Origin of the sequence: Spirosoma arboris (assembly GCF_009754945.1) — a bacterium.
GTDB classification, from domain to species: domain Bacteria; phylum Bacteroidota; class Bacteroidia; order Cytophagales; family Spirosomataceae; genus Spirosoma; species Spirosoma arboris.
The window spans coordinates 1-57671 of the sequence record NZ_WPIN01000011.1; the positions used below are offsets into that span (position 1 = coordinate 1).

General features: G+C 43.5%; 47 protein-coding genes and 4 pseudogenes. 19 read left to right on the top strand and 32 right to left on the bottom strand.

What is annotated here, in order from left to right; all coding sequences use genetic code 11:
- From GO755_RS25320 to GO755_RS25335, 6 genes and pseudogenes are all read right to left on the bottom strand, one after another.
- On the bottom strand, positions 1 to 1438 hold a 1438-nt coding region (locus GO755_RS25320; protein ID WP_198174923.1), incomplete at its 3' end, for a serine hydrolase domain-containing protein.
- Positions 1439 to 1689: 251 nt separating this feature from the next.
- Complete coding sequence (locus tag GO755_RS25325) at positions 1690 to 3201, bottom strand: serine hydrolase (RefSeq protein ID WP_157588106.1); 1512 nt, start codon at positions 3199 to 3201, stop codon at positions 1690 to 1692.
- A gap of 291 nt (positions 3202 to 3492) precedes the next feature.
- Positions 3493 to 4284: a helix-turn-helix domain-containing protein gene (locus GO755_RS25330; RefSeq protein WP_157588107.1), complete on the bottom strand. Its 792-nt coding sequence runs from the start codon at positions 4282 to 4284 to the stop codon at positions 3493 to 3495.
- Positions 4285 to 4609: 325 nt separating this feature from the next.
- Positions 4610 to 4786 carry a hypothetical protein gene (locus GO755_RS41880; protein WP_262887028.1) on the bottom strand — a complete coding sequence of 59 codons (177 nt, stop codon included), beginning with the start codon at positions 4784 to 4786 and terminating at the stop codon, positions 4610 to 4612.
- A 9-nt stretch (positions 4787 to 4795) separates the two neighbouring features.
- Positions 4796 to 4990: pseudogene (locus GO755_RS42050) on the bottom strand (transposase); the annotation flags it as partial.
- Positions 4902 to 5609, bottom strand: a complete 708-nt coding sequence (locus tag GO755_RS25335; RefSeq protein WP_317165964.1) for an IS110 family transposase — start codon at positions 5607 to 5609, stop codon at positions 4902 to 4904. The gene GO755_RS25335 and the pseudogene GO755_RS42050, both read right to left, overlap by 89 nt.
- A 556-nt stretch (positions 5610 to 6165) precedes the next feature.
- Here GO755_RS25335 and GO755_RS25340 point away from each other — a divergent pair.
- From GO755_RS25340 to GO755_RS25355, 4 genes are all read left to right on the top strand, one after another.
- Positions 6166 to 6951, top strand: a complete 786-nt coding sequence (locus tag GO755_RS25340) for a hypothetical protein (RefSeq protein ID WP_157588108.1) — start codon at positions 6166 to 6168, stop codon at positions 6949 to 6951.
- A gap of 405 nt (positions 6952 to 7356) precedes the next feature.
- Positions 7357 to 8151: a helix-turn-helix transcriptional regulator gene (locus GO755_RS25345; protein WP_157588109.1), complete on the top strand. Its 795-nt coding sequence runs from the start codon at positions 7357 to 7359 to the stop codon at positions 8149 to 8151.
- A 158-nt stretch (positions 8152 to 8309) separates the two neighbouring features.
- The gene (locus GO755_RS25350) at positions 8310 to 9809 is read left to right on the top strand and encodes a serine hydrolase (RefSeq protein ID WP_198174924.1); all 1500 of its coding nucleotides are present in this window, start codon (positions 8310 to 8312) and stop codon (positions 9807 to 9809) included.
- Positions 9810 to 10291: 482 nt separating this feature from the next.
- Positions 10292 to 10591, top strand: a complete 300-nt coding sequence (locus GO755_RS25355; RefSeq protein WP_157588111.1) for a transposase — start codon at positions 10292 to 10294, stop codon at positions 10589 to 10591.
- Here the strand turns inward: GO755_RS25355 and GO755_RS25360 are convergent.
- Positions 10527 to 11947: pseudogene (locus GO755_RS25360) on the bottom strand (IS3 family transposase). The gene GO755_RS25355 and the pseudogene GO755_RS25360 overlap by 65 nt on opposite strands.
- The gene (locus GO755_RS25365; RefSeq protein WP_157588112.1) at positions 11916 to 12251 is read right to left on the bottom strand and encodes an SDR family NAD(P)-dependent oxidoreductase; all 336 of its coding nucleotides are present in this window, start codon (positions 12249 to 12251) and stop codon (positions 11916 to 11918) included. Before GO755_RS25365 ends, GO755_RS25360 begins: the two are co-directional and overlap by 32 nt.
- Before the next feature lie 181 nt (positions 12252 to 12432).
- Here GO755_RS25365 and GO755_RS25370 point away from each other — a divergent pair, with 181 nt between their 5' ends.
- The 4 genes from GO755_RS25370 to GO755_RS25385 all read left to right on the top strand — a co-directional run bounded on the left by GO755_RS25370 (position 12433) and on the right by GO755_RS25385 (position 17348).
- Positions 12433 to 12996, top strand: a complete 564-nt coding sequence (locus GO755_RS25370; protein ID WP_157588113.1) for a (2Fe-2S)-binding protein — start codon at positions 12433 to 12435, stop codon at positions 12994 to 12996.
- Positions 12993 to 14003 (top strand): FAD binding domain-containing protein, encoded by a 1011-nt coding sequence (locus GO755_RS25375; protein WP_157588114.1) that lies wholly within the window; start codon positions 12993 to 12995, stop codon positions 14001 to 14003. The genes GO755_RS25370 and GO755_RS25375 overlap by 4 nt, the downstream gene beginning before the upstream one ends.
- Positions 14000 to 16276 carry a xanthine dehydrogenase family protein molybdopterin-binding subunit gene (locus tag GO755_RS25380; protein WP_157588115.1) on the top strand — a complete coding sequence of 759 codons (2277 nt, stop codon included), beginning with the start codon at positions 14000 to 14002 and terminating at the stop codon, positions 16274 to 16276. The genes GO755_RS25375 and GO755_RS25380 overlap by 4 nt, the downstream gene beginning before the upstream one ends.
- Before the next feature lie 175 nt (positions 16277 to 16451).
- Positions 16452 to 17348 carry an SDR family oxidoreductase gene (locus GO755_RS25385; protein WP_157588116.1) on the top strand — a complete coding sequence of 299 codons (897 nt, stop codon included), beginning with the start codon at positions 16452 to 16454 and terminating at the stop codon, positions 17346 to 17348.
- A 379-nt stretch (positions 17349 to 17727) separates the two neighbouring features.
- On the opposite strand, the gene GO755_RS25390 is transcribed toward GO755_RS25385, so the two are convergent.
- The gene (locus GO755_RS25390; protein WP_157588117.1) at positions 17728 to 18144 is read right to left on the bottom strand and encodes a hypothetical protein; all 417 of its coding nucleotides are present in this window, start codon (positions 18142 to 18144) and stop codon (positions 17728 to 17730) included.
- 339 nt (positions 18145 to 18483) lie between these two features.
- On the opposite strand from GO755_RS25390, the gene GO755_RS25395 reads away from it, so the two are divergent.
- Positions 18484 to 19377 carry a YihY/virulence factor BrkB family protein gene (locus GO755_RS25395; protein WP_157588118.1) on the top strand — a complete coding sequence of 298 codons (894 nt, stop codon included), beginning with the start codon at positions 18484 to 18486 and terminating at the stop codon, positions 19375 to 19377.
- Positions 19378 to 19512: 135 nt separating this feature from the next.
- The gene (locus GO755_RS25400; RefSeq protein WP_157588119.1) at positions 19513 to 20127 is read left to right on the top strand and encodes a hypothetical protein; all 615 of its coding nucleotides are present in this window, start codon (positions 19513 to 19515) and stop codon (positions 20125 to 20127) included.
- Here the strand turns inward: GO755_RS25400 and GO755_RS25405 are convergent.
- Together GO755_RS25405 and GO755_RS25410 are read right to left on the bottom strand one after the other, a co-directional pair.
- Complete coding sequence (locus GO755_RS25405) at positions 20124 to 20348, bottom strand: hypothetical protein (RefSeq protein ID WP_157588120.1); 225 nt, start codon at positions 20346 to 20348, stop codon at positions 20124 to 20126. The two genes, GO755_RS25400 and GO755_RS25405, sit on opposite strands and share 4 nt — an antisense overlap.
- Before the next feature lie 52 nt (positions 20349 to 20400).
- Entirely contained in the window at positions 20401 to 21126 is a 726-nt protein-coding gene (locus GO755_RS25410) for a DUF72 domain-containing protein (RefSeq protein ID WP_157588121.1), read from the bottom strand.
- Between the two features lie 534 nt (positions 21127 to 21660).
- Between GO755_RS25410 and GO755_RS25415 the strand changes: the two genes are divergently transcribed.
- Both GO755_RS25415 and GO755_RS25420 read left to right on the top strand, forming a co-directional pair.
- A complete protein-coding gene (locus GO755_RS25415; RefSeq protein ID WP_157588122.1) occupies positions 21661 to 22539 on the top strand; it encodes an SMODS domain-containing nucleotidyltransferase in 879 nt (292 codons plus the stop codon).
- Complete coding sequence (locus tag GO755_RS25420) at positions 22517 to 23101, top strand: SLATT domain-containing protein (RefSeq protein ID WP_157588123.1); 585 nt, start codon at positions 22517 to 22519, stop codon at positions 23099 to 23101. The genes GO755_RS25415 and GO755_RS25420 overlap by 23 nt, the downstream gene beginning before the upstream one ends.
- 373 nt (positions 23102 to 23474) lie before the next feature.
- On the opposite strand, the gene GO755_RS25425 is transcribed toward GO755_RS25420, so the two are convergent.
- Positions 23475 to 24695 (bottom strand): IS256 family transposase, encoded by a 1221-nt coding sequence (locus tag GO755_RS25425; protein ID WP_157588124.1) that lies wholly within the window; start codon positions 24693 to 24695, stop codon positions 23475 to 23477.
- 64 nt (positions 24696 to 24759) lie between these two features.
- Here GO755_RS25425 and GO755_RS25430 point away from each other — a divergent pair, with 64 nt between their 5' ends.
- Both GO755_RS25430 and GO755_RS25435 read left to right on the top strand, forming a co-directional pair.
- Complete coding sequence (locus GO755_RS25430) at positions 24760 to 25128, top strand: response regulator (protein WP_198174925.1); 369 nt, start codon at positions 24760 to 24762, stop codon at positions 25126 to 25128.
- Between the two features lie 54 nt (positions 25129 to 25182).
- Positions 25183 to 25623, top strand: coding sequence for a response regulator (locus GO755_RS25435; protein ID WP_157588126.1), 441 nt, complete (start codon positions 25183 to 25185; stop codon positions 25621 to 25623).
- 39 nt (positions 25624 to 25662) lie between these two features.
- Here GO755_RS25435 and GO755_RS25440 read toward each other — a convergent pair whose 3' ends face one another.
- Both GO755_RS25440 and GO755_RS25445 read right to left on the bottom strand, forming a co-directional pair.
- The gene (locus tag GO755_RS25440) at positions 25663 to 26136 is read right to left on the bottom strand and encodes a response regulator (RefSeq protein ID WP_157588127.1); all 474 of its coding nucleotides are present in this window, start codon (positions 26134 to 26136) and stop codon (positions 25663 to 25665) included.
- A gap of 291 nt (positions 26137 to 26427) precedes the next feature.
- Positions 26428 to 27609 (bottom strand): ATP-binding protein, encoded by a 1182-nt coding sequence (locus tag GO755_RS25445; protein WP_157588128.1) that lies wholly within the window; start codon positions 27607 to 27609, stop codon positions 26428 to 26430.
- A 492-nt stretch (positions 27610 to 28101) separates the two neighbouring features.
- Between GO755_RS25445 and GO755_RS25450 the strand changes: the two genes are divergently transcribed.
- Complete coding sequence (locus tag GO755_RS25450) at positions 28102 to 29163, top strand: hypothetical protein (protein WP_157588129.1); 1062 nt, start codon at positions 28102 to 28104, stop codon at positions 29161 to 29163.
- A gap of 71 nt (positions 29164 to 29234) precedes the next feature.
- Here GO755_RS25450 and GO755_RS25455 read toward each other — a convergent pair whose 3' ends face one another.
- The 11 genes and pseudogenes from GO755_RS25455 to GO755_RS25510 form a co-directional block, all read right to left on the bottom strand.
- A complete protein-coding gene (locus GO755_RS25455) occupies positions 29235 to 32354 on the bottom strand; it encodes an efflux RND transporter permease subunit (protein WP_157588130.1) in 3120 nt (1039 codons plus the stop codon).
- Positions 32351 to 33298, bottom strand: coding sequence for an efflux RND transporter periplasmic adaptor subunit (locus GO755_RS25460; protein WP_198174926.1), 948 nt, complete (start codon positions 33296 to 33298; stop codon positions 32351 to 32353). The genes GO755_RS25455 and GO755_RS25460 overlap by 4 nt, the downstream gene beginning before the upstream one ends.
- A 967-nt stretch (positions 33299 to 34265) precedes the next feature.
- Positions 34266 to 35582 carry a TlpA family protein disulfide reductase gene (locus tag GO755_RS25465; protein WP_198174927.1) on the bottom strand — a complete coding sequence of 439 codons (1317 nt, stop codon included), beginning with the start codon at positions 35580 to 35582 and terminating at the stop codon, positions 34266 to 34268.
- Positions 35583 to 35622: 40 nt separating this feature from the next.
- Complete coding sequence (locus GO755_RS25470; protein ID WP_157588133.1) at positions 35623 to 37002, bottom strand: 6-bladed beta-propeller; 1380 nt, start codon at positions 37000 to 37002, stop codon at positions 35623 to 35625.
- Positions 37003 to 37213: 211 nt separating this feature from the next.
- The gene (locus GO755_RS25475; RefSeq protein WP_157588134.1) at positions 37214 to 37465 is read right to left on the bottom strand and encodes a hypothetical protein; all 252 of its coding nucleotides are present in this window, start codon (positions 37463 to 37465) and stop codon (positions 37214 to 37216) included.
- 717 nt (positions 37466 to 38182) lie between these two features.
- Positions 38183 to 38692: pseudogene (locus tag GO755_RS41545) on the bottom strand (IS630 family transposase).
- 115 nt (positions 38693 to 38807) lie between these two features.
- Positions 38808 to 38879, bottom strand: coding sequence for a helix-turn-helix domain-containing protein (locus GO755_RS42195; RefSeq protein WP_394351045.1), 72 nt, complete (start codon positions 38877 to 38879; stop codon positions 38808 to 38810).
- A 249-nt stretch (positions 38880 to 39128) separates the two neighbouring features.
- Entirely contained in the window at positions 39129 to 39380 is a 252-nt protein-coding gene (locus GO755_RS41550) for a transposase (RefSeq protein WP_227687081.1), read from the bottom strand.
- Positions 39381 to 39387: 7 nt separating this feature from the next.
- Positions 39388 to 39543, bottom strand: coding sequence for a hypothetical protein (locus tag GO755_RS25500; RefSeq protein ID WP_157588137.1), 156 nt, complete (start codon positions 39541 to 39543; stop codon positions 39388 to 39390).
- Positions 39544 to 39581: 38 nt separating this feature from the next.
- On the bottom strand, positions 39582 to 39968 hold the full coding sequence (locus tag GO755_RS25505; protein ID WP_157588138.1) for a hypothetical protein: 387 nt from the start codon (positions 39966 to 39968) through the stop codon (positions 39582 to 39584).
- Positions 39969 to 40098: 130 nt separating this feature from the next.
- Positions 40099 to 40320, bottom strand: a complete 222-nt coding sequence (locus GO755_RS25510) for a transposase (RefSeq protein ID WP_157588139.1) — start codon at positions 40318 to 40320, stop codon at positions 40099 to 40101.
- Positions 40321 to 40559: 239 nt separating this feature from the next.
- On the opposite strand from GO755_RS25510, the gene GO755_RS25515 reads away from it, so the two are divergent.
- Positions 40560 to 40886 (top strand): integrase core domain-containing protein, encoded by a 327-nt coding sequence (locus GO755_RS25515; RefSeq protein WP_157588140.1) that lies wholly within the window; start codon positions 40560 to 40562, stop codon positions 40884 to 40886.
- 183 nt (positions 40887 to 41069) lie between these two features.
- Here GO755_RS25515 and GO755_RS25520 read toward each other — a convergent pair whose 3' ends face one another.
- Complete coding sequence (locus GO755_RS25520) at positions 41070 to 44198, bottom strand: efflux RND transporter permease subunit (RefSeq protein ID WP_157588141.1); 3129 nt, start codon at positions 44196 to 44198, stop codon at positions 41070 to 41072.
- Between the two features lie 851 nt (positions 44199 to 45049).
- A pseudogene (locus tag GO755_RS25525) lies at positions 45050 to 46169 on the bottom strand (IS3 family transposase).
- Between the two features lie 671 nt (positions 46170 to 46840).
- On the opposite strand from GO755_RS25525, the gene GO755_RS25530 reads away from it, so the two are divergent.
- Together GO755_RS25530 and GO755_RS25535 are read left to right on the top strand one after the other, a co-directional pair.
- Entirely contained in the window at positions 46841 to 49615 is a 2775-nt protein-coding gene (locus GO755_RS25530) for an ATP-binding protein (RefSeq protein ID WP_157588142.1), read from the top strand.
- Positions 49616 to 49625: 10 nt separating this feature from the next.
- Positions 49626 to 51119, top strand: a complete 1494-nt coding sequence (locus tag GO755_RS25535; RefSeq protein WP_157588143.1) for an argonaute/piwi family protein — start codon at positions 49626 to 49628, stop codon at positions 51117 to 51119.
- Positions 51120 to 51718: 599 nt separating this feature from the next.
- On the opposite strand, the gene GO755_RS25540 is transcribed toward GO755_RS25535, so the two are convergent.
- Positions 51719 to 52900, bottom strand: a complete 1182-nt coding sequence (locus GO755_RS25540) for an ATP-binding protein (RefSeq protein ID WP_157588144.1) — start codon at positions 52898 to 52900, stop codon at positions 51719 to 51721.
- 808 nt (positions 52901 to 53708) lie between these two features.
- On the bottom strand, positions 53709 to 54269 hold the full coding sequence (locus GO755_RS25545) for a hypothetical protein (protein WP_198174930.1): 561 nt from the start codon (positions 54267 to 54269) through the stop codon (positions 53709 to 53711).
- Between the two features lie 553 nt (positions 54270 to 54822).
- Here GO755_RS25545 and GO755_RS25550 point away from each other — a divergent pair.
- On the top strand, positions 54823 to 55494 hold the full coding sequence (locus tag GO755_RS25550) for a hypothetical protein (protein ID WP_157588146.1): 672 nt from the start codon (positions 54823 to 54825) through the stop codon (positions 55492 to 55494).
- Positions 55495 to 55616: 122 nt separating this feature from the next.
- On the opposite strand, the gene GO755_RS25555 is transcribed toward GO755_RS25550, so the two are convergent.
- Genes GO755_RS25555 through GO755_RS25565 form a run of 3 tightly spaced genes read right to left on the bottom strand, consistent with a single transcriptional unit; the run spans position 55617 to position 57636 of the window.
- Positions 55617 to 56111 carry a hypothetical protein gene (locus tag GO755_RS25555; RefSeq protein ID WP_227687082.1) on the bottom strand — a complete coding sequence of 165 codons (495 nt, stop codon included), beginning with the start codon at positions 56109 to 56111 and terminating at the stop codon, positions 55617 to 55619.
- Between the two features lie 54 nt (positions 56112 to 56165).
- Positions 56166 to 57500, bottom strand: a complete 1335-nt coding sequence (locus GO755_RS25560; protein WP_157588147.1) for a radical SAM/SPASM domain-containing protein — start codon at positions 57498 to 57500, stop codon at positions 56166 to 56168.
- Complete coding sequence (locus tag GO755_RS25565; protein WP_157588148.1) at positions 57448 to 57636, bottom strand: hypothetical protein; 189 nt, start codon at positions 57634 to 57636, stop codon at positions 57448 to 57450. Before GO755_RS25565 ends, GO755_RS25560 begins: the two co-directional genes overlap by 53 nt.
- Positions 57637 to 57671: the final 35 nt, after the last annotated feature.

Genomic DNA, 57671 nt, shown 5'->3' on the forward strand with positions numbered 1-57671 from the left:
ATCTCTTTTCAAGATTTTGAAATATATTCCTTTCCAGCGTATAAAGAGTGCCCTGCCTTCCACTTTCATTTTGCAGAAATATAAAGCCAAGACCGAGCTGAGGATAAAAAGAGCAAAGAGAATTATACCCTGCATCATGACCACTATGATAAATCCATAACCCTTTTTCCCACGAATCAATTACCTGCCAGCCAAGACCTATTGAAAAATTCCTCACATCGCCCCAGCTTGGTTTATGGGACAGAAGAACGGCCAGGTCATTTTCTTTTACATTCAACTCGATATAGGTCAGCATGTCATTCACTGTAGATTTTACCGTAAAGAGCCCAGGAGTTGATTTTTGCATGGGTAGTATAGGCTCGCCTTTCTCATTATAAGGTGTTGCGAAACGGCTGCTGTCCTTGAGAGCTGTATTCAGTTTTGTATCGTTCATACGGAGCGAGCTTCCATAATAGTCATTAAAGATAGTATTTAACGATTTGCCATAAACTCTCTCCAAAGCCATTCCCAGAATTATAAAACTGCCTACCGAATAGTTACGTTCCACTCCTGGTAGTGTATCTATTTTTAACCGATGAAGATCATCTATAACCTTTTCTCTTGGGTAGGCATATAAGTAGTTCATAAAATCATTCCATGGCATGTGGTCAACATCCTTTGGGTAAGTTATAAAATTGAACTGGCGAAAACCGCCGGTATGGTTTGCCAAGTCAATCAACGTAACTGGATGTCCATGATAAGACAGGTTGGAGAAGTTGCCTTTTAAATAATTACGCACATCATCAGTTAACCGCATTTTTTTATCAACTACTGCCTTTGCCAATAACTGGGAAATAAACGTCTTTGCAATCGACCCCACCTGATAGATGGTATTGCCTGTAGGCAGAATTCCTGAGTTTTTTTTCACCTCTCCATAAGTATATACGTATTTGTTACCATCCTTGTAAACGCCGATAGAAAGCGAAACGGCTTCAGGATTGCACATATAAACAAGTGCATATTTGTGCACCACGGAATCGAGATTTGTTTTGAGTGGGTTGTTAGTTGGTATAGCTTGTCCAGTCATTCCGGGTTGCAAGATAAATTCGCCTATCCGATATTGCTTTATCATTCCATCTTCTGACCTGAGTTCTAATTTTGCCGTTTTATTTTTCCCTACCCAAGTAAAATATTTTACACTGCCAAGATCGTCTGTTAGTACAGTAGAAATAATATCACCGGTATTCCTTTTTTCTAATGAAAAATCATTTATACAATTCTCCTCCGACTGATGTGCAATAAAAAAATCATTTCCTAATTTATAAATCCCGTTGAAATCGTCCTTGTTGTAACAGGCAATCATTGAATCATTTAACTGTTTATATCTTAACAATGTGCTTATTTGTGCATAGGTGGTAGAGAATTGCAACAGACCGGCAAGGCATATAATAAATTTCATGTCGTGTAATGGCTGGGTATCTTTCTTTGATCGATCCGTGAATAAGTCCATAAAGTTTTGACATTACTTACTGCTTATGAATGTCTGAAAGGGCTTGCGAACTATAGACTCTTTACGGACTAACTCACGAATCAACAACACTAGTGTAAATGGAATAGTAATGTCTCTATTTAATAGAGACGTTGTCTAAAGCTTGCCTTACAAGCGATTTTAGGGGACTATCCAACATGCGTACGAAGTTGGACAGCCCTCTATTTAGTTCGCTCGAAAACGATATCACTTACCATTTCCTCAAGGGGCATAGTGATCGTTACGATCTTACCCTCGTTATCCGTAGTAAACCGGAGTCTTCCACCCGGCGAAGCTTCGAAGATATCATACGTAAAATGCTTTAGCACCAGATCGACCTTATTAAAGCGGGCTACCAGCTCGCTACCTTTTAAATGCACGTCAATCGTGCCATATCCTGGATTAAAATAGTTGCCCGTGTAGTCTTTCAACGGATGTGATAAAGGCGCGGGCTTCATTGGATTGGCGGATTGATCGGCATTGGGTTTATGGTTACTAGCATAATAGGTCTTATACCCCGGAAACCAGCTTGCCCAGTCGCCATTCGTACCAGGAAGATCAGTGCGCCCTTCGTTCAATAATCGATCCGAAAGATAGTCCCGGATCAAACTGGTGGCGTAGTCGCCAAATTCGTTGGACAACACCACGATGCCGACCCGGTGCGGGCTGCTGTACCCATTAGCATCTGGGTAAAAACACGCCGTCGAGTTAGAAAGCCGCCCGGTACCACTGTGTTCAACCCTGAAATGCCCCCCCCTAAAAGCGGACAAATACCAACCCAAACCATAACTGTAGTTATCGATCGGCATCTGCGGGTGGATGGCTTCTTTTACATACCAATCGGGGATAACCTGTTTATCCTTATACTTACCACCATTGAGCCAGGCGGTTAGCCATTTGCTCATATCCATAACGGATGAGACTATCCCACCCGCAGGGCAATTCGGATTCGGTTCATTGCCATAATCGCCTGCCATAATCTTTCCTGTTTGCTCGTCATAATAATAGCCTAGCGAATGATCGGGGCTGGCCATCAGGCCAGCGGCCGACAGATAAGTATTGGACATGTCCAGCGGCATCAGCAAACGCTCAGTCAGCGTTTGCTCATAGCTTTGCCCGGTTATTTTTTCAGACACCACACCCAGTACGGTATACATCAGGTTGTTGTAATGATATTTACCGCGCAGTTCCGTAAATGGCTGTAAATACCTGATCCGATTAATGAGACTGTCTCTGGGCTGTGCGTTGTCAAAGAAATCGGACACCTGGTCATGCCTCGGTAAGCCAGTACGATGGGCCATCAGGTCCCTTATGGTTGCATGTTCCGTCGTGTAATCGTTATAGAACCTAAACCAGGGGATGTATTGATGTACTGGTTGGTCCAGCCCCAGCTTGCCCGCTTCGGCTAGTATGCCGCAAAGGGCACCCGTAAAAGCTTTCGTGCAGGAGTTTATGGGGAACACGGTGTTGGGCGTCACCGGAAGCTTTTTCTCGTAATCACGGTAACCAAAGCCTTTGGCGTAAATAACCTTATCGTTCTCGACGACCGCTACGGCGAAGCCGGCAATATGGAATTGTTTTAATACACTATCGGCATAGGTATCCATATTCTTAAATCTAGGATCGTTGTTTGGGGTTTGCGCAACGAGTGTTCCTACCCAGAGCGATAAGCAAGCTAACAGATTGTGTTTCATGTCAATGTAGTTTGGAGCCAGCAAACATAGGCCAGTCCTTTCAATACCGATAGAATGAATTTAACCTACTCCAGAAATGAGTGTCAGCTAACAAACTGGGTTACGTTGGCTCGGTTTATTTTCGACTAGCCACAACTGATTGGCTCGACTTTTCCCCTAGACGTGAAAATAGTGCCCCGTAAGTAAATGATTAATAAAATACCCCATTGGTCTGCCCTCCAAAAGGAACTCATCCAAGTCGGATCAAACCGAAAACAGAGGTACTCCCTAAAACAGGATCATGTTAATTGATTATAGCTTTTGCCAAGCAGTGGGAAGCATGCCCGTAAACGATTTAAAATTGCGGATAAAATGGCTTTGGTCAGAAAAGCCACAGGCATAGGCTACAGACACGAGATCAGTTGGGGAAGATCGGATCATGCTAATCGCATGGCGAATCTTCAACATACGGCAATATTCGCCTAACGTATACGAAAAATAGATCGGGAAATACCTTGAGATAGTAACGGGATGGATACCGCAGGTGAGGGATAATTCTGCTAAAGTTATTTTTTCAGTCCATCGATCATTTAATATCTCTTGGACGATTTTTACCCATAATGGGATCCCCGGATAAACCAATTTGGCTTGTCCTAAGATCAAGTTTAATAGTAACATACGTAGTGAATCGGCAGAATGGGTATCCGGATTAGCTAATTCATCGTACGTTTTTAGCATTAGTATGCCCGTGAGTGGATGCTTTTTCAGGGCTTCGGAAACAGTACTTTCGTTAATACTATATAATGAAAAGAAGCTTTCGGATAGTTCAAAATTAATATGGTAAGAGGGGGTTATGACTTTTGTTATTTGATGGGGCTCACCAGCTTGATACCAGGTTATACTGCCTGGTGGACGCTCATAATGATCACGCTTAGCTTCGGCACACCCCCCCTTGAGCACAAAACTAAAATGGGCATTTTGGTGGTAATGTTTTACGCCATAAAAATCGTCGGGAGACATCAAGGTCTGGCTGACAATAAAATCGCCGGGTCGTATGCTATTAATCTCCCGGCTTATATGATCCCCTTCTTTCAAGATCTTCATAAGTTGGTAGGCTCAATTATCATACCAAATGCACAAGTGTTTATAAGTCACAAAATTAACTAATATAAACTTACCTGTTTTGTATCGTAAGCGGACAGTAACTGTCCATTTTCAATGATCCTGTATTAACACTATAGGTGCGTTTAAAAAAAGGTATGGCACGGGCCGCCCCGATAAACCACGGTCCGTCTCGGAGTCGCGCTCGACTTGCGGTCACAACGCGAAAATTCGAGTCTCAAATAAACGCCCGAATTATAGATACTCCCTTGTCTTAGTTGGGAGCGATTCCTATGAACAAAACAAGCCCCGCCAACTAAAAATTATTCTATTTCTCATGCACCGCCATATAAACCGTTCTGCGCTCCATGACAGCGACCATCCGATGCACTAATTTGTTCCGAATGGCATTGTAAACACTCATCTTGCGCTTCCCAGCCTCTACTTTCCGCTCAAAATAATCCCTCAATTCTCCTTTTGTTTTAACAGCGGCTAAGGCGGCCATGTGTAGGAGGTGTTTCAATTTGGTATTCGCCATCCGACTGACCTTTGTTCGGCCCCTCACCGAAGTGCCGGATTCATAAGCAAAAGGAGCAACCCCAGCATAGCTGGCCAGCTTTTTAGCGTCCGAAAAGCGGCCGGGCCGCCGGTGCGGTAAAATTGCTGGTGAAGATGAGCATAAACAAAGCCGTTTGTCGACCCACTCCAGGTATGCTCAGGAGTAAATCCATGTTCGATTTTAACTCTGGGGAGGCCTTGATGTGGCGCTCAATCTGAGCCTCAACTAGTTTGAGCTGCTTCTGTAAGCCAACTAATGCTACCTCACTGGTCTGTTGATGTAGTTTAAATTCTGCTAACAGCCCCATCGCCTGATAGTCCTGACTTAAATCTGTGAAGGCCTTGGCCATTTCCATTAAGCGTTCCCGTTGCTGGGCAAGCTGACGAACAGTAGCTAACACACTGTCCGCCAATTTGAATAGCCTCTGATCACGCTGATGGCGTATACAGTATTTGGCAATCAGTCGGGCATCAGCTTTGTCGGTTTTTCCACGCGTCAAGCCCAATGAACGTTTAATATGGACCGCCGATTGCAGCCATAAATTAGCGCCGATAGGATAAAAGAAGTTGATTATAGGCTGGCAATAGATGCCCGTATATTCCATACAGAACAACGTTGTTTCCAGCCCGAAGTCGGGCAATTTTTCCAGTTGTTTGAGCAAAGTTTCCATTCCAGCTTTGGAGTTGGGAATGGTGAGTTCAAGTTTCCGGTTTTCTAGTGCATCAATGACACAAACTGCATTGGTTTTCTTGCCAATATCAGTACCGATGAAGTACCGGGCCGCCGGTGCGGTTGTAAGTGATCATAGTTTAGCCTGTTAATGATACATATTATAAGTGCGCAGACAGATGAACGAAACCGCTCCGGCGGCCCGGTGTGATAGTAGGCCTTATGCCTCAATTCCTATAGGTTCCTTTTCTGCTTTCAAAGAGTGAGCGGAGACTGTATCGCATCGATAGGTCTACCACCTGGTTATGTGATTAGCTCGCCCCACTACTCCTTGAAATATCTCGTTTTTTAGTAACAAAGGCTATCAGTAAATCTTGGTTTTGTCTCAGAATCAAACCTAACAGTTTATATGAGATAAATAATTCGTTTCCATAAATCAGGAAAACCATCACCAGTTAGGTGACTTCGTGATTTTCATACGTCAAGTATCGATACCTGAATGCTAGGATACGATTAAATTCAAACGATACTCACCTTTTACAGTCAATGCCGATATACAACCAGAACCGGTTAACTCAACGACCTGACCTGCCTAAGGTTACGTTATGGGTTGCCTTACACCTTGATCGCTTACCCTGGTCTAAATCGATAAAAGCTTGAAAGTACTACTTACCTATGCGCTGGTCGCTCTTCTCTTCCTAGGCACACTCGCATCGTGTCAAGAGCCCAACGTCCAAGCCCCTCGGTATCGACTCAAAAAGTCGACCACTAGTACGACCAGTCGTTCGTCTCCACTTAGTTATACCACTATTACCAACTACAACTATAACCAAGCCAATCAACTGGTGTCTACCCGGACCTTTACGGGCTCGACGTATCTATATGCCCAAGATGACTATTATCTGACCTATAATGACACGGGATTATTAAGCCAGTCAGAGTGGAAACAGGACCCTGAATACCCAGGTCATACGCTCAATTTTTACAGGCGGTATTTGTATACTTACGATGCTCAGAATCGACTAATGGAGGTGAAAGCTACTAAAATTGTGCTTGGTAAAGCGATGCTGGAGTATGAAGAGCAGTATGTATACGGGAGCGGGAAGAACCCCACTAAAGGCGTTCGTAAAAATTACAATGATGAGGGTACACTATGGATGGAATTTACGGCCAGCTATTCTTATAACCAGGATAATGTGGCTAACGTGACGACAACTTACGCTACAGGCGGCCCTAGTAATACAATCCGTTATCAGTATGATGATCATCCCAACCCCTGGTATGGTGTGCTCATCAGTGGAGGGTATTCGGCCCATAATCTTAGCAAAAATAATCTATTGGTGAGCGGTCAGGTATATTCCTATAACGCCCAGGAACTGCCCATCCAAACAGTACAGATAGATGGCAGTGGGCAAACCGACTATGAATACGAAACCTACTGAGCTAGTTTAACACCTGAAATTGAGTGGGGCGTGATCTAGGCGGCCAATCTCTCACTTTTTTTTCAGTTCTCATTTTCTTAAAACGCCCATTTCCTGAAGCAGATAGATGAATTATTCGTCGTCTCAAGAAGGAGCATTTCCTAAGAACAAGTAACTGATGATTACAAAATGGTAAAGAGTTTACATTGTGTCCTATTACGAACAGGCTTTGTCCGAAACAGGACAAGAACAGTTAATTATATGGCTGATTATTAGGTCTTTACGGTAATGGCATGGCATTTGAAAAGCAGCTATTGAAAAGACAGGCCGGTTCACTAATGAAAATCAGTGCATTTCGTTGAGGTCACATCACTCAACTGTAAAACGTGGTCAGTAGCCAATATGACTAAAAAGTATGCATGATCTATGTATATACTGAACCAGGGTGAGTTCCTTGGCCACATTAGCCGACGCTTTGACACCCATCAGGGACTTACCCTTATTGAGACGGTTTACCACACCTATGTGTATCAGGGGAGCCATTTTCACCAGAATACTCATCTTACTTTATTCTTGCAAGGGGGCACCTTCGAGAAGCGAAAGCACCTGAGCGATGATGTCAGGCCCGGCAATTTACGCTTTTACTATAGCGGGGAGATTCACCAGAATCTGAACACCCGATTTCCGTCTAAAAATATCAATCTGGACATAAGTGCCGACTTTTTCAGTAAACAGCAACTCGACGAAGCGGATATAGACCGGGCGTTGGTCAAAAATCCGCACGCTAGGGCGATCCTGTTAAAAATGTACAAAGAAGCCCTGCTGCCAGATCGCTTTTCGAACGACAGCATCCTGATGCTGTTTCACCAACTGATCGATCCAACAACCAGCTTTCAACGAAAGAAAAAGCCAGCCTGGGTAATTCAGCTCAACGAGCTGCTACAGGATTGCTGGAGCGAGCCGACTTCGCTTGCTGAACTGTCCAGGATACTTAAGGTAAACCCAATTACGATCTCCAAACACTTTCCCCGTTATTTTGGCTGTACCTTGAGCGAATACATCCGACGGGTTAAGGTATCGCGTGCCTTACAGCGAATCCGACAGCCAGCCGTTTCGTTGACGGCCCTCGCTTATGAATGCGGTTTCGCCGATCAAAGCCACTTCACCCGGATACTTAAAGAGCAAACCGGATTTTTACCCAAGCAACTCCAAAAACTGTAGCTGTTCACAACAGGCAAATTTCATTCTATTCCAGGCTACTTACCGCCCGTAATTTCGCTCGACAGATCGACGCCACCATTCGTTGTTAATTACTGAAAAGTCCCACTACGTAAAACGCCAAATCAGTGACCATGGTAGAATCCCCTCGTATAAACAGTGTGAAATTAGCAATTGGATTACTAGCTATAGCCATCGTTTTGGGCCAATCTGTCTGGGCGCAGCCAGTGGTTACCCGTCTGGATAGCCTTTTTTCCGCCCGCCACAACAAATCTCAGCTTAGTGGAAATGTACTAATCGCCCAACAGGGGACTGTCGTGTATCAACGCTCATTTGGCTATGCTGACCGAGAGAACAAAATTCGGATGACTAAACCATCGCGATTTCATCTGGCTTCTACGAGTAAATTATTTACCGCCGTCGCTATCCTCCAACTAAAGGAAAAAGGGTTGATCAAGCTGACGGATCCCATCAGGAAGTATCTTCCTGATTTTCCATATACCCGTATTACAGTCTGGCATTTACTCACCCACACGTCCGGATTACCGGATTTCCAGATTTTCGAACCTTACTACCAGCAAGATCCAAAACGGATTCTAACCAATGCGGATTTGATTCCAGCCCTAAAACGCTATGGTAAAGTGTTGTTTGAGCCGGGTGAAAAATGGAGCTATTCCAGTCCGGGAACTGCTTTGCTGGCGGCTATTGTCGAGAAAATGACGCGCTTACCTTTTGAACAATACCTTAAAAAGCAGATCTGGACGGTGTCTGGTATGCACCATACGTACATTAATTCGTTAAGCGCGTTAGTTCATGACGAAAAACGGGTGAAAAACTATGCCTACCCGACGCTGTTCTCCGATAGTGTGCAACTCGCCGACTCCATCCCAAGACACCAGGAGTTTGCTCAGGAGTCCGGCGCGTTGATTGGACCAGGCTTAGTCGTCAGCGATATGGATGATCTGTTTCTCTTCGATCAGGCCTTGTCTGCGGGCAAACTACTGAAGCCAGCAACGATGGAGGAGGCGTTTACCCCCATCAAACTCAATAACGGGCACTATGCTCAGCCCGAACCGTTTTTAGGAAAAACGGCATTCGGACTTGGCTGGTTTATCCTGACCGAAGATCCTACTCGGAAAGTGGTTCTTCATACCGGCAAGCAGGGCGGTCTAGTATCCATTTTTATACGCGACCTTACCCGCCAACAGACCTTCATTTTACTGGATAATTCGGAGAGCTATGGGTTGAACAATACTACGTTGAATGCCATCCGGATAGTGGACAATAGACCCCTACTGGCGTTAAAAGAGTCGCTGAGCTTCATCTATGCCAAAGATATCATCAAGCATGGGACTGATTACGCGGTTAGCCATTTCAATCAATTGAAATCGGATACGCTTCATTATTATCTGAATCTGTTTGAGCTGGACTATGTTGGCCATCAACTGATGGCGAACCACCAAGCCGAACGAGGACTGGAAACGCTACGATTACTGACTCAACTGAATCCAGCGAACTGGTTTCCTTATTATAGTTACGGGAAAGCCTTATTGACCTCTGGCAAGAAGGAGGAGGCAGCCATGAGCTTAGCCAAATCGCTGTCGCTGTCTCCCGGCAATAAAGAAGTTCAGCAAGTAGTAGACCAGCTAAAAAGCAATTAGCTGACCGTGCTCCTGGCAATTTGGCCAATTGTAGTTCCTTACTGCCTTGTCGCTTACCGCAATCCGATCCTAATTCAACCTGGTGGGTGAATTACTGGAGAGATGTCGAGTTCGACTTAGGTAAAGGCGGTCTATTCTGCAAGCGGGAAATACAAATTTCTTAAGTTTTGTCCATCTCTTTGAATGTCCATTTCCTGAAGTATAAACATGAAAGTCCTTTGTCTCAGGAAGGAGCCTTTTACGAGATGAACTAATCATCGGCTATAAAACCGTTTGTAGACCAAATGAAGTGTCTGATGAATTGGAACGTTCAGGTAAGCCTGTGCATTTTAGCCGTGCTTAGTCCCATTCGAGGTGTCCATTTACGGATACAAGCTGTCCGTAAGTGGACAAGATTCTCGCTAAATTAGCCTCAGAGTATGTATTGAATAGTCTAAAAGTAAGAGTCCGTCTTATTTTGGAGTTACTAAGCTACCAAGATCATGAACCAATCGTTTCAAGAACTAACGGACTCTCAATGGCAAGTTATTCAACTAATTCTGAATGACAAACGCAAACGCTGGCATTCCCTTCGTACCATTATTAATGCCATTCTATGGATTAATTACACCGGATTGCAGTGGCGCGAATTAGATAAAATGACAGATGATAAACTACCTTGGTTGTACGTCGTCAACCGAAAGTGGACAGATGCGGGTGAAAAGAGAAGAGATACTTTTAAGTACTTTGTAAACGCTGAAAAATATGATTTTTCCGGCGTTTCAGCATTGATAACTGCTTAGTTTTTTGCCGTTCCGCTACGATTTGCTCTTGGCGACCCCAGTACGCATCAGCTGGACGTACATTCTCGAGTGATTCATGGTAGCGTTGGTGATTATAGTAAGCTACCCACTCCGTTAGGCGTTCTCTCAACTCATCCGGACTGTAGTAGTGCTCCAATAACAGCACATTTTTCTTCGACCGGTGATAGCGCTCGATTTTTCCTTGTGTCATGGGATGAAACGGCGCACTGCGAATATGCTCAATGCTTTCCCTTTCAGATACTCTTTTAAATGCCGAGACACGTAAGCTGAACCATTGTCCGACAGCAACGAGGTCGCTGATCAGCCCTCAGACTACTGGCTTTTAGAGCCGCTTGCATGGTTCGTTCCACATCTGTCGCCTGCATACCCGGACACAGTTCCCACGCTAAAATATAGCGTGAATAGTCATCCAGCACCGTCGAGAGGTAATACCATCCCCAGGTCTTGATCTTGAAATACGTAAAGTCGGTTTGCCAAAGTTGGTTGGGCGCGGTAGTGGGGTTGTAGAACTGATCAGCTGCTTCCTGCAGTCGATAAGCGGGAGTGGTAATTAAGCCCCGACTTTTTAGAATACGGTAAACGGTTGATTCTGAGACAAACCATCCTTCATTATCAACAATATAGCAAGCCAATTCCCGGCAAGACAGATCGGGTCGTTCTAAGGCTAGTTCGACCACACGGCCTTTCTCTGTAGGTGGCAGTTGGTTCCAAGCACTGGTGCGCCGATAAGCCGGATCAGCCAAGCCATCATAGCCACTCTCCAAATAGCGTTTGTACCACTGATAAAACGTCGACCGATTAATACCTAACTCCTTCAAGGTAGCTTTAACGCTCAAAGGCGATTGTTCGACCAACGTGATGATCTCCGCGCGGCGTCCGCTATCTTTTCGGACTGAGTCATGTGATGGTAGCGATTAATCGTCGGCTTTAAGCCGCGGTGGCGGACCACCTTTTTTTTAATACCCGATTCTCTAGGCTCAATTCAGCCACCAGTTGTTTGAGGGCTTCATTTTCTGACTTAATGGACTGTACTTCAGGTGCGGTAGCTTCGCGAGTAGTATCGCCTGCCAGTCGCTTTTTACCGGCTTCCAAAAATTCCTTACTCCAGCGGTAATAAATGTTGGTATTGAGTCCTTCCCGCCGACAGATCTCGGCCACTGACTGTTCGCCCTGCAAGCCTTCCAGGACAATCCGGATCTTTTCTTCAGCAGTATACTGACGTCGGGTCTGCCGCTGGATGTCTTTAATGATAGATAGGGCTGGTTTACATTCAGTAGCAGCCGAGGAGTTGGTAGCGGAACGCTTAGACGGGGATGATTTGACCGATTTGGACATTACTAAGGTGATTTAGGTGAAACAATTTAGGAAATTGTCTCTTCCCATTTCCACCCCATTTGTCCACTTTTACTTGACGACGTACACCATCGGCTTCCCGTGCACAGATGGCCAGGTTAGCTCCTTCCTGAGCCAATACTCTAGCCAGCTCAAGTCCTAACCCCCGCGACCCACCCGTAATGACGACGGTTTTACCCCGAAAATCCAGTTTACGTTTTTGGGCAAGAATGGCTTTGATGGCAGTCCAGGCAGTTACCCCGGCGACGGTCCATAGTACGGCTTTTGTCGGAATCGATATGCGCATGGTCTGAATATGAGTTACCTCGAAATAACCCTCCTCGCGACTAAAGGTTGGGGAAACAGGCAGAAATTGGCGAATGGTTCACGACTAAACCAGGTATGCTCCGTTACTTAATTTCTGCAAACAACCCAGCTCTTCACTTGTTACGATAGCACAACCCGTTTTATACTCATTGCGGACCCGTATGAATCTAACGCTCGGCACTCTCTTGCCAACCAACGAATCGCCATCCCTGCCTGCGATACAGACAGCAACCAGGCAACCAGTAACGCTAACCGTAAATGGTGTCAAAACAGAATTACAGCTGGCTCCCTGGACCTCACTGCTCGATGCGTTGCGCGAATACATGCACCTGACGGGTACCAAGAAAGGCTGCGATCATGGCCAGTGCGGAGCCTGTACGGTGCTGGTCAACAACAAGCGAATTAATGCCTGTCTGACGCTGGCCATCATGCAGGAAGATACTCAGATCACAACCATTGAAGGGCTGAGCAGTCTGGATCAGACATCCAGCTCATCGAAGTTACACCCTCTACAACGGGCTTTTATCGACCATGATGCGTTTCAGTGTGGGTATTGCACGCCGGGTCAGATCTGTTCAGCCGTCGGGCTACTGAACGAAGGGCATGCCAAAACAGCCGACGACGTGCGCGAATTGATGAGCGGCAACATTTGCCGTTGCGGTGCTTACCCCGGTATTGTTGCAGCGATTACATCGGTTATGGATTCTCAACCGACTACTGTATGAACAGCTTTACGTACGCCCGAGCTAGTGGCATTACGCAGGCAGTGGTCGAACGGTCGGCGAAAACGGACGCTGCGTTCATTGCAGGAGGAACGAACCTGCTCGATCTGATGAAGGAAAATGTGGCCCGGCCTACTCATTTGATCGATATCAACCACCTGCCGCTGACAACGATTACCTCAATCGAAAGTGGCGGCCTGCGGCTGGGAGCCCTTGTCACCAATGCTGATACCGCTTATCACCAGCAGGTTACTCAGCGGTACCCACTGCTGTCGCAGGCGATTCTGGCGGGGGCTTCTGCCCAACTGCGAAACATGGCAACCGATGGTGGAAACCTAATGCAACGAACTCGCTGCTATTATTTCTACGATACCGCAACGCCCTGCAATAAGCGAGAACCCGGCTCAGGCTGCTCGGCCATCACCGGCTTTAACCGGATTCACGCAATTCTAGGTACGTATGCCCAAGATCAGCAAGTGTATTGCATTGCTACCCATCCGTCGGATATGTGCGTGGCTTTGGCCGCTCTCGAAGCCGTCGTGCGCGTAACGGGCCCTGACGGGGATCGCACTATTCCATTGGCCGAATTCCATCGGTTGCCTGGTGATACACCCCACCTTGATAATGTGCTTCAGGATGGGGAATTGATTACGGCCATTGATCTGCCTGCCGACGGATTTCCAGATCATTATGCGTATCTCAAGCTACGAGATCGTAGTTCGTATGCCTTTGCTCTGGTGTCGGTAGCAGCGGCCCTGGACATTCAGGACGGGCAGATTAAAGATGCCCGGATCGCGTTGGGCGGAGTAGCGCATAGACCCTGGCGACGCCCAGACCTGGAAGCAACACTGACGGAAAAAGCGCCCAATAAGACTGTTTTTCAGTATGTAGCCGATGCCATGCTCGAAGGAGCGCAGGGCTTTGGACACAATACCTTCAAAATAGAACTGGCTAAACGAGCCATCGTACGTGCTCTGCTTCAAGCCACTAATCGCCCATCAGCCGTATGACACAATACACCGGAAGACCCTTAAACCGTGTAGACGGGGTAGATAAAGTAACGGGAAAAGCCAACTATGCCGCTGAATTCGACGTACAGGGTTTACTCTACGGCTACATCGTAAACAGTACGATTACCAAAGGGAAAATCAGGCAAATTCATACGGATGACGCCCGGAGGGTTGAGGGCATCGTATCCATTTTTACGCATGAAAATCGGCCCAAACTTGCCTGGTTCGATCTAAGCTATAAAGATCAGGATGCCCCTCCAGGCTCACCCTTTCGTCCCTTGAGGGATGCACAAATCCAGTTTAATGGTCAACCTATTGCGCTGGTCGTGGCCGAAACGTTTGAGCTAGCCCGGTATGCCGCTACCCTGATTCGGGTTGATTATGAGCAGGAAACTCACCAAACCGATTTACAGGCCAATCGGCATAAAGCCCGAAAGCCTGCTGTAGGCATGGCGACCTTATTCAAACCACCACCACCTGATCCACGCGGTAATTTTGAAGAAGCCTTCAGGAATGCACCCGTACAGGTCGCCAGTGAGTATGTCCACGGCTCGGAACATCATAATCCGATGGAGCTTTTTGCCAGCACGGTCGTATACGAGAAGGGACGCTATAAGTCGGGCGAGCGTTATACCATTTACGATAAAACGCAGGGCGTCACCAATAGTATCCTCTATGTTTCACAGGTATTCAACATTCCGTTTAAGGATATTCGGGTCATCTCGCCTTATGTTGGCGGAGGCTTTGGGTCGGCGCTACGACCACAGCATCAACTGTTTCTGGCTGTACTGGCCGCCAGGGAACTGAAACGATCGGTGCGGGTTACGCTCACTCGGCAACAGATGTTCACCTTAGGCTACCGCCCGGCAACCGTACAGACCGTAGCGCTGGGCGCTTCGTCTGACGGAACGATGACAGCAATGTACCACGATGGAGTGGCCGTAACCTCACAATTTGAAGATTATACGGAAGTAGTTACCACTTGGGGTGGGCTATTGTATCCGGCTGAACACGTAAAATTCGACCAGAAAATCATATCCCTTGATGTGGCAACGCCCATGGATATGCGCGCACCCGGTGGCGTTACGGGTGTTACGGCCCTTGAGTGTGCAGTCGACGAACTGGCCTACAAATTGGGCATGGACCCGCTGGAGTTGCGATTACGCAATTATACCGAGCGCAATATGAATAATGATCTGACGTATTCCAGCAAAGAACTTCGGGAATGTTTTCGACGGGGAGCCGAACGGTTCGGCTGGGCAAAACGCAATCCCGAGCCTCGCTCCATGCGCAAGGAACACACCTTGGTAGGTTGGGGGATGGCCACCGGAATCTGGGATGCCTTTCATGCACCCGCCCGGGCAGAGGCGGTCCTGATGGTCAATGGAAAGCTACGGGTCAGCAGCGCTACCGCCGATATCGGTACGGGCACTTACACCATCATGACGCAGATAGCTGCTGATACGCTGGGAATACCCATGGAAGATGTGCTGTTTAAACTGGGCGATACTGATCTGCCAGTGGCGCCTATTGCAGGCGGTTCCTGGACAGCGGCCACCGTCGGGTCAGCCGTGAAAGCAGCTTGCGAAGCAGTGGGTGAAAAACTATTTAAACTAGCCCGAAAATTGCCCAATTCGCCCTTCGCCAAGGTTCGTTTCTCGGATGTGCTATTTGCCGAGAAAGCCATTCGGTTAAAAAAAGATCCTGCTATAGCGATTCCCTTACAGACACTTATCGATGCCAATGGAGGTGCAGCTGTCCGGGCCATCTCCACTTCAGTACCCAATCTGTTGAAGCAACGGAAGTATGCCCGTAATACGCATTCAGCCGTGTTTGTCGAAGTCGAAGTCGATGAGGATTTTGGGACAGTTCGCGTAACACGGGCGGTAACATCTGTAGCTGCCGGGCGCATCCTGAATCCCAAAACGGCACGCAGTCAGATCATTGGCGGTATGGTGTGGGGCATCAGTAAGGCGCTGGAAGAAGAAAGTGTGATGGATCACCAGTTCGGGCGGATTATGAACCACTCGCTAGCCGAATACCATGTGCCCGTCAACGCCGACATTCATGAGTTAGATGTCATTTTTGTAGAAGAACACGACGACATTGTTAATCCGCTCGGTGTAAAAGGGGTAGGTGAAATTGGTATTGTGGGCATGCCAGCTGCCATTGCCAATGCCGTTTTCCATGCCACGGGTATCCGGGTGCGAACCTTACCCATCACACTGGATAAACTTCTGACAGCGGCTACTACAGAAGTATCAACATCATGAAAGCATACTCGTCTGTTGAGAGGCAGAGACCTAACCTCTGGCTATTACTGCCCTCTTTTTGATATAACCAGTTGGATTTGGGAGCCGTTACGTAGTGGGCTTCTGTTTTTATAATTGATACTGAATAGTCAGCAATTGATAGTACCGCATTTACCTATTAATCCGTCAACGTATCATGAAAAACGAAAAATACACTTCCCAGCAGGACCCTCGTCAGGTCTATCCAGCGCCACCTTATAATCAACAATCACCCATCGAGCCGCCGGGAAACGATAGCCAGATGCATCCTAAACCAGATTATGGTGAAGCATCCTACCAGGGAAGTGGTAAACTCAACGGGCGAAAAGCACTGATTACAGGAGCCGACAGTGGTATCGGTCGAGCGGTAGCACTGGCCTTCGCCCGAGAGGGTGCAGACATCCTGATTGCCTATCTGGAAGAAGCAGCGGATGCCAGGGAAACCGCACGTCTAGTTGAAGAGTCAGGCCGACAAGCCGTACTGATTAAAGGCGACATTCAGCAGGAAGCCCATTGTCAACACCTGATTCAGCAGGCGGTGGACGAATGGGGCCAGTTGGACATTTTGGTCAATAATGCAGCTTTTCAGATGAGCCATCAGTCCATTGCAGAACTGTCATCAGAGGAATTTGAGCAGACCTTTCGGACGAACATCTTTGCCATGTTTTATCTCTGTAAAGCGGCTATTCCGATCATGAAACCGGGTAGTGCGATCATCAATACGTCATCGATCCAGGCTTATGAACCGAAACCTCATTTGCTAGCCTATGCAGCAACCAAAGCGGCCATTGCCAACTTCACCAAAGCCCTGTCCCAAGAAGCGATGGAACACGGGATTCGGGTGAATGCGGTAGCTCCTGGACCGGTATGGACTCCTCTTATTCCTTCCACCATGCCACCAGAACGCTATGAGCAGTTTGGCGCTGATACACCCGTAGGCAGAGCTGCTCAACCGGCTGAGTTATCCCCAGTCTATGTCTTGCTAGCCTCTCCCGAGGCCAGCTACATCACAGGCATGATTTATGGGATAACGGGGGGAAAACGACTAGATTGACGTTTTTATCTACTCGCGTAGGGGTATCAGTAAACTGGAGATTGACGCTCAATGAATCGTGAGTGAACACCTGACAGCCAATCAATATTCACTCACAGGTGTAGTAACAAACCAATACTAACTTACAAAAAAGTATGCTGGATCTCGTGCAAAAGCAAAATCGGTGTGCACGGACACCTGGGTTGTTTAGTAAAGTGTATCCAGTCAACTGTAGCAAGTCCACTAAACAAGTAGCCATGGGGAGCTTGTTTAATAAGAGCTCGGAACTAAACTTCGCTTTCCTATAAAAATAACTTGGCCTGCTTCATTGAGGTACTATCACCCGCCTGAACGATCAAGTACAGGACAGTTGGTTTGTCTGGCTTCAGGAACACCGGACTTAGTTCAATTCGGTTAAATACATCCGCTCCCATCGACTGGCTAGTTGATAGACGTTTCCTCGTTTAACAACGGCAAACCGTTGAGCCGGAAACCTCTTCTCGCTTTTAGCCGAGTCGATCCGCTCTAAGGTTAATGAATCATTATTTACCTGCCAGCCAATGGTCATCTGCTCTGAAATCCCTTGTTTACTGACCCAAAACTGGCCTCTGTGGTTTCGAAGCAAGACTAATCGTATGGCCGTATCCTTGAACCGAACAGCAGCGGGTCCGTCCAGGCTTACCGCGAATGTTTTACCCGCTAATGACCGATCGGACGTAACCTGGCTTGCCTGGCTTGTCTCTGGCGAACACTGAGGGACTATGAGGATAGTCAGCAGGCAAGCCATCCGTCTCATCACCGCAAGTACAGAATGCATAATCGAGTATAGGAAATGATGCAACCACTTAACATCGAACAAGGATTAGATTGTTTTAAGCAGTGTGATTGAAAACCTTACAATTTGGTTGGTGATTATAAGCGGCTTTGTTTCCCTTACTAACAACTCCTCTTCCTGGCAGTTATCTCCTAAACGTGTCTCATTATTCCATCACAGTGAATTTTCTTCTGGTCAGACAAAGGCAACTGCTCATGAGCATTCTATCATTCCTATACGGTTATTCGCCGACTCCCTGCCGATGCCTCAGGAGCCCCCAAGCCTCCGAAAGGCCTGGGAGCTAAGGTCTGGGGCGTTTTACGGGACGCCTTCAACGGATTTATGGACGACCGCTGCCTCAAGCTGAGTGCGTCCCTGGCGTATTACACCATTTTTTCACTAGCACCTTTGCTGGTGCTAGTCATGGCACTGGCCAGTATTTTTTTGGGCGAAGAAGCCATCCGCGGCCAAATCTTTGGCCAAATTAATGGACTGGTGGGTAATCAAGCGGCTAAGCAAATTCAGGATATTATCAAGCAGGTAGGCTTATCGGGCAAAACCAATACGGCGCTGATTGTCGGGATTGGTACCTTGTTATTGGGAGCCACCAGTATCTTCATCGAGATCCAGGATTCGGTCAATCTGATCTGGCGGGTGAAGGCTAAACCCAAACGGGGCTGGCTCAAACTGCTCAAAGATCGGCTGTTGTCCTCCTCCTTAGTGGTCAGCTTAGGGTTTCTGCTGCTGGTCTCCTTAGTCGTCAACGGTCTGCTATTGGCCTTGAGCAATCAGTTAACCCGTTTCTTACCGGGTCTGGGGGTATACCTCATTAGCGCCCTTAATTTTGCCATTAGTACGGCGGTGATAACAGTACTCTTCGGGGTCATTTTTAAGGTGTTGCCCGATGCCAAAATTGCCTGGAAAGATATGCGGCTGGGCGCCATTTTTACGGCCTTACTCTTTATGCTGGGCCGTTATTTGTTTGGATTATATATTGATACGACGGCGACCGGTTCGACTTATGGAGCAGCTGGCTCTCTGATTATTATTTTAACCTGGATTTATTATACAGCCGCTATTTTATATTTTGGGGCGGAATTCACCCAGGCGTATGCCAATCAAGTAGGCATCAAGATCGAACCCGCTGATCATGCGGTTTATGTCGAGCAAACGGAACGGGAGCGCTCCGTTGACACGATTCCGACCGGGCAGAAGGTAAAGCAGGTTAAACAGTAGTCATTTATGGATAGGCATTGTAGGTAGCCAGCCGCCATCACCAACGCAGTTTTCCATGCCATGGGTATCCGCGTTCGCGAAATGCCTATTACACCGGTAAACTCTTGATAGCGTCTAATCCATCCGAGCCATATCATGAAACAGCAATCAGTCATTGATCAGCTATCCCAGGAGGTGAAGTTACTACAGGGAGAAGCAACGAAAGATGTTACCTATTCTAGTCAGCAAACCTTTCCAGATGAAGTCACTACTTCAGCGGCTTTTAATCGATCAATCGAAAAACTATGGAACGTTGCCGCCTGGTCTAATCTATCCCCCTTTACAGCCACCTTCAAGCTGTTTGATTCGGCGGGTCAACCCAAAGTAGGCTGTGTTCCTCAGCAGGACGATTACATTCAGGTGATAATCCCGGGCCCAGCCCCGGAAAACTGGGTGCAGGTTACCCATACCTATAGCGGAGAAAAGTGGGCCGAATTTACGGTTCGTCCCAGCCACGATCCGCATAAGCCCCCTTCGGCGCAAATCGATCATTTTTTTCATGCCGAGGCTCGCAGCACGTTCCGCGTTGAACGAACAGGTACCACTATTACGGCGTACGAAATTGGGCGTTACGAAGGCATCAATCGAGATTCGCCCCAGGCCGGTCATCGAGGTCTGGTCAATACGGTGATGGCGGAGGTGGGTTGGCTGTTCTACCAAAAATTACAGTGGAAACACCTGACCGACTATCTGGTTCATGTAGAGAGCTAGCTAGGTAGCCAACAACCTGACTCCTTGGTAAACTGTCTGTAGTCTCCCAAGCCAGTATCATTTACCAACCCATCGACTTGAAGGCTCTTTGCCTGGGTTTCGGTATAAATTTCGTCCAGTGTATGTGGATTGATGAGCGTTTGAGTACCGTATTGATTCCAGTACGCATTGGCCAACGGCGCTACCCCGACCGAATCGACCTTAGTTTTTATAGCGATCAATAGGCTCTTGATGACAGGTCTGACCTTCTGAAACCGGCTACGAAAAGCTACGCTATTTTGTCAGGTAACGAAGGGTTTCTGCATTTCGAACCGCATTTCCCTCTCCATCGTTGTTGAAATAAACAAATACGTCTTTGCCCAAGCTCACCCACTCTCCAACCCGATCGGCCCACCAGTGTAAATCAGAGTCCGAGTAAGATCCGCTATACAGCTGGTGGGGATCAGGGCCATGCATCCGGACATAAACAAAAGGAGCTGTCGCTCGCAGGATACAAGGTAGGCGCGCCCCACTCATGATGCAGTAAGCGATTTGGTGCTGTTCGAGCAAGGCAAAAATAGCTTCGTTGTGCCAACTGATATGCCGAAACTCGATGGCTACTCGCATCCAGACCGGAATCTGTTTCACAAAGTAGGCCAGTCGGGCATAATCATAGGGATGATTGGGCGAAAGCTGAACCAGAAGGATGGCCCGCTTGTCGCGCAGTTGGTGCCAGCAAGCTTGTATACGCTCGATCCAATTTTCAGGCGCATAGAGTTTTTTGGCGTGGGTCAGCCCACGGGATGCTTTCACCGTCAGCAGAAAACCATCTGGTAAATGTCGTCGCCAACCAGCAAACGTTGCTAGCTTGGGCCAACGGTAGAAGCTACTGTTTAATTCAACGGTGTGAAACCGTTGTACGTAATACCCTAATCGGTCATGCACGGGGGTTGCCGATGGGTATAAAACGCCCTGCCAATGATTATAGCTCCACCCGGAGGTGCCAATGTGAATGCTCATGCCTTCCTAACAAACGCACCTAAGACGATCTTGGTGGTGCTTTAGAATTTAACTCAACAGGTTATAAACTGTTCTTCTTTTTCGAAATGATCGGTTTAGGAGTCTATGCTGAGATCAGTAACAAAGAACTGATCCTTGAACAGGATTGCATTTTGATAACCTACATCATTCAAAAGATTTGGCTTTCAAAACCATTACTTGGGAGCTAGCCCCTATTTCGTCCCCAAAATAGCCTTACCTTGATTCGCAAATGATCAAATAAGGCTGTCCATGGTGGATAGCTTGCGAATCGATCCAGACGTACGAATATTAATCTCCGATAATCTGCTTAAAGTCTGCCTCATTGAGCTTGTTTCAGCTTGAACTAGCCTTTTTCGTTTGCCTACAGATGATCATATCATTTCTCAAAAGAGTGTTTATCGAGATGGAAAAAACAATGTAGATACAGCAAGAATATATGAATTTGTCTGTAGTTACAAAGAGATGTAACTTGCGTCAATATTAAGGACAATCCCACCAAATTATATAACTTAAATGAGCGTTTCCTCGTGGTTTCAACAGTTTTGTACAAACATCCAGATTTCGAATGATAACGTTTCAACCATCGCATACCGTTATAAGCGTATTACTAGCCAGCTAAATGCAAATTACTGGAACAATAATGCTTCCGAAACTGCAAACAGTCTCTACGTTGGCTCGTATGGTCGCGATACAGACATTCATGTCAGCGATATTGATATGATTTTCCGGCTTCCTTGGGATAAGCATACACAGTACAATAACCACTCGGGAAATGGGCAATCGGCTCTAATCCAAGAAGTTAAAAATATTGTATTAAAAACTTATTCCAGGACATCGGTACGGGGAGATGGCCAAGTTGTTGTCGTTGAATTTTCTGATGACATACGATTCGAACTTGTGCCCGTTTTTGCCTATACTGATGGTTCTTTTTGTTACCCAGATACAAACAACGGAGGCAGTTGGAAGACCACAAATCCCAAGCCTGAGATTCAAGCCATCAAAGAAGCAAATGACAATTGGAATAAGAATCTAAAGCGTTTATGCCGAATGGCTAGAGCCTGGAAGGACAACAATAATGTAAATATAAAAGGGATACTTATCGATACTTTAGCATATCACTTCATGAGTGGTTGGTCATATACTGACAAAAGTTATTTGTATTATGATTATATGTCTCGGGATTTCTTTGCTTACCTGTACGAAGCTAGAAATAACTATTCCGGCTGGGAAATACCAGGTAGCAAAGAAACAATCTATAGAGATGGCGTCTTTACGTCAAAGGCAAAATCAGCTTACGACCTATGTTTACTAGCTATTCAAAAGGAAAAAGATTATCCAACTACCGCAAAGCGACATTGGCGAGAAATTTATGGAGCCGAATTCCCAGCCTAACCCCCTTCCTGACCTACATGCACTCACTGACCAAATTCGAGAAATTTATGGTCGGGTTGTGTATTCGCACAAAACACAGGAAAAATGTGCGGATATTCTCAATAACCAACATCGACTGATCAAGACCTGGCAATTAATTTTGTCAGCCTTCACGACTACAAGTGTATTATCAAGGGTGTTTACAGGTTATGATTGGACGTTGGCTGCCGCAGCAATATTATCAACCATACAGTTTGGTTTCAATGCCTATCTGAAAGAATATGATTTAGGTAAGGTTGCTCAGCGACATGCCGAATCAGCAAATGACCTATTAGGCATCCGAGAGGCTTACTTTACGTTGCTGACAGACATCCAATCAAAATTAATAAGAGTGGAGGATGTAGTTGCCAAGCGTGACCAATTGGAACAAGATTTATTGAACATTTACAAGAGTGCTCCCCGCTCCTTTCCTAGTGCCTATAGAGCAGCTTCTAAAGCACTAAAAGAGATGGAGGAGATGACTTTTTCTGATGCGGAGATAGACAAGTTTTTGCCAAACATTCTTCGAAAGTGCAAAAACTAAGTAACCTATAGAGTCAACTGAATGTAGAGTCATGAAAAGTGTCTTTTAAAATGTCCCATTTACGGAGATGCAATCGCCTTCGTCTCACATGGGAGGGTTTATTAAGGCAATGCCCATTTGCTTGTTAATAGGCTAACTATTTTTCGTACTTTACTTCCCAAAGTACGAAAACGAAATACTATGGCGCTGCAAAATCGCCTATATATGTTTGTAAATCAATATAATCCCTACCTTTACCTAGCTTGTACCCTTAACTGATCATCATGCACCAAGAAAAAATATTTGAAATATTAGTGGTGGATGATGAGCCTCCTATCAGTGATGTACTTAGCCGAGTGGCCCGGGAGTGCTCGCTGAACTGTGTCAGCAGGTTTTATTCGAAGCGATGTGATTTTATTCGTTCTTCAAAGATAATGCTGAACTGATTGATAATCTCTTTCCAGTTATAGGTCGTCGTCTCCCATTTAATCTGCAAATTCTGAATCACCAGATAGACCAGTTTTTGTAAAGCTACATCCGACGAAAAAGCACCCTTCGTCTTGGTCACTTTGCGTAGTTGACGATGATAACCTTCGACCGTGTTGGTCGTGTACATCACTTTACGAATGGGGGCTGGATAGTCGAAAAAGGGCGATAACAATTCCCATTTCTCCACCCAAGGCTGGATGGCTTTAGGATAAGCGGAGCCCCATTTTTCCTGTACGACTAACAGGTTTTCTAAACCTTGCTCCCGATTAGGAGCCTGATAAATTGTTTTCAGATCAGTAGCCAGCTCTTTCAATAACTTGTCGGGTACGAACCGAAAACTGTTGCGGAGCTGATGAACAATACAGAGTTGTACCGTAGTGGCCGGAAAAACACTGGCAATGGCTGTATCGAAACCCTTCAAGCCATCCACGCAGGTAATTAACAGGTCTTCTACTCCGCGTTGTTTTAGATCGGTGAGCACCGTTAACCAGAATTTAGCTGATTCACTTTCAGCCGTATAAATGCCTAGAACCTGCTTTTTGCCTGAAAAACTCAGCCCGATCACGCTATAAAGTACACGCGTGACCACTTTGCCATCATGGCGCACTTTGTAATAGATGCCGTCGAGCCACACCAATGTGTATAGACTTTCCAATGGCCGGTTCTGCCACTCCCGCATGGCCGGAATAACCTTATCCGTAATGGCGGTTAACTCACTGTCGGAGAGCGAGTAGCCATACATCTCTACTAGGTGCTGGCTAATGTCGGCATAGCTATTGCCTACGCTGTAGAGCGAAAGCACCTTCTGTTCGAGTTGGGGAGTGAGTACAACCTGTCGTTTGGGAACGATCTGAGGTTGATAGCTGCCGGTTCGGTCACGAGGAGTCTGCAACTCTAAAGGGCCAGCACTGCTTTTGACCTGCTTAGTGGTTTTTCCATTTCGACGGTTCTGCTCAGGGAGCCGGGTTTGGGCCAAGTGGCCATCCATTTCGCCCTCTAAAGCCGACTCTAAAAAGTGTTTGAGTAAAGGCGCGAACAGGCCGTTTTCGCCCCTGAGGGGTTTACCTTCATAGAGGCCTTTAATAGCGGCCTGTTTGAAGGCCTCAAAATCGAACTCGTTAGTCATGATAGTGAAAATAAGAGTTTTTATCCCTTTATTCACCTGTGACACAGTTCAGCGAGCAGTCTCAGTGGCCCAAACCCTATTTCCTGAAGCGAGCTTTATCAATACAACCTCCGCTAAAGAGACAATAGACCATTTGGATAAACGAGAATATGACCTCCCTCAGTTAATTTTATTAGATGTTGATCTAAAACAATCCGTTGGTGGATTAGACTTATTGCCACAATTGATTGAGCGCTTTAAAGGGCATGTACCTATCATTATCTTTAGTGGCATAGGGGATGAGTTAACGGTTCACCAAGCCTATGAGCGGGGAGCTGTGGCCTATACCAAAAAACCGAGCGATTTACAGGGTTGGAAAAACTATGTGGCAGCCATGCGAGACTATTGGTATGGTACAACTCGACTGCCAACTATTGATCCTTCTTTTGACTAGTGCCATTTCCATGCTGCCAAGCTGATTACCCACCGTTTTACTTAGCTTTATACTATGCCGACCAAATTTGCCGTGCTTGTGGTGGATGATGATCTTTCGTTGCAGACCCTATTGAGTAAAGCAGCTAAAAAAGGATTTCCAGAAGCTTCCTTTACTCAAGTCGCCAACGTTGATCAAGCTAAAGAATATTTTAGTTCGTTGTCAGGCCCTGCTCCTCGATTAGTGCTATTAGATATTCATTTAAACGCTGCTGAGACTGGCTTCGCCTTTTTATCGTACCTACGCGCCGATAAACGCAATAACGCGTTGCCAGTGATCATGTTAACAGTCAGTGAAGCATCATCTGATATTCGTAAAGCCTATGAAAATGGGGTCAATTCCTTTGCCATCAAGCCCTTCAAAATGAGCGAATGGGAAGATTATTTAGCCGCTCTACGCACCTACTGGTTTGAAACGGTGACCTTACCGACTATTTATTTCAATAAAGAAGACTAACTTATTTGTGGCGATGGCTATCGAAAAAATAGCAAGAAATTAACGTAGAATTTCTTGTTGTTTTTCAAAATACGTTCTTGGTAAAGTAGCTGTTTCATACCAAAATAAACGTAAATTAAATAGGAAATTTTTCCAGTCCAGAAACGTAAACGGCTTCACAAAGTAAGACGTTGCGCCCAACAAATAGGCTTCTTTCACGTGCTTTTGATTTTCGCTTTGAGATAATATAATTGCAGGTAGCAACTTCCCTAATGGATGAATTTTCAGCAGGTTAAGGAAATCTAATCCCGTATGAGCGCCAGGCAAAAACACATCCAATAGGATCAAGTTAGGCCCTTTGCCCTCTAAGTTGTATAAATAGACTACAGCTTCATCAAAGGTGTTAATGGAGATGAAATCCGCTTCGGGGAAACTACTTTTTGCCGCCCGATGAATAATGTCAACAATAGCTAGATCATCTTCCACCAGCAAGATTGGAAATGTAAGCTTACCGGATTGAAGAGCAGATGTCATTTTAGCTGTGTTTAACAAATATAATCAGATTTAGAGGTAAATGGTTATTAGAATTCGATTAGGACAGATTATAATGTTTTATAAGATGGCCATTCATCTTGTAATAAGCCATTTTGCCCGTTTCGTACTTTTCTTCTTAAAATACGAAAATCGGTACTTGATTGACCTTTCAAACCTCCTTGCAACTTGATATTTGGGCGTTTTGAATTGGGTTAATTTTCGTATTTTCTAGAATAGGACGAAAATAGAATTATCAGACCTATATGGCTACATAATGGGCAATCGCGTTGCTTATTGAAAATTGCGAAGTTCCTGCATCATATCGACCAGAGAGATCGCCGTGACATCTTTGGAAATCGGATAGCGTTCTTGGCCTGGATAAACCAGAAATCGTCTGGTCGCACCAATATCTTCGCAACCCAGATAAAACCCTTTGGACAGGACGGGGGCCATTGAACGCTTAATCTCAATCGCATATTTCTGCTGCATGTTCCGTTCAATAACGAGATCAATTTCCGCGCCCGCCGATGTCCGGTAAAACCACGGTGTGACACCGGGTGGTAAGCTGGATAACAGGTTTTCCACCACGAACCCCTCCCAACTGGCTCCCACCACCGGATGACCTAGCAGATCATCCATAGTTGTCAGGTTGAGTAACGCATGGGTAATGCCACTATCGCGAATATAAACTTTCGGTGCTTTGACCAATCGTTTGCCGACGTTTCCAGACCACGGACGCAGATGGCGGATCAGCAACAGGTCTTCCAGCAGTTCGATATAGCGTTTAGTCGTCGGTATGGTAATGCCAAGACTTGCTCCTAATTGGGCCATGTTCAATTGAGCGCCTTGATTGTGGGCCAGCATTGTCCACAAAAGCCGTAAAGTAGTCGCTGGAATGCGGGGTCCAAACTGTGGCACATCCCGCTCTAAATAGGTATTAATAAAGTTGAGCCGCCAGCGAAGACTAGCCGGATCGGTTTTGGCTAAAAAGCTGTCGGAAAATCCACCACGCAACCAAAGCCGGTTCTGATCGCCGGTCTTGTGGTCGATGATTTCCGTAGCGGTCAAACCCGATAGTTCCTTATAGGCTATGCGACCGGCCAGGGATTCAGATGCCTGTTTTAATAGATCAAGCGATGCTGATCCCAAAATGAGAAATTGCCCCGTTTTGTATCCCTGTTTGCGTCGTCGGTCGATGACACCGCGCAAAATGGCGAACAACTCGGGGACGCGCTGGATTTCATCCAGAATGATGAGTTGTCCCTTATGCAGCTCAAAATATGCTTCGGGTTCACGCAGTTTGGCTTGATCCGTCGGACTTTCAAGATCAAGATAGATCGGATCGGGATTGATAGCGGTTGCAATTTCTTCCGCCAGTGTTGTTTTGCCAACTTGGCGAGGGCCAAGGACGGCCACGGCTGGAAACTCCTCCAGGAGCTGAGCGATTTCAATCTGGGCTTCGCGCGTTATCATCCTTGCAATTATAACACAATGTATTAGATTTACAAGGATAATTTTATGGTCGAGCAGAAAGCTAACAAACTGTACAAGTTATTGGATTCGCTATTGAAATAGAATTCGAAATAAAAATCTACGCTTTTTTCTACCTATACCATTCTTAAATCTAAATATACCATACTAGACTGCTTATTTATAAGGTATCCAGTTAGGCTTACCTAAATTCTTAAATACCAGAAAATAAAGTTTTCACTAAAAATGATAATCTCGTTGCCCTCCTAAATAAACGAGCTTTATAACACTAAGCAAATTCTTTAAATTCAATTGACGAATTGATCTTTTTTTAGATTTAGTCAACATTTCTGAAATAATAAACCTTTGCCATAGTTTTCCGTGAAATTGCCCTACTTTAGAAGCCTTTTGAAAATATTGACTCTTAATTTAAAAATTAAATACTTGTTCTTTATTCAAATTTATTTTTGAAATTTAAGCTTTAACTATATATATATGGTAAAGGGTGCTTTTGCTTCGAATTTTGCTTGTCAACTTGATCAAAGGAGAGAATCGGTCATTTTGCGCATTTGTGCTTTAGGTTTATTAGTATCTATTATGTTATCATTCCACTTGTGGTGGCTACCTCGAAAGTTCACAGTTGTTACTTTCATTGAAAATTTTCCTTACTATATTTTATTAAATAACATACTTTTTATTAGTTTATTAATCACAATCATCTGTTCAATATTACAACCTCTAAGGCCATTGTCTTGCCTTATTTCTATTTTACTGATTCTACTCATTGGTCTAGACCAAATTCGATTACAACCATGGGTATATTTCTATTGGCTGTTTTTTATCTCTCACTTTTTTTTTAATAGACTGCAATTAGTTTTTAATCGAGCAACAATTAGTAGTATGTACATCTGGGCTGGAATTTATAAATTTACTGGTGCTTACATGATTAACGGAGCTAGTTTAGCTAATACCGCCTTCCCATTTATTCCAGAATTAGCAGGTAATATTAGCACTGCAATAATCCCACCACTTGAATTGCTGATTGGGATTGGATTGTGGATACCAACTTACTATCGACACATACCTTTTTTAGCTTTTGGACTACATGGGATTATTCTTATACTTCTCATAAAATTAAATATGAATTCAGTTGTCTGGCCATGGAATTTCTCTCTTATATTTCTGCTTTATTTTATTCCCGCCCCTTCTACCCCAGATATAATGGGATTAAAAAAATGGACTCAGATAACTGCTGTGGCCTCCTTGTTTATCATCCCAGCCTTTTCGATCATTAGCTTAATTCCACGTGCAATGGCTTGGCATCTTTATTCAGGCGATAGTTATCAAATAATATGTATTGATAGTACTAGTGCAATCGTACTTAATTCTGCATGTGTGTCTGAGCTAAACGTTCCTTTACCTTCTGAACCAGGAATACTATTTCATATCCAAAAGGAAAATTGCAATCGCAATCCTTCTATTCGGCTACTGCTAAGATGGCCCTATGATCAACATCGACAGGATAGTTTAGTCAGTTGCCCATCAACATCATTTTGATACTCTTTGTGATAGTGTTACTATATTTAAGAAAAACTACGAATATTCCGAACCTATTTACTTATCAATATCTAATTTGCAAATCCACCCTGTTGGTGTTTAAATAGCCGCCAGTAGACCAATGGAATTACGGTCCAAGACGCTAGAACGCCCACGCTCATACCGCCAATTACTGCTTGGGCCAATGGCTGTTGTAACTCCGAACCTAACCCCCCACTGAATAATACTGGGAGTAAGCCCAAAACTGTAGTCAGGAAAGTCATGATCTGCGACTTTAGACGCCGTAGCCCGGCTAGCCGAATCCCTTCAATCAAAGAAGGCGAACTGCTACGATTCATAGTATCGATTTTCAAGATTGAGTCATTATCTAATAAACCAACCAAAACGACCATACCTATGGCTGACATTATATTTATACTATTGCCGAACAAATAAAGCGACCAGATGGCGCCGGCAATACCTAGGCCAATAATCAGTAGGACAATCAACGGTTGTTGAGTCGACTCAAACTGGGCCGTTAGAATGCAAAACAACAGCGCGATGGCAACAGCCACAATGCCAAGCAGTTCACTCAGATACCTACTGTCGCGAAAATAATGGCCCGTCCAACTGGTCAGCACGCCCGGCACATTGCGAATCATAGCATCGACCCTTTCCTGAACATCATCAACCGTTTGATTATTAACTTCATAATCAAATGGTATAAACGGGCCTTGGCGGTCGGCGTAGAAAATAGTATAGTCGCTATAAGGAAGTATTTCGATTAGGCTATGGAGTGGAATAGCCTGGTGCTGGCGGTTATAAACAAAAGTGTTTTGCCAGTTAGACTGCCAAAGAGGCCCGCTAAACATAAGCGGAATAAATCGCTGTTCGCTTTGGATATTAGTAATCGGGTAATTATTAAAAACCGTTTTTAAGGTTTGTACTACCGACTCGTCGGCTACATTATACAGCAACAACTTATCAGAACGTAATCGCACCTTTAATTGACTCTGCTCACCAATAGGATTCGATGGCAAGCCAATTTGCGCCAGTTGTCGAGCAATCTGTCCAGTAAGCTCTGGTTCGAGCGGTTGCTGCCCTTGTGTATTATACAATTTAAGTCGCAAAGGTGGCTCTGTAGTTCCAAATAACTGTTCAAATACGTTGCGAGCAGGCCTGAAATCGGCCATGGCCAGCGGGTATTGCTGTCGTAGTTGCTGAGTTAAGGCTAGCGCAACCTTTTTGGAATTACGATCAGAGTCGGTACGTAGACTAAGTAAAGTTTCACTTTCGGTTTGTTGAAATTGACGGTTTAGTAAGAACTGTTGCTGTCCTGTAAAGGCACTAATATAAATTAGAAAGGGTCGTATCGATTTGGTGAGTAGGTCCGTTCGACGTTGGTTTTCGGCCACCGTCAAAGGCTCATTCCAGTCGATAAAAACTTCTAGTTCATTATGGCTTACGTTGGGCATTCCCCGTTTCTCAATCAGAACACCCATCAAGATGGCCCCGGACAGTAGCCCCACCAGCCCCAACACTAACATCCATTTAAAACGAAATGCTGCCGAGAACATTACGTTATACCCCCACTCTAGCCAGCGCGTAAACAGCGTTGGTGGCAGCAAAACTTTGATATTCTGCCGATGATAAATCAGCGAGTATACTACTGGTATGAGCGTGTATGAACACAATAGCGATATACCTAAAGCTAGCGATACTGATACAGCCTGATCGAAAAATAATGCCCCAGCCAGACCGCTAAGAAGCAATAATGGCAAAAAAACTGCTGAATTAGTTAATACTGATGTAAACAAAGGAGTAATAACCTCATTAGCACCTATTGCACAACTTTCTATTACGCTCAAGCCTTCATCCCGTTTTTCCTCCACGTTTTCAAGAATGATAATTGCACTGTCGACAATCTCGCCCATACCTAGTACCAGCCCTGCCAAAGACACGATGTTGATGGATAATTTTAGTAAAAAAAAGCCAAGAAATGTAATCGCTATCGAGACTGGAATCACTAGGCCGATCAGTAGCGTGAGACGCCAGTCACGCATGAACAAAAAAACCATGCCGAAGGTCAACAACGCGCCAGTTAGTAAATTGCTGATGAAATTATTAATCGAAATATCGAGCAGTTCAGTTTGATCCTGACTAAGAGTAAACTCAAGTTGCGGGTAATCTTTCTGAAATTGACCGAGTAGTTTGTCTAACTCCCGACGCAGGTGCAACAACTGGGCATCATTCTGCTTGATAATGGCAAGACAGATGCCTCGTTTACTATTAAAGGCGTATATTCCGCGCAGTGGTCGTTCGCGGAGCGAAACAGTTGCCAATTCTCGCAGCGCAATCAACCGGCGAGGTGTTTCAGTATAGGCATCTTGTTCGGTGAGTACGTTGTCCGCAAAATAACTTACGCGGGGGTCATTTTGCGCTAAGGGTCCTGTCAACCCAACCCCACCCACGCTAATGACAACATTTCCCACGTCCTGTACCGTTTGGAGTACAGATGAAAATCGGATGTTATATTGATAAGGGCCTTCACGAACACTGAAGTTGCCAGGCTGTAAGTTCGCCTGTTTTAGGGCCTCAGCCAATTGCTGCTCCGTCAAACCCAAGCTTGCCAGCCTGCCTGCATCAGCCTGTACCAGTACTTCGGGCTGTGACAGACCCGTAGCATCTACTAGAGCCACTTCAGGTAGTTGCTCAATGCGTCGTTTGAGTACATTTTCGCTAAACTCGCTTAAAGCCAAAAAATCCTCCCGATAGTTTGGCCCCGGCAATACATTGAGGTTGAAAACCGGAATGTCGCCAGCACCAGCCTTAATGACTTTTGGCCGATCGAGGTCGCGAGGAAGTTGATCCAATATAGCATCGATTTTTTCGTTAGTTTCAAGATACGCCAGCCGGACATTGGTGCCGTAGCCAAACCGCAACGTCAGCACGGCCAGTCCATCCTGTACCACGGTCTGAATATCATCTAAATGAGTAACTTGCAGGAGTTGATTTCGGATAGGCTGCTCAATGGTGCGTTGCAACTCCCGTGCTGACGCCGACGGGTAGCTGACCTGGACCGTAATTTCAGGAACCGGAATATTTGGCAGCAGCGATACTGGTAATTGGAAAAACGCTAGCCCCCCTAGCACTGTCAGCGACAGTGTAACCACACAAACTGCAATGGGCCGATAGACAAGATAACGAATCATTGTTTTTGTGCTGTTACCGGCGAGTCGTGGGCTAGGTTGAGACTACCTACTACGATCACTTGCTCATTCGATTTTAGGCCTGCGGCAATGGCCACTTCGGTATCATTCTCGTGGGCTATAGTCACGTAATGCCACTTAGCCAAACCCTTCTCTACGGTAAACACCACCTTCCTGCCACTCCTTTCTACCACTGCTGACCGGGGAATTATGACTTGCTTGGCTAGCCTTCGTTCGATGAACACACGTGCGTTCATACCCTCGAATAGCCGATCATTGGGGTGGTTTATCTTTGCCTTGACTAACACCAAACCCTGTCCGTTAACATACGGATTAATCTCCGACACGATGCCTATGTAAGACTGATTCGGTAGGGAAAACGGTATAATCCGGACTGACTGACCATTCTGCACGCCCCCCAATTCGCTTTCCAGCACCGAAAACTCGACAAGTAGACCTGCTTGGCTCAACAATGTGCAAAAAGGCTCGAAGGAGGTAATGAAATTGTAGGGTTTCGCCGATAGATTGGCAACTAAACCGGCATAAGGGGCTCGCAACACGGTATATTCGAGTTGTTGCCGGGCAGCGGCCAGCGTGGTTTGCGCCCGATAATAACCGCTTTTGGTAAGAACAAAAGTACGAGCATTAGGTTTCAGACTAGCTGTATCGGTTTCGTGTCCGCCGTACTCAGCAATGAGAGCACGAAGCTGCACTTTCACCTCTGCTACTTGATCCTGTGCTATCCTCAAAGCTAGTTGCTGATCGCGATCATCAAGCCGTGCCAGCATCTGCCCAGCGGCAATAGCTTCACCGTTACGAGCGTCAATTTGATTGATAGTGCCGCTAATGCGGAAACTAAGTTTGCTCTGGTCTGGTGCCCGCAATACGCCGGTTGCTACCGATTTTAATACAAACGCGCCTAGGCGGGCTGGTTGGGTAATAACCAAACTAGCCCGGTTTGTCCCCAAGCGATTAGAATACGTGCTATCAGAGTGGGTAGCTGTCGAAGTTGGCGATTGGCAAGCTACCAACCTCAAGGCTATCCAACTTATAATAGCAAATTCATTTAAGGTTTTGCATCGCTTTGGGTAACTTAAAAAGATTAGTAACAAGTGTATTTGCTTCGAGTGGATATGTTTGTATTGAGTCATCCTATTTATAAGAAGCACTTGCTTCAACAAAGGGTGATGTAATACTATCTGATAATTTGTCTTTGTGCCCTAAAGTTGAACTAAATGGCCTTATAATTGGGAAGCAAGTACGGCATCCTGATCGCAAGCTGTTTCTGGAGTAGCTGGGTTCAAAAAATTATCCACTTCACATACATTAATGTGAGGCTAGGTGAAGTGGAAGATTTCAGAATTGTTTTGCAACCCCTATTGCTTGCATTTTAAAGGCAAATTATGGCGTTTACCAATCAGTAAAGCAGGTTAATAAATCGATTGTTTTATAACGACCACCTTGCAGCCATTGTCAATCACCTTCTCCCAATCATCCCTACTAAGTAATCGATTCTTGTTCCTTATAACAGCACTGTCCTCGTAGAAGGGTGCACTTACGATGAGGTGTTTGTAAACATAATAGCCGGATTCTTATCCTAAATAAGAGTAGATTTGTGACCCTGTACTGCCGAAAATGATTCCTAATCCTGACTCAGGGTGGCCTTATGGCCAAAAAGCTAGTTATGTAACTGGAGTAGATGGTCATGGCTCATAGTGAGACCCAATAAATTTGTTGGGACAATGAGTGATACGCCATTATGACCAGTGTGAAAAATGCATAGACTCCATTGGATAAGTGGGTTGCTGTCTGATAGCATCGCTTAACTTCAAACGTTCCCTTTCATTTTAAATTATTAAGCTTTTGACCATGTAGTCAAGAAATAGTTCGGTAATAGCATTCAGTAATTATGGTCTATTTTTTTTGCAATTTTGTTAGAACGTTGACCAAATTTGTTCCTCTAAGATTTTTTACAAGTATTTTACCATTTGGATCTATTAAAACAGTAGCTGGGTAGCTTTTGATTTTATAAAGGTCAACTAGGTTATTTAATGAGTCTGATATAATCTGAGGCCATTCTATCTGATTCTTTTCAACGTATTTTTTAAGTGTTTCTGGCGTGTCGTGACTAACAACACCCAAAAATACAATTAAAGATCGATCTGTTTTATTATACGCTTCTTTCAAATACGGTAATTCTTGTCGACAAGGCAAGCACCAGGTACCCCAGAAATCAATTAGTACATACTTACCTCTAAGATCAAGTAATGATATATCTTTATTTTCAAAAAAATCTTTATTTTTAAATAATGGTGCCCTATAGCCAACTTGTGTCGAATATAAACTATCATATTTGTTAGCAGGTTGAATTTGAAGTACATTTTTAACCAAATCAACACCAATGTATTTATAGTATGATTGGCTTATTTTAAAATACTCGCCTTCCTTACTCATTAAAGTAGGGAATAATTTTTTAGAAAATTTATCAGTCATTTTTATATTCGCAGTTGTATCGTTTAATACAATTGCAGTTGTATTAAAAAAAGCTGGGTTAGTAAAGTTTGAAGAAACAACTGCTATTTGATACGGGCTACCATCAGTTATATAATTTGCAACTAAATATGAAGGAAAACTACAACGAACTCCATCTTCAGTTTTCCAAATACCAAGATTAGTTTTAAATGATTTTATTTTATTTTTATAAAAAAGCTCATATGAAATCTCATGTATAGTATTTAAACTATTTACATCGGCGGCATTACTAGGCTCGAATGCTTGTTCATCACTAAAGTCTAAGTTATTGTTACTATCAAGCATTGCTAGCCGTTTACCAGAATTATCAAGCCCTGTTATTACATAAACATAGCATTGAATTGGCCGTACTGAGAGTGTTTTTGGGTCTGGTGTCCAATTCCAATTTTTCTGTAAATCTTCATAGAATTCTTTTGATAATTTTCCCGATTGCGCATTTTGAAAAACGTACTGAAAATTGTCTATTAAGATTCTACCTTGTTTCAATTGCTGCCAATTTCGAGGAAGGCCTTTTAGTTTTATATATGTATTAGTCCACTCGTTAACTTTGCTACTATCTTCCCACGAAGGTATAATGTATCCATTTACAAAAGGCCCATATCCTTCTATTTTTTCAAATGGCAATTCAATAATATTACTTTGTGCCCATACTGTGCTTATGGCGTTAATATAAAAAAGTATTACAAAAGCAGTTTTCATCTCTTTGTTAGCTATATGGTCTTTAAAAGGATTACAATTACTACTCAATAGTATAGAGTAGTAAAGTTGGATTACTTTGTTCATTAATAAACTTAGTTGTCAGTTTAAATTTATCTAGGGATAAAATTTGATCTTGATCCGCTTTAGAATCTAATTTCCTTAGAAAAGGCTCAAAAATTTCGTAATTAAGTACAGAGATAAATTCTGACTTACTGGCATATGCTGGGTGTATAAAAAATGGAATTTTATTATAAGATTCAATTTTGATTTTATTACCAGATATAGCTTTTTTCTTATTTTTTAAATAAAATGTATATATATCGCCATGAGAAGACTCTTTAAGTGCAAATGTTCTCAAATATATCGCTTTATCTGTTCCACAAAAGTCACTTGCATAAATATGTTTGTTTGAATTATTTTTCATATATTTTATCATATCTTCAAAAGGTCCATTTAAAATATGACTTTCTATTTTTAAGTCTCCTAAATCGAATTTGAAAAGAGAATTTAATCTATTGCTTTTGTTGATTATAAATAATTCATCTGAAAATCTCGGGAAAAATTTTAGATCCGATGATTTACTAAACGACTTTGATATAGGCCTAAAATTATTCTTATTATCTTTTCCAATTGGCTCAAGATAACCTGCTATGATTTTTGAAAATGTTGAATCCATAACTATTAAGTTGTGCTTATCAAATTCTGGTGACAGTTCTCTCAATTGGTTAGCAAATAAGCCCCTTTCAATAATGAAGTTCCCATTGGAAAATACAAAATCGTTAAAATATGTTGGAGTTTTTATATTTTTTAAGAATTTTCCATTTAAATCATACTTAACAATTTTTTTAAGAGAATTATCATAAATATAAAGGCCTTTAGAATCCTCATCAACATCCATACTAAATGGCTTTAAAAATTCTAAGGGCCCCGCGCCGGTTGCGAAAATTTTTTTTATAAATTTCCCCTTCCTATCAAATATATATACAGCTTTATTAATACTCTTATCAAGTATATATATTTTATTATCTGCTATTTTGATATCGTTTATTTTCCCTATTAAACATTTTTTATTTGTTTCTAAATGAACTACATCGATTTCTTTAATAAGGCTATCTATAATTATTTCTGAATCCATATCACTAAAAACGTCAATCGTGGTTGCCTTGATTGATGTTTCGGACAATTTGGCGCTTTCATTCGAACGAGAACAGTTGATATTAAAAATTAAAATTAAGCCAAAAGTAATAGAAGGTATACTTTTGTTTATATAATCCAAAAGTCTTTGCATATTAAATAAATAATTTTCAACTATAAACATTAAATTATTAATCTTATGGCTCTTATGTAGAGAAGTATTACCAAAAAGGCGATGCTTCTTTTTTAAGCTACTTTTGAAGTATTTTATCGAGTTTTTTTGCATAATATAGTATAATTTAATTCATCAATAATATCACAATGCAAGTTATATATGGCAATAGGCTCAAATATTAAGTAGAGGCTATTTTAGGCATATTTTTATAATTATATATTCAGAAAGAATAACAGGAATTAAATACAACTTTTGATACTATAAAAAGATATAGTATCAAAAGTTGTGTGTTTACTTTCAGGCACCAAATAATTCTAGACAATTAGAGGCAGGGTTGTGGTCCACAATTTTGTGTACCTCCATCAAGGCAATCTAGGCGAAACTGCCCCGTTTGATAAGGCATAAAGTTTTCATCATATGCTACACAAGGTTCTTCTACTTGTATTTTATCAGGTTCCCCCACACTTTCTTGCGCTTTCGCCTCAAAAGAATTGAACATTGTTAACCCTGATGTCAGGCCTGTTATTGCCGAAATCAACATCAGTCTTTTGAGCACTCCGGAAAATCTTTTCATAATTTTATCCTGTTTAAAAGTTAAATATTTTGTTTAATTAATTAAAATTGAATTGAAATATTAAATATGGCAATATATATCCTCAAAATTTATTATTCGGCAAGGGAATGATCTTGCCAATAGAAATGTTTTTTTCATATGATAAATTCTATATTTATTTATGATTTTTTCCAATAAGCTAAATAGCCTTAAAACAGTTACCATTATTGATGCGTTTTTTTGTCCAATATAATTCATAATTCGCTTAAAACTCAATGGGTAAAAGCCCCTTTTTTAACGAAAAAAACACCCCTTTTCTAACGGGAAAAACACCTCCTTTTTAACGGGGAAATCCCATATGAAATGAATATATTAATTTTTGATGTTCTAACTAATAATATTTGAATAGATGTGTAAATATTTAGCGCGAAAAAAGCTACTAGTCTCAAATATTAATATGTAAATTAATACATAGGAATAATTGGCATATTTCCGAGAGTCCGCTTCTGTTTTTAATCCGCCAAGCTAGGAGAAAAATGCCATTTGACTTTCGGACAACCTACTAACCCAAAGCAATATCGTTTCGGCTAGCTTTTAGATACCCTGATAGATAGTGATTCCGATTTTTTATACCACCCCTTAATTTTGTCGGAATGGTTGCTAACTTAGCCAATCATGAAAGCAAAAAGCCGTCTTCAATTTATCTCCGTGTTTAAGATCGTTTTATAGACCCGTGCATTACCGTAATAAAGGTGATCTCCTTTTTGTTGAAGAAAGCTTGTACCAAGGGTCTTTTTCCAGCCATTTGACTTGACCCAGAACCGCAACTGTTAGCTCTTCTAGGCTCGTAAAAACCTGATTCTTTAAACTACGCTTCAATTGGCTCCAGACCAACTCGACTGGGCTGAGTTGGGGACTATAGGCCGGTAGACGTTCCAGGGGAATCCGTCCTGGACGTTTTTTCAAAAAGGCTTTTACCACTTAACTGCAGTGGATGGCTGCCCCATCCCAGATTAGAAGCATATCTCGTTTCCCATAGCGTCCACACAACTTATTAAGAAACCATACGATGTCTTCACTGGTAAATGGCTGATCTTGACCGGCTACATAGATTCGACCATTGGGCGCCATAGCGGCAATCAAGCTTAAATGCGCACGCCCTGCTTGCTCCATTACTACCGGGGTCTGCCCACAAGGTGCCCAGGTATGAGCTAATAAAGGCAGCAAATAGCACGCCGACTCATCCACGTATAAAATGACTCGCCCATCTGCTTTTTTTGAGTTCAGGGAAACGCTCTTCTCCCCATTGAGCCACTGCCTGTGAGTCTTGCTGGCTGGCTTTTCGCTACGGTTTCTGTCGGCTCTAATTGAGTTTTGTCAAAATACGACCAACTTGAGAAGGGTCGTAACTGACACCAAATATTTTTTTGATCACTTCATTGACACTTTGCCGCGTCCAAATCGCTCCGCTAAAGCGTGATATGTTGCTCCTTTATTGAGTTCATTCACTAATTGGCTGAGTTATTTAGCTGATAAACGAGCGAGTGCCCCTGTTCGCTTCCCTTCTTGCAAGGCTTTGGCTCCTTGCTGCTGGTATTTCTTCAGGGTTCGGCTAACCCAAGGTTGAGTCAAACCAAATACTATAGTGTTCCCGATAAGTTGGCTCTTACGCACTTTGTGTGGTTCAGTATTGATAAAGTACTCGTTGCCGTAACAAGTCCAGTTTGGCTCGTCCATACATCTGCCTCTTAATGAGCTTTAGTCTGGTCACTTGCCCTTCGGTTTGACCATTGCTCCAGGCGGTGGCCAAGGCTGCTCGAACGGCCGCATAGTCCTGTTGAAAACGAAGTCCAAACTGCTGGAGTAACACGGCTGAACAATTTTGACAATGGGCCAACCAATCGTCTAATAAAACCGCCTGGCGAGTTCGAACCATGATGGACTCAGTCCTGACAAACGTAGCGCAGGATTTGTCGATCAGTCTGTTCCAGGAAGCAGATTGGGCGTACCATTAGCCAAGCAAGTTGTTGAGCACTGGGTAACTCAACAACTGGTTGATGAGAGAGTAGCGAGTTGATTACGGCCTGTTTTTGAGTCATTGGCACCGGCTCATTAGGACGTCTACTCAACCATTTACTTACCTGATTGTGAGCACCCGGATAGCCCTGCTGACAAAGTTCTCGCCACAACTGTTGAGCGTTACGACAGCCCTGCTGATAGCGATTTTCCAAGTAGTCCAGAAAGGAGTCAGCATGCTGCGTCCGGTTGGTCGCCGGATTCGTTCGGGAAAGGATTCGGCGTAGGCATACCGACAAACAGTACTACGATTCATGGCCAGTTGCCGACTAATCTTAGAAATAGAAAGCCCTGCTTGGCGCAACTGCTGTACTTTATTAAAGTAGCCTAAGCGTCTTTCCCGGCCAGCCAAACGAGCTTCCATTTCATTTTTTGAATAATCCCGCATCACATAGTTAAGTCGATCTGTTGCCGGTTGAGTTGTTGGACTGGCTTCAGATACTGGCAACAGCTTCCATAGTTGTTGATAGCAACTGGTTAGTATCCTTTCTACAACTTGCTCCAGGTTTTGCAACAAATGTCATCGATCGGCCACTTGCATAGCTTGTGGAGCTCCCTCACGCGCTCCCCGAGCATACTCACTCGAACGATCTCTTCCGGGCCGCCGTTGCGGTAATCACTTCTACACCTGGATGGGTTTTCAGCCAATCGCGCATTCCTTCCGCAGTCCGCCCTTCCAATAAATCAATGGGTTGATGTCGATCCAAATCGACTAAAATCGTACCATATGTCTTGGTTTTCCGTACCGCCCAGTCATCAACTCCTAAAGCACGAGGTGTTTTAAACTTACCGGTTGCCATCGCCGGATTAACCGTAATAGGGTATAATAACTAGTGGGCATATGTAGATGAGTTAGCAACCGGCTGCCTGCTATTGAGGACAATGCGGGTTTTGAGTATAAAATTTCGATCATTCATCTATCGACCCGTATCAAGTACTCCGAAATTGATGACAACTATGGCAGCCAAACGATTGCAGGCATTTATCAACGTGCCTTCGATTTGTTGCCCCCTTTTTCATCACTTTCACCGACAACGCTATGAGCTTTACTATGAAGTATACGGCTCACCCTAAGCGCAAAACCAGTTTTATTAAAACCGTCGAGGAGAGTGGTCGCATCCATGCGTTGATCCAGAAAGGCAAGCCTTGGCGTAATGGGTTCATCGAACGCAGTAACCGGACGGATAAAGACGAGTTGTTCACTCAACTGCGCTTCAGTAGTTCTGAAGAGCGGAAGTACCAGCTCAAGTTGTGGGAGATGGCTTATAATCACCATCGTCCGCACCAGGGCTTGACCAATCAGATTCCCTTCCAGGTCTATTTTCGAGACTACCCGCTTCATGCTGCTACGCGTGGAATAACCTAATCACTCAATACACCTAGGCTTTTTAATCTCCAAACTATATTCTAACTAAAGGAAATGATGAATTTTATGAAGGGTGAAGTTTGGTTGCTCTTTAGGTTTGGCTGTTCATTTATTTTCTTAGCATGTCAAGTAGTTTGAAAAACCTGTACAATATTTAGGTAGTACCTTTAACTTTAAAAGTAGCTACTCAAAACGTTTTCTCAGCAAAAAAAGTGGTAGATAAATACCCACAGCCAGTAATGACATTAGCAGTCCGCCAATAGTACCGACACCTAATGCATACCAGAACGGCTCCTGCCCAAAAAGCAGAAACGGAATCATGCCTATGACTGTTGATAAAATAGTCATCAGCACGGGCCCTATTTTATGTCGGAACGCTTTTTGGTAAGTTCTTATACTTGACAAATGCAAAAACCTGTTACGTATATGGTTCATCTCGGCCACAACAAAAATACCCACACAAACGACGTTGCCCGATAGTAATATAAGACTAGTAAAGCCGCCCTGATCAAAATTACTGTCGGTCCAGTAAAAAGCTAAAAAAACTCCGATATATGACAAAGGAATCAATCCAATTAGGGCCATAGGTTGCCATAAGCTCTCAAAAACAACAGCACAGATAATATATATCAACAGTACGGCCAAGCCTATTAACTCGTAAGGGGTGCTTTCATCGGTGCCAAACCAATAACGGTCCATCGCTTTGACGGTATAGCCAAGTGGTAGTTTGGGACGAAATTCTTCTAGGGTTTTAGCTAGGAATTTTTGGCCGAAATTATAACTTCCCAAATACTCGAAACTCACAATCCGCCGATATTGTTGATCTTGCTTATGGATTTCAGGAATCACTTTTTGGCGGACAACTGTACTCGTCTCAGCAAGTTTAAAATTGGACGTACCAATCTTTATCAGTTGGTGTTGTAACATCCAGATATCGGTAGTGCAGCTTTGGGCGGGCACCAGTTTGATAGCTCCATAGTCTCCATTCATAAAAGCATACAAGTCAGGTTGAGGGCGGGCGTTATAGTCGGCTAGCCGGTTATATAGGGCGGTTGTACCGATGCCATTTAAGGCTAATGCTTCGGGGTTTACACGGAGCTGAAATTCATACAGACTCTTCTGTTGAAATAAACTGGGGCTCCGGTTGGTATTGACAGATTGAACGCGTGGGTGCTTTTCGAGTTGCCGAGCCAGCACACTAGCTTGAACTTCCAGCTGCCGATAATTATAGCCAAACATTTCAATGCTGAAGGTAGGTGTTTCTTCCGCGCCAAGCTTTTGGCTAAATCCCTGCCCTACACCAAAAATATCCCAATCAACCCCGCTCATTTCGGTCGAAAGTAGAATAGCCCGATTTTTTATCTGGTACGGAAAAATACCATTAGCATATGGCTCTCGAAAATAAACCGTCAGGATGCCTTCCTGTCCACTATTGATCTGGGTAATAAACTTATCTATCTCCCCATACTGGCTAAACTCTTTCTCGAATCGACGGAATATGGCATCCATCTGTTCAGGCGTACTCTGATTGGGTAATTCCAAAATGATGTATAAAATCGTCCGATCGGCTTCTCGCTGATACGATCCTTCATGAACGTTATTGATAAACAGACGCAATGTTCCTCCCAGCCATTTATCTACCATTGGCTTTAAATACTCGACATACCAGTTATTCCCAAGCACGGTATTGTAGTATGGAGCCAGAGAATTATTTGTCTCTACTGTGACTGGCAACCAGAATACTGGCAAGCCGAAGAGCAACACCGCTCCCGTTAGGGCAAGCCCCCGAAATCGAAGCAGCCCCGTCAGTAATCGTCTATACTGTCGCTCCATCCAAAGTACCCTCCGAATACGCCTGTTCCTCACCTTTAGCTCCCTCCCCGCCCCTCTTATCTCCCCCCAAAACCTTTCTATTATTACTGGTACAAACCCCATCGATACGAAAAACGAAACAGATAATGTGATAGCCATTACAAGCGCAAAGTCGGTCAGTGCTTGGCGGTTTTCTTCTGGCAGAAACCAAACGATCGCCAGGCCTACATATGTAGTCAATGTTGCCCCTAATAGCGCCGTAAATACCTTCCCATCACGGTACCGTTGGTAATGGTCAATCATCACAATTACGTTGTCCATCACAATACCTAATGAAGCGGTGAGGGCAGCCAGTGAGTAGAGGTGAATTTCCACTTTGAACCACACAAAAACTAGTAATGACAGAAGTAGCGTCACGACAGTGCTACTAATAATGAGCGTAATATAGTTTCGGCTTCGAGTTGTTAAAGCCACAAATAGCAATAGGAACATTGTTGATACACTCGTCTGAACTCCAATTTGTTGAAGGTTCTCGCGAATGTAAGTCGTAGTGTCGTAGGCGATATCAAGTCGATAATTGGGGGGTAACGTTAGAGTAGCAATTTGTCGGTGCAATGCAGTGGCTACTCGGATTTGATTAGATCCTCTCGCGGCCGACATCACAATGTTGATAGCCGTTTTGCCATTAATGCGGTAAAACTGATTAGCTGGTGGCTCCTGTCGGACTGAACTGACTAGATCACTCAGATAAATTATCCGTCCTGCCCTATTTGCCACCGGAATTTTCCGCCAGCAATTGGCATCAACCTCTGTATTATCCAGTCCGACGCGCAGGATACGACCGGTTGTCTGACGAAGTTGCCCCAATGGTTCGCGCTGGAAATACTTCGTTATAGCACGTTGTAAATCGGCTTCTGTCAGTTGCAACACTGGAAGGACATCGGCATTATAGGTAAGTAACCATTCTGAGCGGGTACCGCCATAAACGGACACATTGCCCACATCTGACACAGCAGCCAGTAGGGGTTTTATTTGTTCGTTGGCGTAGCGTTGTAGGGTACCAGGAGAGTCCGGGCCACTTAGCTGAAGTATTATTAGCGGTTTGGTTCGCTCGTGTTCTCTGGGGCTGTTTAGACTTAATTCCGGATAACTCACTTCATGGGGAAGTTGCGGATATACCTGTCTGATTAAGGCGGCTACCTCAAAACGAGTAGCATCCAAATCAGTAGTACGGTCGAGTTCAAGAGTAATATTACTTCCATTATAGCCTGATACCGAACTGATTTTTTTTACACCTTCCAGTGTGGCGAGCACCCCTTCTAGCCGGGACGTTACCTGCTGTTCTAAAACCTCTGGAGCAGCACCCGGCCAAGTATAGCTAAGGGAAAGTGAACGACCACCCGTCGAGGGAGTCAATTGCATTGACAGACCGGGCAACATAAGGCAACCGACGATGGCCAGTACAATAAACGCAACCAGAAGCCCGTAACTACGAAACATTGAGTAGCTAAAAAATATTTTCAAAAACTATAATGCGAATCATTGGCAACTATATGATGGCTTCTAAGGCCTTCACCGATCGCTATCGTCAACACTTAATCGACGCTGATGGGTCAGCCAAGCAAAGTTTCATTCCATGCTCCACGTTTGGGGAACAATACAAACATCTTGATTCCGAACGGCTTACGAATCACGTCCACAAACCAATTATAGGTTTCCTTGACAAGTGTTTCAAATCAGCACTATAACCGCTATCTACAAAGATTATTATCAGCTGAAAGAAATTAATCCTGACTTTGTGTAAACGAGCCAGTCTAAGCCCCCAATTGCTTATCAATATAAACCTCAGCGATTAGCTTTCACCTTATATTTAGCAGCTATTAAGGGGTAGGCATAAATAGGAACCCTTGAATATTAAAGGGTTGATGACCAAACCAATCCAATTACATCCGCAGTTCCCTGTACGCCAAATTACTGTATTTGCCTGACTTTCTACATAATAGTTGGCAACAACCAGACCAGTAACGGGAAAGCCCTAAACTTTTCGAGTAGGTATTTGTCTTACCTTTTGTGTTCATGCTCCTCAAACGTATTTATGCTTTTGCTGCCATGCAGCGCTGGGCTAAAGCCAATTATGGCTTGCTGGGTTGGCAACAGGCTCCAGACCTAAACTATCCGTAGGTTTCTGGGATTCGAATCACTAGATTTACTCATTGATAATATAAACTACTAGATGAGGCATCTTGGAATTTACTGCCTACGTTTTAGTGGTCGTGTCCTTACCCCGTTCGGTGAGCCAGTTGTGACTAGAATTTAAGCCGCCTGTGAGGCCCTCCTGAAAAGTGTTCCGCTCAAAGATTGAGGATCGGACGTTCATTTGTTTGTTTTTGCTTCCCCTTTCCAACCTCATTCGGGGTTAAACCTCCCAGCGAGCTGTGAGGTCGGAAGTTATTGTATTCTTGCCGCCAGTATTCAATTTTTTGGCGGGCATCTTCCAACGATAAAAACCAGTGCGCATTTAAACATTCGTCTCTGAAACTGCCATTGAATGATTCAATAAACGGGTTGTCAGTCGGTTTACCAGGCCTGGAAAAATCCAGTGTTACTCCATTATCATACGCCCATAAGTCCAGTGCCTTCGAAATAAATTCACTCCCGTTATCGACTTGAATCCGTTGGGGCACAGCCAAATCTACACTTTTTAAGTGATTCATCACTGCTACTACATCTTCTGCTTTTAAGGACTGTCCGACGTGAATGGCTAGGCACTGTCGGCTATAATTATCGCCTATAGTTAAAGCCCGGATTTTTCGCCCGTCAAAAAGCTGGTCGGCTACAAAATCCATGCTCCAGCACTGATGAATATTGGAGAGTTGGGGGCGATCCAACCGGTGAGCAGCCGCTCGATTACGGCGAGGCCGCTTGCTTCTGAGATGCAATCCTTCTTCACAATATACCCTATATACCCTTTTATGGTTGTCACGCCAGCCCTCTCTACGCAGCAACACATAAATCCGCTGATAACCGTACCGAACCCTTACTTGAGCAATTTCTTTAATCCGTTTCCGGATCACGGAGTCATCTCGACGACGAGACTTATACTGCAAGGAGGATCGACGAAACTGAATTACAGAGCATGCACGACGAGCCGAAACGCGATAGTTTTCCATTAAACTTGAGGCCTGTTTTCTCTGCTGGACTGGCCTTAAAGCTTTTTTTAAGCACATCCTGAAGCATTTGTTTGTCCAGACTTAAGTCGGCCACTAGCTGTTTCAACTGACGGTTTTCTTCTTCCAACTGATGTAATCGTCGGAGCTCTGCAACACCCAAGCCACCATATTTCTTTTTCCAATTGTAAAAGGTAGCCTCGCTGATGCCCATTTTTCGACATACTTCGGCCACGGCCACTCCGGTCTAAGCTTGCTTGAGAGCAAAGACGATTTGGGCTTCGGTGAACTTGGTTTTCTTCATGGCAATTGTCTGGTTGTTTTAAGATAATACAATTGCCCGATTTTCTCTACTTTATACTGGAACGCTTTTCTGGGGGGAGGTCAAACATGTTGAAGTTGCTCATTATAATAGTCAAAAGGGGAAAGATATTCATCAGCCGTAGTGCTTTTTGCATCTTATTCGAGTAACGAGCCGACTGCTGAACCAGATGCAGCCGATGATATAAATACGTAACTGTTGAAAGGTATCACTCAGCAAAAAACTTCCCGCTAATAAGCTAAGCGAGTGAAGTTTCTGAATCCAGATACAGTCGATCACATCAGTCTTACGTCGGCACGGGCAATGTAGTTCAAAAGAATTATTTTTCATTGTTATTCTTTTTAGGTTAGTTCCTTATTTGACACCCAAAGAACTATTACCTTTTACAACCTATCGCACAGCATCAAATACCCGAAGCTGATATCGTTGGGTAGACCCAGAATCTGTCGTGTTATTTTGTCGGAAACGCTTGACCACCCTATGAATGAAACAAACTTGTGAAGCTTAGGGCCGATACTCCACGCAAAATACGGGCTGGATGAAATGTAACGACTCTTTGAGCAGATTCTGAAGCAATGAGTTTAAGTATGAGTGTTATAAAATCTTTAAATTATTTAAATTCGTACCTTAAACATCTTATCTAGCCACGCAGAGTGAGTTATATAATTTCTAATCCTACTGCCAGTCTACTGCCAATTGTTCGTCATAGTGATAAACCTAGACCTGTATTACTGCTTGGAGCAGGAGCATCAGTTAAATCGGGTATACCCTTGGCAGGAGAATGTGTAAGCCAAATTGCTAAATGGGCTTATGCCAGAGAAAAGAATATAAACATTCATAAGTATCCATTAAGCCGAAGTGACTGGTGGCCATGGTTGCAGGAGAAATCATGGTTCCAAGCGGATAAATCCGAACCAGATTTATATCCGCTTCTAGTCAAACACCTCTTGATACCTAGGGAGGAAAGAACTAGTTTTTTGTTGGATATGATTAATCCTGATGTTCCACCCAGTCAAGGCTATTTTGCATTAGCAGAATTATTACATAGCAATAATTTCAAAACGGTTCTTACAACCAATTTTGATGATTGCTTATTGGTTGCCAAAAATAATATTCGTCGGCCACATTATATTGATGTAATAAAAACGGAGTCAGATTACACAAAGATTTCGACGGTTCCAACCCGGCCACAGCTTATCTATATTCATGGCGCGGTTGAAAACTACAATGATAGGAATACGCTAGAAGAAGTAGGACGTTTAGATGAGAGGCTTGTGCGGGAGATTTTCTATTTGTTGCGCGACCGCCCATTGATTGTTGCAGGTTATCGTGGAGCTGAGAAATCTGTCATGGAACATTTGTTACTTGAAAATGCCCAATACGCGAATAATTATCGGCATGGTATCTTCTGGTGTATTCGTAGAGATAGTCCCCCAGATAAAAGCCCTCCCCTTCTTAAGAGTTTGATTAATTGTATTGGTAGTAATTTTCAATTTATTCAGATTGATGGATTTGATGAGCTATTTGAGAATGAGCTTCTAGGAAAAATACAAGCAGATGGTATATCTTCAATAGACTCTGAAACTAAATCAAGTCGAGTAAATACTAATCAAGCCCCTCCAACTTATGATATGACACCTGTCAGAAAGTGGCAGGACGAAGATTTAGCTAATGCCATCTTACGGGAGCGCTTAATACAGTATTGTAAAGCACTTAAGACATATGTACCTGATAGTATTACAAGAGACTGGCTTATGAGCCAGCAATTACATCTGAATTTGCTCAGTAAAACATCTAATGGGGAAATTTGGGTCAATGCCTCAGGCTTACTCCTTTTTGCTAAAGAACCGCAACGTTACATTCCTGCCAGCCAAATAAGAATTCGATTTATTGGTAATAATATTTGGCTCAAAAATATTTTAAATGAAGGCGAAGAGGATAGTCGGGAATCGTTTGGAGAAATTTACGAGCAAGTCGTTGATGGAAATCTTTGGGTACAATTAAATGCAATTAATGATATTCTTTCGTTAATCAATAAGCCATATATACTTAAAGGGGAGGTTTCTGAAACAGTGCTTCCATATCCACCTGTAGCTTTAAAAGAACTTATCGTCAATGCTATTGTGCACCGTGATTACGAGTCTGATAGACAAACAGTTATTGAAGTGTATTCCGATAAAATCAAGATTGTAAATTCTGGCGGTTTAGTCGACGAAGTACTAAAACAAGTAGATTCTAATGAAAGTATAGAACTAGAAATTGCAAAAGGAAAACGAGGTATCAAAGGTTATCGCAACCCTGTTATTGCTGATCTGTTTTATGGAGCTGGAGCTATGGAGAAGAAAGGCTCTGGTCTTCAAGATGTATTTCAATTAGTTCATTTGAATAACGGTTCAGTTCATTTTGGCCCTAGTGATGATAATGCCTCGTTCGAGGTAACTATATGGTCAAGGCCTGAAGTCGTTGATGCAGAAACTAATACTGCATTACCAACAAGCGTTGGCTCTACGAGGTATGCAGGGAACATTTTTGAGTTATTATCTTATCCACCTTTTGTCTACCATGCCCAATCATTGTTTGGTTGGGCTAAAGATATTTTTGTCGAGCTTGGCGAAAACCCAGTGCCCCCATTTTTACTTAAATCAAATCGAATATTCTCATTCGCTGATTTAAGTCAGAAAAATAATTATTTAAAAAAAGTTATACAGACGGGCACAGTGGAGATAATGTCCACTCTAGAGTTTGAAGAAGTAGTAGGTGAGCGTGACTTGGTATATTTATTTAATAAAATATTTATAACTCATCTCTATTCGAAAGGATTAGTTGTAGACGCTAGCCGTAATCGGGCTTACTTTCCTAAGTTTGATGAAAACGCACGTATCATTTCTTATCAGGCGCGAATCAAGCGAGCATCGCGAACTGTTGCCAAACCTATGCTGGCATCTGATGGCATACGGATAAAGTATTGGGAGCATAAAGCATTTTCCTACAAGATGAAAAAGTTTGGTAATACATGGGGGGTACTAATAACTCCTGGCTATGTTTTTACCGTAGATGGATTAAAGCGCCTTTTAGCACCAGAAAGAGTTGGGAAATTATCAACTAAACGAGCTTCTCGTGATTATAATAGTGCCGTCTTAAATGATCTATTTTTCTGGTCCTGGGTTATTTCTGGCGGTAATCGAGGTTCGTTCGATATACCTATCTTTTCTATACCGACTGACCCTTCGGATCCACAAGGGGATGCTAATGCTGAACTAGCTCTTACCTTTTCATCCCAAATGCCTGTCACAACTATTAATGAAGTTGCCGTTGACCTACGTCAGACAGGTACTGAAATCGACTGGGAAGAAATTGGAGAACTTGATGAACTGCTCAGCCAATATGCAGATGAGGAAGCTGATCAGAATTCAGCCATAGATGACTAACCCCAAATTCATGTCCATCACTATTGATATATCTGAAATACCTGAACCACAATTAGAATTTGGTGGACCCGGCCCGTTTACTGATCCCAAAACTGGTTTAATAAATGCCGGTCCATTTGACTTGTTATTTGGAGCTGCGCATCGAACTGAAATTCGTTTGGGAATTGTTGGACCATCGCTTATGAATCAGCGGGCTGTAACTTGGTTCTCACGGTGCCGTGGGATGCTAAGCTCAGGAATGTCTAACTCTGTTCAATATCCAGATTTTCCAGGATTCCAAGCGATATTTCGTTCAGAATTGAAATTGAGTTCTCAATGGACAGTCGATCTAAATGAAGATAAACTCGCCGGTGCCTTAAGCGAAAAAAGCCAAAAAAAGTGTTTTGAAGACATTTTATCTTTATATGCAGCTGGGTTTAAAAAGTTAGCAACTTCAGAAATTGGCTCTCCAGATGTCATTATCTGTTGCTTGCCAGACGAAGTAGTCGATCGTTGTTGGAGCATACAAAACACGCTTACAGCTCAAGAAAAGAAAGCCTTAGAAGCTCTGAAAAAGAAGCAGGCCTCTGGACAGTTATCATTATTTGATGAACCTGTTGAAGAGATTTCCGAAGATTTAGAAAGGCGAGACTTTCGGCGTGCGTTAAAAGCCAAAGCAATGGCAGAACGGATACCTATACAAATTGTAACTGATCGAGCCTTATTAGACGCGGTAAATGGTCAGGATCCCGCTACTCGAGCTTGGCATCTTTGTGTATCAATCTATTATAAAGCTGGCGGAATTCCTTGGCGCCTGCGTAGCGAAGGACCTGAAACGTGTTTCGTTGGCATTAGCTTTTATCATTTAAAAACCAATCTTCGCCACTTAGTTAAATCATGCATTGCTCAAGGATTTTCTTCTGAAGGTGAAGGTTTCGCTCTACGTGGCGTAAGTATTCCTCCTGAAAAAGCACAGAAACGTGACGTTCATTTGTCTGAAGAGCAGGCATTCTATATGGGTCAACGGATACTTTCTGAATACCACGACCGAACGGGGGGATATCCACTACGAATGGTCATTCATAAATCTTCTTGGTATAACGATGACGAAATCAACGGTTTTCGGCAAGCTTTTAAGAATATTCCGGTAGTAGAGTTAATTAACTTAATGCATACGGATTTCAGACTAGTTAATTACGGCAGCTATCCACCGAAGCGGGGTACACTTTGTACAGTGAACGAAAGCGCTTACTACCTATTTAACACTGGCTTTATGCCATCCTTAGGAACTTATCCAGGCCCACATATTCCAAGGCCATTAGAAATTCGAAGTGACCAACCTTTTGACATTTACCGCACTGCAAGTGATATCATGTCTCTTTCACGCATGAATTGGAATACATCTAGTATTACTGGCGGCCAACCAGTAACTTTATTCTTCTCGCGGCAAGTTGGTGGTATCATGTCGGAATACGGTGAAAATAACCCTACTGAACCGCCATCCTCATTTCGCTTTTACATTTGATTCACCACTGCAAATATTACTCAATAGCGCTCAGCTACCTATAACGAATAAATCAACGAAAGCTTGGCTCAAGCATGATTTTATTGTTGCAAATGTCTCGCCCTTCCACCTTTAAAGTAATAGGGCAAACTGCTTTCGCACTTCATCCAAAATAGCTTCACTTTCTCCTTGTTCTAGGGTGGCCTCGAAGGTCGTTAAATACGAATTAGGCAAAACGACTCTTTCCACTATATCATCACTTGAATCATGCATAAATGACTTGGCTGACAGATCAATACAATCCAAAATACTAGACTATATAGTATCACTCTTGCTGAACATGATCCGGTCAATAATGAGTGGGCCTAATCCTTGAGCAGGGATTCAAATTCTTGGACTAACCTACTGAAGCGCTTGCAACTGAGATAAACTTTTCAAGCCTAGTCCCCAGTTCAATTCCCGATTTCGAGCAGAATACAAACAAAGATTATAATCCACTGATTATCAATTACCATTTTGGTCCAAAATAAACTCCTACCTATATCCCCTTTAGATATAATTGTACAATATTACTTCTACAATTATGAGTAGCCGCTTTGAGGGCTGACGAAACGACTGACCTACTGAATATTGTGGAGCTCCTGCATCATATCGACCAGAGAGATCGCCATCACACCTTTGGAAATCAGATAGCGTTCTTGGCCTGGATAAACCAGAAATCGTTTGGCCGCGCCAATGTCTTCGCAACCCAGATAAAACCCTTTGGACAGGACGGGAGCCATCGAACGCCTGATCTCGATTGCGTATTTCTGTTGCGTGTTCCGTTCAATAACGAGATCAATTTCCGCGCCTGCCGATGTCCGATAAAACCACGGTGTGACACCGGGGGGCAAGCTGGATAACAGGTTTTCCACCACAAACCCCTCCCAACTGGCTCCCACCACCGGATGACCTAGCAGATCATCCATACTTGTCAGGTTGAGTAAGGCATGAGTAATGCCACTATCACGAATATAAACTTTAGGTGCTTTGACCAGCCGTTTGCCGACGTTGCCAGACCACGGACGCAAATGGCGGATCAGTAACAGATCTTCCAGCAGTTCGATATACCGTTTGGTCGTGGGTATGGTAATACCAAGACTGGCTCCTAGTTGGGCCATGTTCAGTTGAGCACCTTGATTGTGGGCCAACATTGTCCACAAAAGCCGTAAAGTAGTCGCTGGAATGCGAGGGCCAAATTGCGGCACATCCCGCTCTAAATAGGTATTAATAAAGTTGAGCCGCCAGCGAAGACTGGCCGGATCGGTTTTGGCTAAAAAGCTGTCGGGAAATCCGCCACGCAACCATAGCCGGTTCTGATCACCAGACTTTGGGGCGATGATTTCCGTAGCGGTCAAACCCGATAGTTCCTTATAGGCTATGCGACCGGCCAGGGATTCAGATGCCTGTTTTAATAGATCAAGCGATGCTGATCCCAAAATGAGAAATTGCCCTGTTTTGTATCCCTGTCTGCGTCGTCGGTCGATGACACCGCGCAAAATGGCAAACAACTCGGGGACACGCTGAATTTCATCCAGAATGATGAGTTGTCCCTTATGCAGCTCAAAATACGCTTCGGGTTCACGCAGTTTGGCCTGATCTGTTGGGCTTTCTAGATCAAGATAGATCGGATCGGGATTGATAGCGGTTGCAATTGTTTCCGCCAGCGTTGTTTTGCCGACCTGTCGGGGGCCAAGGACGGCCACGGCTGGAAACTCCTCCAGGAGTTGAGCGATTTCAATCTGGGCTTCACGCGTTATCATCCTTGCAATTATAACACGATATATTAAATTTACAAGGATAATTTTAAGGGCTTAATAAAAAATTTGCGTTAAATAGAAAGCGAATAACTCCTATAACACGTTGAATCCAATCTGAAAATGGAGTCCGAAATAAAAATGTATGCTTTTTCTACTTATACCATTCTTAGATCTGTTTATACAACTCTAGTCTGCTCATTTGCAAGGGAATTCGGATTGTGCTGGCTAAATACAGAAGCGCACCAGGTGACACGTGCCTGGCGCGTTTCTGTATAAACTGAAATGTTCTCAGCAGCTTTTGAAAAAAAGTCTAAGAAGGTATTTAGGAATTATATTTTGTAATGAGGCTAGAGTCGCTAAAGCAACAGATGAATATTAGCCAAATACAGCCAACTAACCGAAGGTAATAGTGTATACTCGTAGTGTTTGATGATTCGGCGAAAGTAATTGGTCCAAGAAATCATGAGTTCGACTACCTAGCACTTGGCAACGGGCACAAACCCTTGGGTTGATTCAGGCCGCAAGGCTTTCTCAAAGTCAATCGACCAATAAGCTAAGGTTTTGGCAAAAACTCCATTGTAAGACTAATCCCCATACACTTTTTCTAAGCACCCGCCTACCCGCCAAAAAATATCGCCTTATAATTATCTGTGATGGTTCGTAACATACGCTACAGTTAAAAATGTTTTGATTATGTGCGATTTCCTGTTTCTTTGATATTATGTTACCAAGGTTGGGAGCAACGACCTTGGTGAATAAAAGCACAAAAACAGACCGGTGTTATCGGTCTGTTTTTGTGCTTAAAAGGGTTCTATAGTGTGTCATTTTTCATCTTAGACTTCACTCGTAGTTGCTTATATCGCTTCCCCGAGGTTTTTATGATTAAGCCGTCTTCCGTTAACTGAATAACAATCTTGCCGATTGATGTTCTTACTCCTAAGACATCGTTGTAATAGCGGTCGTTATCATCATATAGATATTTTATATATCCGCTTTGCCGAAGTGCCCGCTCGGTTGATAAAAACAGGTGAGAGTTTTGCTGTAACATCTCGTCCAGATTATTCATTAATCGGGAAGCCTTATTTGCCCACTGGTGGAGACCATAACCGATTAGAATTTTCTTTATCTCGTTTAATTCGACAATAAAATCTTCTATTTGGAGGTAAGTGTATCGAGTTATGTGGCCCAACTCACCGAGTTCTTTTTCAATTGTTACACTGAGTTCTGGCCACTGACCACGTAGTTTTTTGACGCGGGCTTTCAGTTTGTTCATCGCGCGAAATGATTCCAATTCGCTATTCAGTGCAAACAGGCTGGATGAAAGCAGCTCTTTGAAAAGCCTGAAATTTTGGTTATCGTGAGAGTGATGCATGTTCGTATGATCAGTTAGTTTAGTTTCTTCAATAAAAAAGGCGGAGGTTTTAGCCCCCGCCTTTAGCGTTCTGCTACTCATGCAGGGGCTAGCTAGTATTATATTTCACATTCATTCCTCCATGAACATGATAATGTAGACTGTTTCCGTGAGTGGCTGGAACAGGAACAGCACACACGGTGTGTGGGTCGAATGATGATATATAGGCAGCTACATTATTCATGATGAATTTTATCTGGTCTTACATTGATAAACATCTTGACATACGGAACTTCTTCCCTACATGCCAATCTCAAATCCTAGACTCGATTGGAGTCAAGGTTCCCGAATGTTCAGTTCACACCTTTGGTTCAGTCGCGATACAAAGCTAAAGACGCTGTTTTACAAATCCAAAAAAAAATTTGTTATATATTTTTTAACATTAAATTCTATATATAATTTAACAGTCGTTTCATTACATGCTATATAAACGCTTAAATCAGTAATCTTGTAAATAATTTGTAATTTTGACTTGCTGACAATGTATCAGTAGAGTATACTAACTTAACAGAATATGGCGCATTTTCCGAGTTCCTTACAAGCTAAATATTCTCTTGAAAGCTCTGATCTTTATAATAAGCTCGATACGGTCTGGTTAAAGGAGCTTGAACAGAAAGAGCAAGAAGCTCAAAAAAACAAGCCTGTTGATAAAAGTCTGTCAATTATTGAGGAGCTTATCTTGAGTAAAAAACTTCGGGAAGAAAAATTATGCAAAGCAATGCTAGCAGATATGGGTATAAAGAAATACAGAAAGTTTACGTTGCCTACTAATGAAATACTAGAAGCAATCAGAAACAAGAAGGAAATTGATGGATTTAATATTGCTAACGCAGTTAAAAATCCAAAATTTCGCTTTTATACCAGTGATAGCCCACTTGCTAGTCTTGAAATATCAAACACTATGGCTAGTGTTATAAAAGATATTAAAGATAGTAATATTTTCATGAAAAGAGGAAGACAAAAAAGACAAGAAAATGCAGACGAATATGCGAGAAACATACATAGTATAATAAATGAAGTTACCGTTCATGAAACATTTAAATCTTTTAGAGAGGCTGCCAATTTTCTCAATGATCAAAAAATCCCTACACCTTTAAACAAAAGATGGCAGCCTAGAACGCTGACATTATTGAATCAGCGTTGGGAAGCTCTTGGCTTAAGTACTCTTACACCAAAGCCTAAGTAGCCTTATTTGAATTTATTATAGCTCCTTAGCTCGCCTTTATCCCTATTCGATGAAAGATGCATTGATTCAAGACAGATTATTGGAAAAAGCGAATTGAAGCCAAGTAACCATATCTAAAACGATTACATAGCTTCTTTGATCTCATGCCTTGAAAACCACTGAAAACCGCGTTCAACGGCCATTTTATTATCGTATATGTCGTGAAACTCTACTTTCAGAGTAATCGGGTTTAACTGATCACGGACACGGTTCAATGCCTCTTCGCTCTCCTGGGGAGCAAGAGAGGCATCAAAAATTGTCAGGAATGAAGTGGGTAGAATAACTTTTCGCACGGACTCATTTACGCTAATCCTTGTGTAAGATCGACTATCTAATTCTAGGCAATCTTCGATAGACGTATATGCTTTATCATCTTTTTGAAAAATGAGCCGATCAATAATCATCGGCCCTAAGCCATTGTTCGTGACTCGAACATAGATATGACCCTGGCGGTCTTCCAAATCAATTTGTCCTAATGGCTTGAGGGATTTTTCATTATGGGTTCGCTGCAAATACACCTGCCAAAACAAGCCTATTAATGCCAACACTGAAATAACCACCGTCATATCACCCATCATTGTCAGCCTGACCTTTCCTGGTTAAGTCTAGAACGAGAGGATACCGAGCAGGAGTTAAAGCATCTTAAAATCCCGGAGTCGTTTCAACCGTTCTTTAGCCTGAAGATCATACAGTAACGGAATGATTCGGTGATAGAGGCTGCATTGAGGATCTTTGCCGTTCAACCTATAGACGGGACAACCACTGGTACAGACCGCATTGTATCGACAAGATTTACAGTCATTCGACCGATTCTCCTCTTCATGACTGCCCTGCTCAATCATATCGACCAAGTCTAAGTCAGGGTTGAAGATAGAGTGGGACGATTGGTGCTCGTCGCCAAAGTGGACATGGCAGTAATTGAGGGTGCCATCGACATAAATAGCTCCCCCGGAAAATCCAGATGCACACGTCTGAAACCCTAATTCATGAGGCTTGAGATCACAGAATTGATGCCGATGAGAGAATTGCCAGCCGGTCTGAATGGCTTCTTCCATGAGGGCGTAGGATGCCAGAAGATTGCTTTCTAAAAGCTCTGCATCAAGTGCTTCGCCTTTGACAATTGAATAGCGAAACGGCACATCCAGATCGATTAAATAGCGGGTCAACTCGGGTAGTCCCTTCAGATTCTGGTTAGTGACGACGGTGTTAACCGCTACTGGAATGTGATGAGCTAATAACGTTCTTAAATTCCGATCAATGCGTTTAAATGTGCCTGTACCCTGTTTGAATGATCTACTGGCATCATTGTAAGCTTCGACACCATCTAGTGAAATACCGAAGCTAACAGCATGCTCCTCACAAAACGTGATGATCTCATCGGTTAGAATAGTCAGATTGGTAATGAAAGATGCCTCAAAGCGGCATCCTAGTTCATGTAACTGTTGGCGAATTTCAGGGATAAACGCTTTCCAGGATTTGAACTGGGTTAAGGGCTCACCACCGGCCAGCCGGAATTTAATGTGTTTAAGCTTTCGCTTAATAACTGTTTCGACCACCTTCTCCAGCAATTGCTGTTTAGTGCTATCCGACATACCGTCGGTGGTGTTCAGGGTCGATATGTAGCAATAGCTACAAACCAGATTACAGCGGTTGGTGGTATGAATCCAGAAATTGAGCGATTGAGGGGAACTTGGCTTTTCCGGCTTGCTGAACTGGTCATCAAACCGAATAATTTCGGTTTGTGAGAGAAGTTTAAAATAATCCTCCAAAACGGTCGGAGAAATGTCTAGCCGCTCGCTCAATACAGAGACCGTAGAGCGGCCATCAATGGCCTTTATAATATCGGCTTGAGCCTCTGTTAGAAGGCGAAGCGATTGTGGATAAGCACAATTGACAGCAAAGGAATATCCCGGCTCAATTGGCCGCAGCAACAGATGCGGTGATTTGACGGGGATCAATGGCTTCATCGTCTTCAGTCGAATAGTAAGCTGAACAATCGCAATTGGTATTGATAGATGGGGCAATCAGTTCTTTTGGGCCGATTAGTTTTGTCAGGATTGAAAAATCATCAAACAAAATATCGTTCTTGCGGACCGCGGTCATAGTTGAAGTTTTTTAAAGTGATACCTGCCCGAAAG

Coding starts and splice junctions, on each gene's coding strand:
- GO755_RS25445 (WP_157588128.1), bottom strand. CDS start 27,609: ATGATAACGCGCGAAGCCCAGATTGAAATCGCTCAGCTCCTGGAGGAG.
- GO755_RS25455 (WP_157588130.1), bottom strand. CDS start 32,354: ATGATTCGTTATCTTGTCTATCGGCCCATTGCAGTTTGTGTGGTTACA.
- GO755_RS25415 (WP_157588122.1), top strand. CDS start 21,661: ATGAGCGTTTCCTCGTGGTTTCAACAGTTTTGTACAAACATCCAGATT.
- GO755_RS25390 (WP_157588117.1), bottom strand. CDS start 18,144: ATGCATTCTGTACTTGCGGTGATGAGACGGATGGCTTGCCTGCTGACT.
- GO755_RS25510 (WP_157588139.1), bottom strand. CDS start 40,320: ATGGCAACCGGTAAGTTTAAAACACCTCGTGCTTTAGGAGTTGATGAC.
- GO755_RS25365 (WP_157588112.1), bottom strand. CDS start 12,251: ATGCGCATATCGATTCCGACAAAAGCCGTACTATGGACCGTCGCCGGG.
- GO755_RS25450 (WP_157588129.1), top strand. CDS start 28,102: ATGGTAAAGGGTGCTTTTGCTTCGAATTTTGCTTGTCAACTTGATCAA.
- GO755_RS25345 (WP_157588109.1), top strand. CDS start 7,357: ATGTATATACTGAACCAGGGTGAGTTCCTTGGCCACATTAGCCGACGC.
- GO755_RS25500 (WP_157588137.1), bottom strand. CDS start 39,543: ATGACTCAAAAACAGGCCGTAATCAACTCGCTACTCTCTCATCAACCA.
- GO755_RS25400 (WP_157588119.1), top strand. CDS start 19,513: ATGAAACAGCAATCAGTCATTGATCAGCTATCCCAGGAGGTGAAGTTA.
- GO755_RS25540 (WP_157588144.1), bottom strand. CDS start 52,900: ATGATAACGCGTGAAGCCCAGATTGAAATCGCTCAACTCCTGGAGGAG.
- GO755_RS25385 (WP_157588116.1), top strand. CDS start 16,452: ATGAAAAACGAAAAATACACTTCCCAGCAGGACCCTCGTCAGGTCTAT.
- GO755_RS25420 (WP_157588123.1), top strand. CDS start 22,517: ATGGAGCCGAATTCCCAGCCTAACCCCCTTCCTGACCTACATGCACTC.
- GO755_RS25550 (WP_157588146.1), top strand. CDS start 54,823: ATGGCGCATTTTCCGAGTTCCTTACAAGCTAAATATTCTCTTGAAAGC.
- GO755_RS41880 (WP_262887028.1), bottom strand. CDS start 4,786: ATGGCCGCCTTAGCCGCTGTTAAAACAAAAGGAGAATTGAGGGATTAT.
- GO755_RS25520 (WP_157588141.1), bottom strand. CDS start 44,198: ATGTTTCGTAGTTACGGGCTTCTGGTTGCGTTTATTGTACTGGCCATC.
- GO755_RS25370 (WP_157588113.1), top strand. CDS start 12,433: ATGAATCTAACGCTCGGCACTCTCTTGCCAACCAACGAATCGCCATCC.
- GO755_RS25555 (WP_227687082.1), bottom strand. CDS start 56,111: ATGATGGGTGATATGACGGTGGTTATTTCAGTGTTGGCATTAATAGGC.
- GO755_RS41550 (WP_227687081.1), bottom strand. CDS start 39,380: ATGGTTCGAACTCGCCAGGCGGTTTTATTAGACGATTGGTTGGCCCAT.
- GO755_RS25515 (WP_157588140.1), top strand. CDS start 40,560: ATGAGCTTTACTATGAAGTATACGGCTCACCCTAAGCGCAAAACCAGT.
- GO755_RS25465 (WP_198174927.1), bottom strand. CDS start 35,582: ATGAAAACTGCTTTTGTAATACTTTTTTATATTAACGCCATAAGCACA.
- GO755_RS25435 (WP_157588126.1), top strand. CDS start 25,183: ATGCCGACCAAATTTGCCGTGCTTGTGGTGGATGATGATCTTTCGTTG.
- GO755_RS25375 (WP_157588114.1), top strand. CDS start 12,993: ATGAACAGCTTTACGTACGCCCGAGCTAGTGGCATTACGCAGGCAGTG.
- GO755_RS25325 (WP_157588106.1), bottom strand. CDS start 3,201: ATGAAACACAATCTGTTAGCTTGCTTATCGCTCTGGGTAGGAACACTC.
- GO755_RS25560 (WP_157588147.1), bottom strand. CDS start 57,500: ATGAAGCCATTGATCCCCGTCAAATCACCGCATCTGTTGCTGCGGCCA.
- GO755_RS25425 (WP_157588124.1), bottom strand. CDS start 24,695: ATGACTAACGAGTTCGATTTTGAGGCCTTCAAACAGGCCGCTATTAAA.
- GO755_RS25565 (WP_157588148.1), bottom strand. CDS start 57,636: ATGACCGCGGTCCGCAAGAACGATATTTTGTTTGATGATTTTTCAATC.
- GO755_RS25410 (WP_157588121.1), bottom strand. CDS start 21,126: ATGAGCATTCACATTGGCACCTCCGGGTGGAGCTATAATCATTGGCAG.
- GO755_RS25475 (WP_157588134.1), bottom strand. CDS start 37,465: ATGAAAAGATTTTCCGGAGTGCTCAAAAGACTGATGTTGATTTCGGCA.
- GO755_RS25470 (WP_157588133.1), bottom strand. CDS start 37,002: ATGCAAAAAAACTCGATAAAATACTTCAAAAGTAGCTTAAAAAAGAAG.
- GO755_RS25355 (WP_157588111.1), top strand. CDS start 10,292: ATGAACCAATCGTTTCAAGAACTAACGGACTCTCAATGGCAAGTTATT.
- GO755_RS25545 (WP_198174930.1), bottom strand. CDS start 54,269: ATGCATCACTCTCACGATAACCAAAATTTCAGGCTTTTCAAAGAGCTG.
- GO755_RS25395 (WP_157588118.1), top strand. CDS start 18,484: ATGGACGACCGCTGCCTCAAGCTGAGTGCGTCCCTGGCGTATTACACC.
- GO755_RS25380 (WP_157588115.1), top strand. CDS start 14,000: ATGACACAATACACCGGAAGACCCTTAAACCGTGTAGACGGGGTAGAT.
- GO755_RS25535 (WP_157588143.1), top strand. CDS start 49,626: ATGTCCATCACTATTGATATATCTGAAATACCTGAACCACAATTAGAA.
- GO755_RS25440 (WP_157588127.1), bottom strand. CDS start 26,136: ATGACATCTGCTCTTCAATCCGGTAAGCTTACATTTCCAATCTTGCTG.
- GO755_RS25330 (WP_157588107.1), bottom strand. CDS start 4,284: ATGAAGATCTTGAAAGAAGGGGATCATATAAGCCGGGAGATTAATAGC.